The following is a 55,895-nucleotide window of genomic DNA, read 5'->3' as shown; positions in this document are numbered from 1 at the left end:
CACGAAGCAGACTCTATCGGCGCCACCGTGCTCATGAAGGCACTGGCCGACGAAGACGTCGAGTTCATCTGGGGCTATCCCGGCGGCTCGGTACTCTACATTTACGACGAGCTGTACAAGCAGGACAAGTTCCAGCATGTGCTCGTGCGCCACGAGCAGGCCGCCGTGCATGCCGCGGACGCCTACGCGCGCTCCACCGGCAAGGTCGGCGTGTGTCTCGTGACCTCCGGCCCCGGCGTCACCAACGCGGTGACCGGCATCGCGACCGCCTATATGGATTCGATCCCGTTGGTCGTGATCAGCGGCCAGGTGCCGACTGCCGCGATCGGTCAGGATGCATTCCAGGAATGCGACACGGTCGGCATCACGCGTCCCTGCGTGAAGCACAACTTCCTCGTGAAGGACGTGCGCGATCTCGCCGCCACCGTCAAGAAAGCTTTCTACATCGCCCGTACCGGCCGTCCCGGCCCAGTGCTGATCGACATTCCGAAGGACGTGTCGAAGACGCCGTGCCAATACGAGCCGATCAAGAGCGTTTCGCTGCGCTCATACAACCCGGTCACGAAGGGCCACTCCGGTCAGATCCGCAAGGCGGTGTCGCTGCTGCTGTCGGCGAAGCGTCCGTATATCTACACCGGCGGCGGCATCGTGCTCGCGGATGCGTCGCGTGAATTGAACCAGTTCGCCGATCTGCTCGGCTATCCGGTCACCAATACGCTAATGGGTCTGGGCGGCTACCGCTCGAGCGACAAGAAATTCCTCGGCATGCTCGGCATGCACGGCACGTACGAAGCCAATATGGCGATGCAGCACTGCGACGTGCTGATCGCGATCGGCGCGCGCTTCGACGACCGCGTGATCGGCGATCCGAGCCACTTCGCGTCGCGGCCGCGCAAGATCATCCATATCGACATCGATCCCTCTTCCATTTCCAAGCGCGTCAAGGTCGACATTCCGATCGTCGGCGACGTGAAGGAAGTGCTGAAGGAACTGATCGAGCAGTTGCAGACGGCCGAGCATGGCCCCGACGCCGCGGCGCTCGCCGACTGGTGGAAGGACATCGAAGGCTGGCGCGCGAAAGATTGCCTGAAGTTCGACCGCAAGAGCGACATCATCAAGCCGCAGTACGTGGTCGAAAAGGCGTGGGAGCTGACCGACGGCAACGCGTTCGTGTGCTCCGACGTGGGCCAGCACCAGATGTGGGCCGCGCAGTTCTACAAGTTCAACAAGCCGCGTCGCTGGATCAATTCCGGTGGCCTCGGCACGATGGGCTTCGGCTTACCGGCCGCGATGGGCGTGAAGATGGCCCATCCGGACGACGACGTGCTGTGCATCACGGGCGAAGGCTCGATCCAGATGTGCATCCAGGAGCTGTCGACCTGCAAGCAGTACGACCTGCCGATCAAGATTATTTCGCTGAATAACCGCTATCTGGGCATGGTGCGCCAGTGGCAGCAGATCGAATACAGCAAACGCTATTCGCATTCGTACATGGATGCGCTGCCGGACTTCGTGAAGCTCGCCGAAGCGTACGGACACGTGGGCATGCGCATCGAGCGCACGGCCGATGTGGAACCGGCGCTGAAGGAAGCGCTGCGCCTGAAGGATCGCACGGTGTTTCTCGACTTCCAGACCGATCCGACCGAAAACGTCTGGCCGATGGTTCAGGCCGGCAAGGGCATCACCGAGATGCTCATGGGTTCGGAAGATCTTTAACGACGGGGCGTCTGGATAACTCCAGCGCCGGCTTCGTGATGCGCGCCTTCAAAAAAGGCGAGGGCAGACGAGGCGGCGCCGCTCCGCTCGCAGACATCGACACATCATCTGGAAGAAGCGAAACATGAGACACATCATTTCCGTCCTGCTGGAAAACGAACCAGGCGCGCTGTCGCGCGTGGTGGGTCTGTTCTCCGCACGCGGCTACAACATTGAAACCTTGACGGTGGCTCCGACCGAAGACCGTTCGCTGTCGCGCATGACCATCGTCTCCGTTGGCTCGGACGACGTGATCGAACAGATCACGAAGCATCTGAACCGCCTGATCGAGGTGGTGAAAGTGGTCGACCTTACCGAGGGCGCCCACATCGAACGCGAGCTGATGCTGATCAAGGTGAGGGCGGTCGGCAAGGAACGTGAGGAGATGAAGCGGATGGCGGACATTTTCCGCGGCCGCATCATCGACGTCACCGAAAAGACCTACACGATCGAATTGACGGGGGCGAGCGACAAGCTCGACGCCTTCATCGAGGGGCTCGATTCCACGGCGATTCTCGAGACGGTCCGCACGGGCAGCTCGGGCATCGGTCGCGGCGAGCGCATTCTGAAGGTCTGACGTCGCGTTTCGCAAGGCCGGGCAACGCGGTATCGCGCGGCTGGCAATAACAACATTCGCAGTACCTGAATTTCTCTGAATCATCGAATCTAGCCAAGGAACCGACATGAAAGTTTTCTACGACAAGGACGCCGATCTCTCCCTCATCAAGGGCAAGCAGGTCACCATCATCGGCTATGGCTCGCAAGGCCATGCGCACGCGCTGAACCTGAAGGAAAGCGGCGTGAACATCACGGTCGGTCTGCGCAAGGGCGGCGCATCGTGGAGCAAGGCTGAAAACGCCGGCCTGCAAGTCAAGGAAGTCGCGGAAGCGGTGAAGGGCGCGGACGTCGTCATGATGCTGCTGCCGGACGAGCAGATCGCCGACGTGTACGCGAAGGAAGTCCACGCGAACATCAAGCAGGGCGCAGCCCTCGCGTTCGCGCACGGCTTCAACGTTCACTACGGCCAGGTGATCCCGCGTGCCGACCTCGACGTCATCATGATCGCGCCGAAGGCGCCGGGCCACACGGTTCGCGGCACCTACTCCCAAGGTGGCGGCGTGCCGCACCTGATCGCGGTTGCGCAGGACAAGTCGGGCGCGGCGCGCGACATCGCGCTGTCGTACGCAGCGGCTAACGGCGGCGGCCGGGCCGGCATCATCGAAACGAACTTCCGCGAAGAAACCGAAACCGACCTGTTCGGCGAGCAGGCTGTGCTGTGCGGCGGTACCGTCGACCTGATCAAGGCCGGCTTCGAAACGCTGGTCGAAGCGGGTTACGCGCCGGAAATGGCGTACTTCGAGTGCCTGCACGAACTGAAGCTGATCGTCGACCTGATCTACGAAGGCGGCATCGCGAACATGAACTACTCGATCTCGAACAACGCCGAGTACGGCGAGTACGTGACGGGGCCGCGCATCGTGACCGCTGAAACGAAGAAGGCGATGAAGGCCGTGCTGACCGACATCCAGACCGGCGAATACGCGAAGAGCTTCATCATCGAGAACAAGGCTGGCGCACCGACGCTGCAATCGCGTCGCCGTCTGACCGCCGAGCACCAGATCGAGCAGGTTGGCTCGAAGCTGCGCGCGATGATGCCGTGGATCGCGAAGAACAAGCTCGTCGACCAGTCGAAGAACTAAGCGTCTCGATATAACGAGGTCCGGCGCGGTGCTTCGGCGCGGCGGCCGGAACAGTCAAAAAGCCGTCCAAGGGTGCTGAACCCTGGGCGGCTTTTGCTATCCTACGGTTTTACAAAAACACAGAAGCCATCCATGAATTACCCTCATCCGATCATCGCGCGAGAAGGCTGGCCGTTCATCGCCATCGCGGCCGTCGTTGCATTACTGGTTCACGCCTTCGGGGGGTTCGGCTTTGCGTGGCTCTTCTGGCTGATCCTGATCTTCATCGTGCAGTTTTTCCGCGACCCGGCGCGTCCGATTCCGACGCAGGCCAACGCGGTGCTGTGTCCTGCCGACGGTCGTATCGTCGCGGTAGAAACCGCGCATGATCCTTATGCGAATCGCGAAGCGCTGAAGATCAGCGTGTTCATGAACGTGTTCAACGTGCACTCGCAGCGCTCGCCCGTCGACGGTGCGATCTCGAAAGTCGAATACTTTCCTGGCGCCTATCTGAACGCGGCGGTCGATAAAGCCTCGCTCGAAAACGAGCGCAACGCGGTCGTGATCGAAATGGCCGGCGGCCAGACGGTCACGTCGGTGCAGATTGCCGGGCTGATCGCGCGGCGGATTCTTTGCTACGTCCGTGCAGGCGAGCCGCTGACCCGCGGCCAGCGTTACGGATTCATCCGCTTCGGTTCGCGCGTCGACGTGTATTTGCCGGTGGGCAGCCGTCCGCGCGTGTCGATCGGCGAGAAGGTGTCGGCGTCGTCCACGATCCTCGCCGAGCTGTAAAGCGGCATACAGGAGGTTGTCCGAATGGCCGCATTCAAACCGCGTCGACCCCGCAGCAGTGGACCGCTGCCGCGGCCGTTTCGTCGCAACAAGCCGCCGGTGGTCACGGAGTCGCCGGTCGCCGACAGCCGGCGCGCGCAGCGTCAGCAGTTCCTCAGAAAACGCGGCATCTACCTGCTGCCGAACGCATTCACCACGGCCGCGCTGTTCTGCGGCTTCTTCGCCGTCGTGCAGGCGATGAACGTGCGCTTCGAGATCGCGGCGATCGCGATCTTCGTCGCGATGGTGCTCGATGGCATGGACGGTCGCGTCGCGCGCATGACGCATACGCAAAGCGCGTTCGGCGAGCAGTTCGACAGCCTGTCGGACATGGTGTCGTTCGGTGTTGCTCCCGCGCTCGTGATGTACGAGTGGATCCTGAAGGACCTCGGCCGGTGGGGCTGGCTCGCGGCGTTCGTCTATTGTTCCGGCGCGGCGCTACGGCTCGCGCGTTTCAACACGAATATCGGCGTGGTCGACAAGCGTTTCTTCCAGGGCATGCCGAGCCCGGCCGCGGCGGCACTGATCGCCGGTTTCGTGTGGCTCGCCACCGACAACCGCGTGCCGCTGAAGCTCGTCTGGCTCCCGTGGGTCGCCTTCGTGCTGACCATCTACGCGGGCGTGACGATGGTGTCGAACGCGCCGTTCTATAGCGGCAAGGCGCTCGACGTACGGCATCGCGTGCCGTTCGGCGTGATCCTGCTGGTGGTGGTCGCCTTCGTGCTCGTGTCGTCCGATCCGCCGTTGATGCTGTTCGGTCTGTTCGTGCTGTACGGTCTGTCCGGCTACGTGTTCTGGGCGTATCAGGCGGTGCGCGGCCGGGCCAATCCGGCGCGTTCGATGTCGCACGACCGTTGAGGATTTGAACCGCGCTGCATCGCAGCGACGTACGAAAAACGGCAGCCTGCAGGCTGCCGTTTTTCGTTGGTTGGTGCCGTTACGCGGTCGCTTCGGACAGCGCCGCAGGCCGCCCCGGCGCGCATTGCGCGGTGGCTGGAATGCCGCTATAGTCGTCGGATCAGTGCGTGGGCGTGGCCGATTTTGCCGGGTCGGCGAGGCCGTTCGCTGCGCCGCGCCATCATGCTTCGTTCACGCCTTTATGCGTTTTTGCGTTCCGTCCGCACCGGCCGCGATCATCGTGATCGCCCTACCTTGCCAGCGGCGGCGCTCATCGTCCCATTCCAAAACCAAGTCCCACATCTGAACGACTCCCGAGGAGGCCCGACATGTCCGACAAACTGATCATTTTCGACACCACGCTGCGTGACGGCGAGCAATCGCCCGGCGCGTCGATGACGAAGGAAGAGAAGATCCGCATCGCCAGGCAACTCGAACGGATGAAAGTCGACGTGATCGAAGCGGGCTTCGCGGCCAGCTCGAACGGCGACTTCGACGCGATCCATACGATCGCCGGCCTCGTGAAGGACAGCACGATCTGCTCGCTTGCGCGCGCGAACGACAAGGACATACAGAAGGCCGCCGACGCACTGAAGCCGGCCGATCATTTCCGCATCCACACGTTCATCGCAACGTCGCCACTGCACATGGAGAAGAAGCTGCGGATGACGCCCGAGCAGGTATTCGAGCAGGCCAGGCTTGCGGTGCGTTTCGCGCGCAAGTTCACCGACGACGTCGAATTCTCGCCGGAAGACGGCAGCCGCTCGGATTTGGACTTCCTGTGCCGTGTGCTGGAAGCGGTGATCGCCGAAGGCGCGACCACGATCAACATCGCGGACACCGTCGGCTACGGCGTGCCGGAACTCTATGGCCAACTCGTGAAGACGCTGCGCGAGCGCATTCCCAACTCGCACAAGGCGGTGTTTTCCGTGCATTGCCACAATGACCTCGGCATGGCGGTCGCGAATTCGCTCGCCGGCGTGCAGATTGGCGGCGCGCGCCAGGTCGAATGCACGATCAACGGGCTCGGCGAGCGCGCGGGCAATACGTCGCTCGAAGAAATCGTAATGGCGGTGAAGACCCGCAAGGATTACTTCGGACTCGACGTCGGCCTCGACACGACTCAGATCGTGCCGGCCTCGAAGCTCGTGTCGCAGATCACTGGCTTCGTCGTGCAGCCGAACAAGGCCGTGGTCGGCGCGAACGCTTTCGCGCACGCGTCGGGCATCCATCAGGATGGCGTGCTGAAGGCGCGCGATACCTACGAAATCATGCGCGCGGAAGACGTGGGTTGGGCCGCGAACAAGATCGTGCTCGGCAAGCTGTCGGGCCGCAATGCGTTCAAACAGCGTCTGCAGGAGCTCGGTATCGCGCTCGACAGCGAAGCCGAACTGAACACCGCGTTCGCGCGCTTCAAGGAACTCGCCGATCGCAAGGCGGAGATCTTCGACGAAGACATCATCGCCATCGTCAACGAGGAATCGGCGGAAGCGCACGAGAAGGAGCACTACAAGTTTCTGTCGATGTCGCAGCATTCCGAAACCGGCGAGCAGCCGCACGCGAAGGTCGTGTTCTCGGTAGAGGGTAAAGAGATCACCGGCGAAGCGCGCGGCAACGGACCGGTCGACGCCACCCTCAACGCGATCGAAACGGAAGTGGGCAGCGGCTCCGAACTGCTGCTGTACTCGGTCAACGCGATCACGACCGGCACGCAGGCGCAGGGCGAAGTGACCGTGCGGTTGTCGAAGAGCGGGCGCATCGTCAACGGCACGGGCACTGATCCGGATATCGTCGCGGCATCCGCGAAGGCATATTTTTCGGCGCTCAACAAGCTGTATTCGAATGCGGACAAGGTGAATCCGCAGCGCTCGGAGTAACGCGAGCATGGCGCGCCGGTAGCGCGCGATCGCTTGTGTGGATCGGAGGAGAAGCCCCGTGGTGCTCGGCACACGGGGCTTTTTTCTGCCGTCATCGCGCAGCTGCGGCGGTGCGATATGACGAAACTACTCCGCCGTCGTGCGCCGCAGCGACCAGCCGCGCGTTGCGCGGGCCTGCTCGCGGACTTGAAATCTGACGTCGACGGTAATCCCACGGCGAGGCGCATCGGCGACGAACGCGTCCAGCAGTTCGCGCACGTCGTGATCGACGAAATCGGCGCGTGTCGCATCGACGATAACGGTGGCGCCATCCGGAATCTGCTGCAGATAGTGCTTGAGCGGCACCTTACCGAGAAACGACACGTCCTTGCGAAACGACAGCAGGTAGTGATCGCCATGCTGCGCGAGCACGATCGGGCCGCGCAGGTTTGCGTACAGCGCAAACAGCATGCTGCACAGGATGCCGAGCACGATACCGATCAGCAGATCGGTGACGAGCACACCGACGACTGTGACGATAAATGGTGCGAACGGCACGAATCCCTGCCGCGCGAGCCCGGCGAACAACGACGGCTTGGCGAGTTTGAACCCGGTGAAGATCAGGATTGCGGCAAGGCAGGCGAGCGGGATCAGGTTGATCACGCTCGTGAGCGCGAACACGCTGACGAGAAGCAACACGCCGTGAACGATCGCCGAGAGTCGGCTTTTTGCGCCGGCATGGACGTTCGCGGAGCTACGCACGATCACCGCGGTGATCGGCAGGCCGCCGATCGCACCCGCGATCAGATTGCCCACGCCCTGCGCCTTCAGCTCGCGATCGGGAGGCGCGCGGCGGCGCTCCGGATCGATCTGTTCGACCGCTTCGAGGCTCAGTAGCGTTTCGAGACTTGCGAGGATGGCGATCGTGATCGCAACGCGCCATATGTCGGGATTGATGAGCTGGGCGAACCGTGGGCCGAAGTCGGCCGACGCGAGCACGGCCTGCAGTGCCGCGAACGATTCCAGCGACGGCAACGCGACCCGCCCTTCGGCGGGCGGTGCCAACGATGGCGCGACGAGATTGAGGGCGAGCGTCGCGCCGATGCCGAGCAGCACCACCGCGAGCGGCGCGGGCATGATGCGCACGACAGCGAAGCGGCGCAGCGCGCGCGTTTCCCAGCCGGCGAGGATCGCGAGCGACAGCAGTGTGATCAGCACGGCGGTCAGTGAGATCGGGCCGAGCGGCGTTGCGACCGCCGCCGCCGACTGGACGGAGTCGGCGGTGCCGGACAGCCCCAGCGCAACGGGGAGCTGCTTGAGGATCAACAGCACGCCGATGGCCGCGAGCATCCCTTTGATCACCGGCGACGGCACGTAGGCGGCGTACCGGCCGGCCTTGAGCATGCCGAAGCCGAACTGGATGACGCCCGACAGCAGTACGGCCAGCAGGAACGCGGAAAAGCCGCCAAGCCGTGCGATGCCGTCGACGACGATCACGACGAGGCCCGCGGCCGGGCCGCTCACGCTCAGACGCGAGCCGCTCAGCGCGGCAACCACGAGCCCGCCAATGATGCCGGACACCAGTCCGGCAAACGGGTCGACGCCCGATGCGTGAGCAATGCCGAGGCAAAGCGGCAGGGCCACCAGAAAAACGGCCGTTCCGGCGAGCACGTCGCTCTGGAGCGCGGAGAAAGAGGTTTGATTATCCATGGTGTCGAAGAGCGAGAGGTGGGACGATGGGCGACGAACAGGTATGGCCCGATGACGATTCCGCTGTCGGCTCCGTCCGCGGTTCGAATGGGACGGGCGACGCGCTTCGCTAGGCCGCGCTGTGCGCCGCGGTCGTGCAGGTCATCGCGTCGTCGGCGGTATAGCCGGAGGTGAGAACCTTGATGCGCCCGTCGTCGAGCGCAAAGATCCAGCCGTGCACGAGCGGCGCCGGCTCAGCCTCGTGCACGATCGGGCTCGCCCGTAGCTGCCGCACCTGTTCGAGCACGTTCAGCTCGGCGAGGCGATTGACGCGATCCGGCTCGGTCGCCGCGCCGTCCAGCTCCGAGTGATGCGTTTTGGCGAGTGCGCAGAGCGGCGCGATACGGCGGTTCACATGGGGCAGCGCGGGGTCCGGCGGCAGCAGCGCGGCGCGCACGCCGCCGCAGCCATAGTGGCCGCAGACGATCACATGGCCGACCTTGAGCACCCGCACCGCGTATTCAAGGACGCTCGCGACGTTGTCGTCGCCGGGATGAAACAGGTTGGCGATGTTGCGATGGACGAAAAGATCGCCGGGCTCGCAATGCGTGATCGTTTCGGCGGGCACGCGGCTGTCCGCGCAGCCGATCCAAAGAATGTGTGGATTCTGTCCGCGCATCAGGTCGCGAAAAAATGCCGGATTACGCGTCGCGGTTTCATGGGCCCACGCGACGTTGGCGACCAGTAGGTGTTTGGGTCGGTTCATCGTAGCAACTCCGTATGAGAGGCAATTGACCTGGCACCGGACCGAAACCGCGTCTGCACGTGATTGCGAGCCGGTGCCCGAACGGCGTTTACAATAACCTTTCTTTCGCAAAATTGTTGGCGTAAACAGGATAAAATTCTGTTTTATGCTTAAACAATAAAAAAGCCGCCTATCGAAGGCGGCTTTTTTGAGATTTGGTGCTTCTTCCGAAGAGGGTGCTCAGTGCTCAGAACAGGTTGCGGCGGTCGGGGTCGTGCAGCGGGTCGGGGGTCTTCTGCGTGAGGCGCAAGATGCCCTGGTCATCGAAGTAGAAGTTGTACATCATGTACCAGACGTTGTCTTCGAGATAGCGATAGGTCCAGACTTCGCGCCTCATCAGCGGGAAGTACGACGTTTCGACCGGGCGGCCGAAGTTCACCAGCACGTCGCTGCGTGTCCATTTGCCGATCTCGGCGCGGTAGAACTCGTTGGGCTGCAGCACCTGGCGCACGTTGATGATCTTGCCGGCTGCGTTGATGTCGGCGGCGGTGGTGGTTTCGCCCATCGGTTGGGTCGGCCACATCAGACGCTTGCCGCCGTCGGGCAGATCATAGGTTTCGCGCGGCGGACCGAGACGCGCGATGACCGTCGATGCGTCCGCTCCCTGTTGATACTGCTGCCACGGCTGGGCGCAGCCGGCGAGCGAGAGCACGCTCAGGCAAACGAGCGCGGCGCGGCGCAGACTGGCGCCGGCCGGGGCTGTGATAGCAGCCGCCGTGGGGCGGTGGCGGTTCGGCATGTATTCCTCCGATGGCGTTTGAATAGCGGTTCTTATCATCGAAACGCACTATTTTGACACGCGCTGTGGCGAAAGAACGGCGTTGCTTGAACGTGCGTCGCCACCAGACGGTAACGGATGCGCCGGCTTGCCTATTCCGTGCGCGTCATCCTATGATCCGCGCTTCGAAGATTCAGAGCGGACGACCATGACGGCGATGTGGCGAGGGGCGGCGGCGGTTGCGCTGACGGCGATTTCGATGGCGGTGGCGGGAGTTGGCGTGGCTGAGGCGGCGAATCCGGCCTCGACGGGCGCGAGTCAGGCGTCCGCGCAGGGGACCGTTCCGCCCACCGGCAAGCCGGGGAGCCGCGCGGCCACGCTGGCGGCAAGCCCGGCCGGTAATCACGCAAGCAAGTCCGCCAGCCTGCCGGCCGGCAAACTCGCCGGCACGCCAATCCAGCTCGCGCTGATCGAAGGCATGTCCGGCCCGTTCGCGAACGCGGGCGCGGCGGTCGAGCGCAATCTGCGTTTCGGTGTCGAGCAGGTCAACGCGCACGGCGGCGTGGAGCTCGCGGACGGCGCGCATCCGTTCGAACTCGTCGTGCTCGACAGCAAGGGCAGCACGGAGGAAGCGCTGACGCAATTGCGCGCGGCCGCGGATCGCCATATCGGCTACATCCTGCAGGGCAATAGCTCGGCGGTCGCCGCGGCGCTGATCGGCGCGATCGAGAAGCAGAACAGCCGCGAGCCGGACAACCGCGAACTGTTCCTCAACTACTCCGCCGACGACCCCGCGCTCACCAACGCGGACTGCAGCTTCTGGCACTTCCGCTTCGACGCGCACGCCGGCATGCGGATGGCCGCGCTCGCCGAGGTGATCGAGCGCGACAAGGCGGTGAAAAAGGTGTACCTGCTGAACCAGGATTACAGCTTCGGACACGACGTGAGCAGCCTCGCGCGTTCGACGCTCGCGGCGAAGCGTCCCGACATCGCGGTGGTCGGCGACGAATTTCACCCGATCGGCCGCGTGAAGGATTTCGCGCCGTACATCGCGAAGATCCGCGCGAGCGGCGCGGACGCCGTGATCACCGGCAACTGGGGCAACGACCTGACGCTGCTCGTGAAGGCGGCGCGCGAGCAGGGCCTCGACACGAAGTTCTACACGTTCTACGGCAACAGCCTCGGCGCGCCGGCCGCGCTTGGCGACGCAGGCGTGGGTCACGTGATCGCGGTGGCCGAGTGGCATCCGAATGTCGGTGGCGCGGCCTCCGACGCGTGGTACGCGGCGTTCCGCGCGCGCTTTCCGGCCGCCCAGGACGACTATCCGGTGCTGCGCATGCCACTGATGATCGAAACGCTCGCCGCCGCGATGAGCCGCGCCGGCAGCGCCGCTCCGACGGCGGTCGCGAAAGCGCTCGAGGGCATTCGCTTCGACAACGGTATTCACGCATCGTGGATGCGCGCCGATGACCATCAGCTGATCCAGCCCCTCTACGTGATGCAGATGGACAAAGCCGGCACACCCGGCGTGCATTTCGATAACGAAGGATCGGGCTATGGCTTCCGCACGGTGCTGGCGCTACCAGCCGAGCGCACACTATTGCCGACGGTCTGCCGGATGCGGCGCCCCTGAGCGCCCGCGAGCGACACTCAATCCGCCTTGCTGGCCCGGGGTTCGCGGCCGGAATCGGCTGTGCTACAATACGCGTCCCGTTGTTGGGCTGGGTTCTGATTCAGTTAATTCAGCCACGAACGGGACTCAGTAAATTGTGAAACGGGTATCCCACGGCACGGCCTTTCTTCCGTGACCGCCTGTCCAGTTATCAAGGAAATTGACATGTCCGCAGTTGAAGCAAGCAAGAAGTCCGAAGTCGTCGCGCAATTCGCACGCGCAGCCAACGACACCGGCTCCCCCGAAGTTCAGGTCGCGCTGCTCACGACCCGTATCAACGAACTGACCTCCCACTTCAAGGAGCACACGAAGGATCACCACAGCCGCCGCGGTCTGCTGCGCATGGTGAGCCGCCGTCGCAAGTTGCTCGACTACCTGAAGGGTAAGGACGCGGATCGTTACCGCAGCCTGATCGAGAAGCTGGGTCTGCGTAAGTAATCGGCCAGTCGTTCAGCAAGATGCCTGTGTCAGTTTCGCTGATACAGGCATTTTGTTTTTGCGCGGCGCGCTTCGTGTAACGCGCACCGCCTGTGATCCGCGGCGTAGGCCGGTTCGCGCGGCGTCTATGGGCAAGCGCAGTAGCAGTAGCAGAACAGCAGTAGAAGAAGCAGTAACAGGAAACAAGGCCGGGCTTCAGGGCGGAGTTTTGTGTCATTCCAGCGGTTCGCGCGCAGTCGCAGCACGTGACTCTCTGGAATGGCATAGCACGACTCTTCCCATGCGGCGCCGGCCTGGCGTTGCCGCGCCGCTCCGGTCCGCGCGGCATTACGATGAGGAAAAGCAATGACTATGTTCAATAAGATCGTCAAAGAGTTTAAGTGGGGGCAGCACAACGTTCGCCTCGAAACCGGTGAAATCGCTCGCCAGGCGGGCGGCGCGGTGATCGTCGACGTCGAAGATACCGTGGTGCTCGCCACCGTGGTCGGCGCGAAGACCGCGAAGCCGGGCCAGGACTTCTTCCCCCTCACCGTCGATTACATCGAAAAGACTTACGCCGCCGGCAAGATCCCGGGTGGCTTCTTCCGTCGCGAAGGCCGTCCGTCGGAAGGCGAGACGCTGATCTCACGCCTGATCGACCGTCCGCTGCGTCCGCTCTTCCCGGAAGGCTTCTACAACGAAGTGCAGGTCGTGATTCACGTGCTGTCGCTGAATCCGGAAATCCCCGCCGACATCCCTGCGCTGATCGGCGCCTCGGCGGCGCTCGCGGTGTCCGGTCTGCCGTTCAACGGCCCGGTCGGCGCGGCGCGCGTGGCCTACATCAACAACGAATACGTGCTGAACCCGACGCGTCCGCAGATGAAGGAATCGGCACTCGACCTCGTCGTCGCCGGCACGGAACGCGCGGTGCTGATGGTCGAATCGGAAGCGCAGCAATTGAGCGAAGAAGTGATGCTCGGCGCCGTCGTGTTCGGTCACGAGCAGATGCAGACCGCGGTCGACGCGATCCACGAACTCGTCCGCGAAGGCGGCAAGCCCGAGTGGGACTGGCAGCCCGCCGCAAAGAACGAAGCGCTGATCGCACGCGTGACCGAACTCGCGCAGGCCGATCTGCTCGCCGCTTACCAGATCCGCGACAAGCAGGCTCGCTCGACCAAGCTAAAGGAAGTCTACGCGGCGACCTCGGCGAAGCTCGAGGAAGAAGCGGCGGCAGCGGGCACGGTGGCGGCCGACAAGGCGTCGGTCGGCAACGTGCTGTTCGACATCGAAGCGAAGATCGTCCGTACGCAGATCCTGAACGGCGAGCCGCGTATCGACGGCCGCGACACGCGCACCGTGCGCCCGATCGAAATCCGCACCGGCGTGCTGCCGCGTACCCACGGCTCGGCGCTGTTCACGCGCGGCGAGACGCAGGCGATGGTGGTCGCGACGCTCGGCACGAAGGGCGACGAGCAAAACATCGACGCGCTCGAAGGCGAGTACCGCGAACGCTTCATGCTCCACTACAACATGCCTCCGTTCGCGACGGGCGAAACGGGCCGCGTCGGTTCGCCGAAGCGCCGTGAAATCGGTCACGGCCGTCTCGCCAAGCGCGCGCTCGTCGCGTGCCTGCCGAGCGCCGACGAGTTCGGCTACTCGATCCGCGTCGTGTCGGAAATCACCGAGTCGAACGGTTCGTCGTCGATGGCTTCGGTGTGCGGCGGCTGCCTCGCGCTGATGGACGCCGGCGTGCCGATGAAGGCGCACGTCGCCGGTATCGCGATGGGCCTGATCCTCGAAGGTAATCGCTTCGCGGTGCTGACCGACATTCTCGGCGACGAAGATCACCTCGGCGACATGGACTTCAAGGTCGCGGGTACGGAACAAGGCGTGACCGCGCTGCAGATGGACATCAAGATTCAGGGCATCACGAAGGAAATCATGCAGGTCGCGCTCGCGCAGGCGAAGGAAGGCCGCATGCACATCCTCGGCAAGATGACCTCGGCCGTGGCCGGCGCGAACACCCAACTATCGGAGTTCGCACCGCGTATGATCACGATCAAGATCAACCCGGAAAAGATTCGCGACGTGATCGGCAAGGGCGGCTCGGTGATCCGCGCGCTCACCGAAGAAACCGGCACGACGATCGACATTTCGGATGACGGCGTCGTCACGATCGCGAGCACGAACAGCGAAGGCATGGCCGAAGCGAAGCGTCGTATCGAAGCGATCACGATGGAAGTCGAAGTGGGCCAGGTGTACGAAGGCACCGTGCTCAAGCTGCTCGACTTCGGCGCGATCGTGAACATCCTGCCGGGTAAGGATGGTCTGCTGCATATCTCCGAGATCGCGAACGAGCGTATCAAGGACATCAACGACTATCTGAAGGATGGCCAGCAGGTGAAGGTGAAGGTCATCCAGACGGACGAGAAGGGTCGTGTGCGTCTGTCGGCGAAGGCATTGCTGAACGACGCGCCGCAAGGCGAGCCGACGCCGCAGTAAGGCGGTAGCGGACAAACGGCCGGCCGTGTCATGCGCGCCGGCCGTTTTTCATGCAGGATGGATTGCGTTGCGCATTCGAATCGCAGCGCGGCGCTATGGCAGACGGCAGCAACGGGTAGGTAACGCAATCCAATCTTGGAGTTGACGCAGATGAAAGCGATCGAAATCACTGAATTCGGTGCGCCGGAAGTCCTCAAGCTGGCGGAGCGTCCGACGCCGCAGCTCAAGGCTGGCGAGGTGCTGATCAAGGTGGCGGCATCCGGCATCAATCGTCCGGACGTGTTTCAGCGCAAGGGCGGCTATGCGCCGCCGCCGGGAGCGTCGGATCTGCCGGGGCTGGAGGTGGCGGGCGAGATCGTCGGCGGCACGATCGACGCGAAGAACAACCCGTTCGGTCTGAAGATCGGCGATCGCGTGTGCGCGCTGCTCGCGGGCGGCGGCTACGCGGAATTTGCGGCCGCGCCGCTGCTGCAATGCCTGCCGGTGCCGACGGGGTTGTCGGATATCGAAGCGGCTTCGCTGCCCGAGACTTTTTTCACGGTGTGGAGCAACGTCTTCAATCGCGCGCAGCTCGGCCAGGGCGAGGGCGGTGCGAATGAAACGCTGCTCGTGCAGGGGGGGGCGAGCGGCATCGGCGTGACGGCGATCCAGATTGCGCACGCGCTCGGCTTCCGTGTGTTCGCGACCGCGGGCTCGGACGAAAAGTGCCGCGCGTGCGAAGCGCTCGGCGCCGAACGCGCGATCAACTACAGGACTGAAGATTTCGTCGAAGTCATCAAGTCGCTGACCAACGATCGCGGCGTCGACGTGATCCTCGACATGGTGGCAGGCAGCTACGTGCCGCGCGAATTGTCGGCTCTCGCCGACGGTGGCCGTATCGTACTAATTGCGCTGCTCGGCGGCGCGAAGGCGGAGCTGAACCTGAACGAAGTGTTGCGCCGCCGTCTGACGGTGACCGGTTCCACACTGCGACCACGGCCGATCGAGTTCAAGGCGCAGATCGCCGCGCAACTGAAGGAGCGCGTGTGGCCGCATCTCGAAGCTGGGCGCATCAAGCCGGTCGTGCATCGCGTGTTTCCGGCCGCCCAGGCTGCCGACGCGCATGCACTGATGGAAAGCGGCACGCACGTCGGCAAGATCGTGTTGACGTGGGGTCAGGAGGCTTGACGTCATCGGTTTGACCCGATCCACCCCACGCAGTAAAATTGCGCGTTTTGCGCGCGCCGGATCAATCCGACGGGCGGGCCGTGAGCGCAGGAACAAACTGCAGCGAGGCGCGAGCGAAGTCCGCCGGCAGCAGGCCGGACTGGCAAGACAGGACAATACGAGACGATGTCGAATCAACAACGAGCCAAACTGGTAGTCGGTAACTGGAAGATGCATGGGCGGCTCGCCGCGAACGCCGCGTTGCTGCAGGCAGTGGCACAGGGCGCCAGTGAATTGCCGGCCGACGTGCGCGTCGGTGTGTGCGTGCCGAGCCTCTATCTCGGGCAGACTCAGTCGCTGCTCGAAGGCAGCCCGGTCGTGTGGGGCGTGCAGGACGTGTCCGCGTTCACGCATGGCGCCTATACCGGCGAAGTGGCTGCGCCGATGGTGACGGACTTCGGCGCCACGTTTGCAATCGTCGGGCACTCGGAGCGCCGCGCGTATCACCGCGAAAGCGCCGAACTGGTCGCGGTGAAAGCGCAGCGTGTGCTCGAGGCAGGTTTGACGCCGATCGTGTGCGTCGGCGAAACGCTCGAAGAACGCGAAGCGGGTTGCACCGAGCAGGTCGTCGGCGGTCAGCTCGACGAGGTGCTCGCGAAGCTGTCGGCTCAGGAAGCGGCTCGCCTCGTCGTCGCGTATGAGCCGGTGTGGGCAATTGGCACCGGCAAGAGCGCATCGGCGGCACAGGCGCAGGCCGTGCATGGGTTCCTGCGCGCACGTCTCGCGGCCAAGGGTGCGGCGGACGTGCCGTTGCTATACGGCGGCAGCGTTAAGCCGGACAACGCGGAAGAACTGTTCCGTCAACTCGATATCGACGGCGGCCTGATCGGCGGCGCGTCGTTGAAAGATCGGGATTTCCTGGCGATCTGCAAGGCGGCCGCTGCGACCAGCGTGGCTGGTTAAGCTGGGCGTCTCGGTGAGGATGACTCCATTTCGCGCAACACACAGTGTGCGGCGCGGTTAAATAAAGACTCAGGTGAGTGTGATGCTGTATTTGAAAACATTGATTATCGTCGTTCAGTTGTTGTCGGCGTTCGGGGTCATCGGACTTGTGTTGCTGCAGCACGGCAAAGGTGCCGATATGGGCGCGGCTTTCGGCAGCGGCGCGTCGGGTAGCCTGTTCGGTGCGACGGGTTCGGCGAACTTCCTGTCGCGTACCACGGCAGTGCTCGCAGCGCTGTTCTTTGCCACGACACTGGCACTCACTTACCTTGGTGCGTATCACGTGAAGCCGTCGGCAGGCGTGCTGGGCGCGGCAGCTACCGCGCCGGTCGCGGCTTCGGCGCCGCCTGCGGGCTCGGCCCCGGCGGCGGCATCGCCTGCAGCGCCGGCTTCGCCTGCGTCGGTTCCGGCGACGGGCGTGCCGAAATAAATTTTCGGCGGACATGGTCTTGTGCGTTGAACAATCTGCTTAAGCAAGTTACAATTCAAGTCTTGAAGCGATTCGCGGGTTTTGCAAGTTGTTTTCCCGGATTGCATATAGTGCCGACGTGGTGAAATTGGTAGACACGCTATCTTGAGGGGGTAGTGGCGAAAGCTGTGCGAGTTCGAGTCTCGCCGTCGGCACCAAATGTTATCTAAATGCCAGCCGTTTGCTTCGCTTCGGCTGGCATTTTCACTTCTGGCGTATCGCTGTACGGCTTACGTCATGCGCGTTGAGGAAGTGATTTCGCGTCAGGGGTGCTATGCTCCTGACGGCACTCAGAACCAACCGATTGAGGATTGTCTTGAACCTCGCAGCCTATTTCCCCGTTTTGCTGTTCCTTATTGTGGGCACCGGTTTAGGCGTAGCACTGGTCAGTATTGGCAAGCTCCTCGGTCCCAACAAGCCCGACACCGAGAAAAACGCACCGTACGAGTGCGGCTTCGAAGCATTCGAAGATGCGCGCATGAAATTCGACGTGCGCTACTACCTCGTCGCCATTCTCTTCATCATTTTCGACCTTGAGACCGCATTCCTGTTCCCGTGGGGCGTGGCGTTGCGTGACATCGGCTGGACTGGGTTCACGGCAATGATGATTTTCCTGCTCGAGTTCCTGCTTGGCTTTGCCTACATCTGGAAGAAGGGCGGCCTCGACTGGGAATGATGGATTAATCGCCGGTTTGCGTGGGTGGCCAGGCTTGCCGCCCCGTCTGGAGTGGAAAGCAAATGAGTATCGAAGGGGTCTTGAAGGAAGGGTTTGTCACCACTACGGCGGACAAACTGATCAACTGGACGCGCACCGGCTCGCTGTGGCCGATGTCGTTCGGTCTTGCGTGCTGCGCGGTCGAGATGATGCATGCGGGCGCTGCCCGTTATGATCTCGACCGTTTCGGCGTGGTGTTTCGTCCGAGTCCGCGTCAGTCGGACGTGATGATCGTCGCCGGCACGCTGTGCAACAAGATGGCGCCCGCTCTGCGCAAGGTCTACGACCAGATGGCGGAGCCGCGGTGGGTGATCTCGATGGGCTCATGCGCGAACGGCGGTGGCTATTACCACTACTCGTACTCGGTGGTGCGCGGCTGCGACCGGATCGTCCCGGTCGACGTGTACGTGCCGGGTTGTCCGCCCACGGCGGAAGCGCTGGTATACGGCGTGATCCAGCTGCAAGCCAAGATTCGCCGCACTAACACCATCGCCCGTCAATAAGGCCAACGCCTCCCCACAATATGGCAAGCAAACTCGAGACCCTGAAAGCGAACATCGAGGCGGCCTTTGGCGGCCTCCTGTTGAGCGTGACCGAGTCGGTCGGTGAATTGACGATCGTCGTCAAGGCCGGCGACTACCTCAACGTGGCAAAGCGTCTGCGCGACGATCGCTCGCTCGGTTTCGAGCAGTGTGTCGACCTGTGCGGCGTCGATTATCAGACCTATGCCGAAGGCGCTTACGACGGCCCGCGTTTTGCGGCAGTGCTGCATCTGCTGTCGGTACAAAACAACTGGCGTCTGCGGCTGCGCGTGTTCGCGCCGGACGACGACATGCCGATCCTGCCGTCCGTCGTCGATATCTGGAATTCGGTCAACTGGTACGAGCGCGAAGCGTTCGACCTGTACGGCATCGTCTTCGAAGGTCACCCGGACCTGCGCCGCATTCTGACCGACTACGGTTTCATCGGTCATCCGTTCCGCAAGGATTTCCCGGTCTCCGGCTACGTCGAGATGCGTTACGACCCGGAAGAGAAGCGCGTCGTTTATCAGCCGGTGACCATCGAGCCGCGGGAAATCACGCCGCGCGTGATCCGCGAGGATCGCTATGGCGGTCTGAAACACTAAGAGAACGTCATGGCAGAGATCAAGAACTACACGCTCAACTTTGGTCCGCAGCACCCGGCAGCGCACGGTGTGTTGCGTCTCGTGCTCGAACTCGACGGCGAGGTGATCCAACGCGCCGATCCGCACATCGGTCTGCTGCATCGCGCGACTGAAAAGCTCGCCGAAAGCAAGACGTTCATCCAGTCGGTGCCGTACATGGACCGTCTCGACTACGTGTCGATGATGGCCAACGAGCACGGCTACGTGCTCGCCATTGAAAAGCTGCTCGGCATCGACGTGCCGCTGCGCGCGCAATACATTCGTGTGCTGTTCGACGAAGTCACGCGCGTGTTGAATCACCTGATGGGGATTGGCTCGCACGCGCTCGACGTCGGTGCGATGGCGGTGTTCCTGTATGCGTTCCGCGAGCGCGAAGACCTGATGGACGTGTACGAGGCGGTGTCGGGCGCGCGCATGCACGCGGCCTACTATCGCCCGGGCGGCGTCTATCGCGATCTGCCTGACGCAATGCCGCAATACAAGGCGTCGAAGATTCGCAATGCGAAGGCGTTGTCGAAGATGAACGAAAACCGTCAGGGTTCGCTGCTCGACTTCATCGACGACTTCTTTACGCGCTTCCCGAAGTGTGTCGACGAATACGAAACGCTGCTCACCGACAACCGGATCTGGAAGCAGCGTCTGGTTGGTATCGGCGTGGTCAGCCCGGAGCGCGCGCTGCAGCTCGGCATGACCGGCGCGATGCTGCGTGGCTCGGGCATCGAGTGGGATCTGCGCAAGAAGCAGCCGTATGAGGTTTATGACAAGCTCGACTTCGACATTCCGGTCGGCGTGAATGGCGACTGCTATGACCGCTATCTGGTGCGCGTCGAAGAAATGCGCCAGTCCACGCGTATCGCGAAACAGTGCATTGAGTGGCTGCGCAAAAATCCGGGCCCGGTGATGACGGACAATCACAAGGTTGCGCCGCCGTCGCGCGTCGGCATGAAGTCGAACATGGAAGATCTGATCCACCACTTCAAGCTGTTCACCGAAGGCTTCCATGTGCCCGAAGGCGAGGCGTATGCCGCAGTCGAACATCCGAAGGGCGAGTTCGGCATCTATCTGATCTCGGATGGCGCCAACAAGCCGTATCGTTTGAAGATCCGCGCCCCGGGCTATGCGCACCTGTCCGCGCTCGACGAAATGGCGCGCGGCCACATGATCGCCGACGCCGTGACGATCATCGGCACGCAGGACATCGTGTTCGGCGAAATTGATCGCTAGGACGTATTCATCGACGCGCGTCTGCGGTCGTTGCACCGCCACGCGGGTCAAGCAAAGGAACGCCGGGTCTGTCGCAGTATGACGTGAGCGACAGGTTTTCGTTCGGTAGGAATTGAAAGAGTCGTGTCTGAAAATGATCTCAGCTGAAGGCCTGAAAGAAATCGATCGTGCGGTCGCAAAGTACCCCGCGGATCAGAAACAGTCCGCCGTGATGTCGGCGTTGGCCATTGCTCAAACGGAGCATGGCTGGCTGTCGCCCGAACTCATGCAGTTCGTCGCGGATTATCTCGGCATGCCGGCAATCGCCGTGCAGGAGGTAGCGACCTTCTACACGATGTATGAGACCTCGCCGGTCGGCAAGTTCAAGATCACGCTCTGTACGAACCTGCCGTGCCAGCTCGGCCCGGACGGCGGTTCCGAAAGCGCCGCTGAATACCTGAAGCAGAAGCTCGGCATCGACTTCGGCGAAACCACGCCCGATGGCAAATTCACGCTGAAAGAGGGTGAGTGCATGGGTTCGTGCGGCGACGCGCCGGTGATGCTGGTGAACAACCAACGCATGTGCAGCTTCATGAGCCGCGAGAAGATCGACCAGCTGCTCGAGGAACTTTCGAAATGACGGCTTTACACGATCGTCACATCAAACCGCTGATTCTCGCCGGACTGAACGGCGACAACTGGCATCTCGAGGACTATGTGGCTCGCGGCGGTTACGCCCAGCTGCGCCGCATCCTGGAAGAAAAGATCGCGCCCGAGCAGGTGATCGCCGACGTCAAGGCGTCGGGTCTGCGCGGCCGCGGCGGCGCGGGCTTCCCGACCGGTCTGAAGTGGAGCTTCATGCCGCGTCAGTTCCCGGGCCAGAAGTACCTCGTCTGTAATTCGGACGAGGGCGAGCCGGGTACGTTCAAGGACCGCGACATTCTGCGCTTCAATCCGCATTCGCTGATCGAAGGTATGGCGATCGGCGCGTACGCGATGGGCATCACGGTCGGCTACAACTATATTCACGGCGAAATCTGGGAAGTCTATAAGCGCTTCGACGAAGCGTTGGAAGAAGCTCGCCGCGCCGGGTTCCTCGGCGACAACATCATGGGCTCTGGCTTTTCGTTTGAGCTGCATGCGCATCACGGTTACGGCGCGTACATCTGTGGCGAAGAAACCGCGCTGCTCGAATCGATCGAGGGCAAGAAGGGGCAGCCGCGCTTCAAGCCGCCGTTCCCGGCGAGCTTTGGCGTGTACGGCAAGCCGACCACGATCAACAACACCGAAACGTTCGCGGCGGTGCCGTTCCTGCTCGCCATCGGCCCGCAGAATTACCTTGAAATCGGCAAGCCAAACAACGGCGGCACGAAGATTTTCTCGGTGTCGGGCGACGTCGAGCGTCCGGGCAATTACGAAATTCCGCTCGGCACGCCGTTCGCGACGCTGATGGAACTCGCCGGCGGCATGCGTGGCGGCAAGAAGATCAAGGCTGTGATTCCTGGTGGTTCGTCGGCGCCGGTGATTCCGGGCGAGATGATGATGCAGACCGACATGGATTACGACTCGATCGCGAAGGCCGGCTCGATGCTCGGCTCGGGCGCAGTGATCGTGATGGACGAGACGCGCTGCATGGTGCGCTCGCTGCTGCGCCTGTCGTACTTCTATTACGAAGAGTCGTGCGGTCAATGCACGCCTTGCCGTGAAGGCACGGGCTGGCTGTATCGCGTCGTGCATCGTATCGAGCATGGTCTCGGCCGCCAGGAAGATCTGGATCTGCTGAACTCCGTCGCGGAAAACATCATGGGCCGCACGATCTGCGCGCTCGGCGACGCGGCCGCGATGCCGGTTCGGGGCATGCTCAAGCACTACTGGGACGAATTCGAATATCACGTCGCCCACAAGCATTGCCTCGTCGGCGGCCATGCCGGCACGGCGGTGCCCGAAACAGTGGCTGCCTGACGGTGGCTGGCTGAGTCGGCCCGCCAGGTTCGGCTGACGGATAACTACCAGACGAACACCTCAACCGCAGGATTCATGGCCCGAAGCGGGCGATGAACAGGCGAACGATTGAGCGGTAACAGGTTAAGGAAGATTGACCATCATGGTTGAACTGGAAATAGACGGCAAGAAAGTCGAGGTGCCTGAAGGCAGCATGGTGATCCAGGCTGCGCATAAGGTCGACACCTACATTCCTCACTTCTGCTATCACAAGAAGCTGTCGATTGCGGCCAACTGCCGGATGTGTCTGGTCGATGTCGAGAAGATGCCGAAGGCCGTGCCCGCGTGCGCGACCCCGGTGTCGGCTGGCATGATCGTGCGCACCAGGTCGGACAAGGCGGTGAAGGGCCAGCAAGCCGTGATGGAATTCCTGCTGATCAACCATCCGCTCGACTGCCCGATCTGCGATCAGGGTGGCGAATGCCAGTTGCAGGATCTGGCCGTTGGTTACGGCAAGTCGTCGTCACGCTATAGCGAAGAAAAGCGCGTGGTGTTCCACAAGAACGTGGGTCCGCTGATCTCGATGGAAGAGATGTCGCGCTGCATTCACTGCACGCGTTGCGTTCGCTTCGGCCAGGAAATCGCCGGGGTGATGGAACTCGGCATGCTGGGCCGCGGCGAGCATGCGGAAATCACATCGTTCGTCGGCAAGACGGTCGACTCCGAGCTGTCGGGCAACATGATCGACCTGTGCCCGGTCGGCGCGCTCACGAGCAAGCCGTTCCGCTACAGCGCCCGTACGTGGGAGCTGTCACGCCGCAAATCGGTGAGCCCGCACGATTCCGTCGGTGCGAACCTCATCGTGCAGGTGAAGAACAATCGCGTGATGCGCGTTCTGCCGTTCGAAAACGAAGCGATCAACGAGTGCTGGATCTCGGACAAGGACCGCTTCTCGTACGAAGGCCTGAACAGCCCCGAGCGTCTGACCAGACCGATGCTCAAGCAAGGCGGCCAGTGGGTCGAAACCGACTGGCAGACCGCGCTCGAATACGTGGTCAAGGGTCTGAAGGGCATCAAGAGTGACCACGGCGCGAACGCGCTTGCCGCACTGTCGAGCGCGCACAGCACCGTCGAAGAACTGTTCCTGTTGAAGCAGATCGCGCAAGCGGTCGGCACGCCGAACGTCGACTTCCGTCTGCGTCAGTCGGATTTCTCGGCGCCCGTTACTGGCGCGCCGTGGCTCGGCGGCACGATCGCCGATCTGTCGAACGTCGATGCGGCGCTCGTGATCGGCTCGGATCTGCGCCGTGACCATCCGCTGCTCGCCGCGCGTTTGCGCCAGGTCGCACGAGGCGGTTCGGCACTTACGCTGCTCCAGGCCACCAACGACGACGCGATGATCCCTCAGGCGCAACGCGTGGTCGCGGCGCCGTCGGCATGGCTCGAGGTGTTGGCAGGCATCGCCGGCGCGGTGGGCGAAGCGAAGGGCGTCGCGCTGCCGGAAGCATTCGCGGGCACGCAGCCGACGGACGCGCACAAGCAGATAGCGAAATCGCTGACTACCGGCGAGCGCCGCGTCGTGCTGCTCGGTAACGAAGCGGTCCGTCATCCGGACTTCGCGGCGATCCACGCCGCGGCGCAATGGATTGCCGAGGCAACCGGTGCAACGCTCGGTTTCCTGACCGAAGCGGCCAATACGGTCGGCGCGCACCTCGTGAACGCGCTGCCGGGCGAAGGCGGTCTGAACGCGCGCGAAGTGTTCGAGCAGCCGCGCAAGGGCTATCTGCTGTTGAATCTCGAGCCGGAATTCGACACGGCCAATCCGGCGCGGGCGCTTGCGGCGCTGAAGCAGGCCGAAATGGTCGTCGTGATGTCGCCGTTCCAGACCGGCGCCGACTATGCCGACGTGCTGCTGCCGATCGCGCCATTCACCGAATCGGGTGGTACGTTCGTCAATGCCGAAGGCACGGTGCAGGCGTTCAACGGCGTCGTGCGTCCGCTCGGCGACACGCGTCCGGCCTGGAAGGTGTTGCGCGTGCTGGGCAGCCTGCTCGGCGCGCCGGGCTTCGAATACGACACGGTCGAAGAAGTGCGTGCGGCCGCGCTCGGCGACGGCGAGCTGAAGTCGCGTCTATCGAACCGCACCAGCGCCGCGGTGACGCGCGGCCAGGCCGCGAAGGCGGCGGAAGGCAAGTTCGAGCGTCTCGCGAACGTGCCGATCTATCATGCCGATGCGCTCGTGCGTCGCGCGGAGTCGCTGCATCTGACCGCGGCGGCCCGTACGGCGAATTCGGTCGGCCTGCCGGCTGCGCTGTTCGACAAACTGGGTTTGAAAGAGGGCGACGCGGTGCGCGTTCGTCAGGGCGAGCAAGCGGTGCAGTTGCCGGCCGTGCGCGATGCGAATCTTGCGGAGACGGTCGTCCGCGTATCGGCGGCTACGCCTGCCGGTGCAGCGCTGGGCAGCCTGTTCGGTGAACTGGTGGTGGAGAAGGCGTAAATGAGCTTGTTCGATACGATCAACTCGGGCGGCGCCCAACTTCTCGGTGTGGCATGGCCCACGGTGTGGGCGCTCGTGCGCATCCTGGTGGTGGCCGTCGCGATCCTGCTGTGCGTCGCTTACCTGATCCTGTGGGAGCGCAAGCTGATAGGCTGGATGCATGTGCGTCTCGGTCCGAACCGCGTCGGTCCCGCCGGGCTCTTGCAGCCGATCGCCGACGTGCTGAAACTGCTGCTGAAGGAAGTGATCCAGCCCGCTCAGGCAAGCCGCTGGATCTACGTGATCGCGCCGATCATGGTGGTGGTGCCGGCCTTCGCGGTCTGGGCGGTGATTCCTTTCCAGGCGGGCGCGGTGCTCGGTGACATCAACGCGGGTCTGCTATACGCGATGGCGATCTCGTCGATCGGCGTGTATGGCGTGATTCTCGCCGGCTGGGCGTCGAACTCGAAGTACGCGTTCCTCGGCGCGATGCGCGCCGCCGCGCAGATGGTCTCGTACGAAATCTCGATGGGCTTCGCGCTGGTGGTCGTGCTGATGACGGCCGGCACGCTGAACCTGTCGGGCATCGTCGGCTCGCAGGAGCAGGGCTTCTTCGCCTCGCACGGCCTGAACTTCCTGTCCTGGAACTGGCTGCCGCTGCTGCCGATGTTCGTCGTGTACTTCATCTCGGGCATCGCCGAAACGAACCGCCACCCGTTCGACGTGGTGGAGGGCGAATCGGAAATCGTCGCGGGCCACATGATCGATTACTCGGGTATGGCGTTCGCGCTGTTCTTCCTCGCCGAGTACATCAACATGATCGTGATCTCGGCATTGGCTGCAACACTGTTCCTCGGCGGCTGGAGCGCCCCGTTCGGGTTCCTGTCGTTCATCCCGGGCATCGTCTGGCTCGTCGCCAAGGTTTTCTTCCTGTTGTCGGTGTTCATCTGGGCGCGTGCCACGTTCCCGCGCTACCGCTATGACCAGATCATGCGTCTCGGCTGGAAGATTTTCATTCCGGTCTGCGTGGTGTGGCTCGTGGTGGTCGGCTTCTGGATCATGTCGCCGTTGAACATCTGGAAATAAAGGGCGGACGAACCTATGACCGCAATCCAAAACTTCTTCAAGACTTTCTTCCTCACGGAACTGCTGAAAGGCCTCGCGCTGACCGGACGCTACGCGTTCCAGCGCAAGATCACCGTGCAGTTCCCGGAAGAGAAGACCCCGATCTCGCCGCGTTTCCGCGGTCTGCATGCGCTGCGCCGCTATGAAAACGGCGAAGAGCGCTGCATCGCGTGCAAGCTGTGCGAAGCAGTGTGCCCGGCGCTCGCGATCACAATCGAATCGGAAACACGCGCGGACAACACGCGCCGCACGACGCGCTACGACATCGACCTGACCAAGTGCATCTTCTGCGGTTTCTGCGAAGAAAGCTGCCCGGTCGATTCGATCGTCGAGACGCACATTCTCGAGTATCACGGCGAGAAGCGCGGCGACCTTTACTTCACGAAGGAAATGCTGCTAGCCGTTGGCGACCGCTACGAAGCAGAAATCGCCGCCAACAAGGCAGCCGACGCACCGTATCGTTGAAGCGTTTTCCCGCTTGCAGCAAATGCGGCAGTAAAAGCAGTAACACGGCCTGCAGTCGGGCCGACCGCCGCGGCCTGAACGCCGCGGCACGGCGCACCTGTGTGGCGGTTCTGGCGGTTTCGTCCGCTTTTGCCAGCCACGGGTGCCAAAGAACAATGCCTGACGATGGCCTAACGATGAACCGGTAATCATGGAATTCACGACCGTACTGTTCTACATCTTCGCGCTGTTCCTGGTGGTTTCAGGGCTGAAGGTGATCACCTCGCGCAACCCGGTGTCGTCCGCACTGTTTCTCGTGCTGGCGTTCTTCAACGCAGCGGCGATCTGGATGCTGCTGGAGGCCGAGTTCCTCGCGATCCTGCTGGTGCTGGTCTACGTCGGCGCGGTGATGGTGCTGTTCCTGTTCGTCGTGATGATGCTGGACGTCAATCTCGACGTGCTGCGCAAGGACTTCAAACGCTTCGTGCCGATGGCCTCGGCGGTGGGCGCGATCATCGTGATCGAAACCGCGCTGATCCTGTGGCACGGCTACGGCGCGACCACCACGGCGCTGCACGACACGGCCGCGGCTGCGGCTGGCATGGGCGACTGGTCGAACACGCGCCTGATCGGCAAGGTCATCTATACCGACTACATCTTCGCGTTCGAAATTGCCGGCCTGATCCTGCTGGTTGCCATCATCGCGGCGATCGCGCTGACCACGAGCCACAAGAAGGACAGCAAGCGTCAGAACGTCAGCGCACAGGTCAAGGTGCGCGTGCAGGACCGCGTGCGCGTTGTGAAGATGCCGTCAGAGAAAACCGCGGCGACCCTCGCTGCGGAACAAGCGGCTGCCGCGGCAGCTGCAGCAGCAGCCGACTCGGCGCCGGCCAAGAACAGCTGAGCGGACAGGAGATAGAAATCATGTTGACCCTTGCCCATTACCTTGTCCTCGGCGCGATCCTGTTTGCGATCAGCATCGTCGGCATTTTCCTGAACCGCCGCAACGTCATCATCATCCTGATGGCGATCGAACTGATGCTGCTCGCGGTGAACACCAATTTCGTCGCGTTCTCGCACTACCTGGGCGACGTGCATGGCCAGATTTTCGTCTTCTTCGTGCTGACGGTTGCGGCAGCCGAAGCGGCGATCGGTCTCGCAATTCTGGTGACCCTGTTCCGTAGTCTCGACACGATCAATGTCGAGGATCTCGATCAGCTCAAAGGTTAATTTCAGGAAAAGCGGTTATGTCCACGATACTCAATGAAAACCTGCTGTTGGCAATTCCGCTGGCACCGCTCGCTGGTTCCCTGATTGCGGGGCTGTTCGGCAAGGCGATAGGGCGGGCGGGTGCGCATTCGGTCACGATCCTCGGCGTCGCGATTTCGTTCATCCTGTCGGTCATGGTCTTTTTCCAGGTGATGGACGGCGCGAGCTTCAACGCTACCGTTTATCAATGGATGTCAATCGGCAAGACCCAGCTCGAAGTCGGTTTCCTGGTCGACTCGCTGACCGCGATGATGATCTGCGTGGTGAACTTCGTGTCGCTGATGGTGCATATCTACACGATCGGCTACATGGCCGACGACGACGGCTACCAGCGCTTCTTCTCGTACATCTCGCTGTTCACGTTCTCGATGCTGATGCTCGTGATGAGCAACAACTTCCTGCAGCTGTTCTTCGGCTGGGAAGCGGTGGGTCTCGTTTCGTACCTGCTGATCGGCTTCTACTTCAAGCGTGAGAGCGCGATCTACGCGAACATGAAGGCGTTTATCGTGAACCGCGTCGGCGACTTCGGTTTCCTGCTCGGCATCGGTTTGCTGTTCGCGTTCGCCGGCTCGATGAACTACGGCGAAGTCTTCGCGAAGCGTACCGAACTCGCGGCACTGAACTTCCCGGGTACCGACTGGGGCCTGCTGACGGTGGCTTGCATCTGCCTGTTCATCGGCGCGATGGGTAAGTCGGCTCAGTTCCCGCTGCACGTGTGGCTGCCGGACTCGATGGAAGGCCCGACGCCGATCTCCGCGCTGATTCACGCGGCGACCATGGTGACGGCCGGTATCTTCATGGTCACGCGCATGTCGCCGCTCTTCGAACTGTCGGATACGGCGCTGTCGTTCATGATGGTCATCGGTGCGATTACCGCGCTGTTCATGGGTTTCCTCGGGATCGTCCAGAACGACATCAAGCGTGTGGTCGCTTATTCCACGCTGTCGCAGCTCGGTTACATGACGGTCGCGCTCGGCGCGTCGGCATATTCGGTCGCCGTGTTTCACCTGATGACGCACGCGTTCTTCAAGGCGCTGCTGTTCCTCGGCGCGGGTTCGGTGATCATCGGCATGCATCACGATCAGGACATGCGCAACATGGGCGGCCTGCGCAAGTACATGCCGATTACGTGGATCACGTCGCTGATCGGTTCGCTCGCGCTGATCGGCACGCCGTTCTTCTCGGGCTTCTACTCGAAAGACTCGATCATCGACGCGGTGAAACTGTCGCATCTGCCGGGCTCGGGTTTCGCGTACTTCGCGGTGGTCGCAAGCGTGTTCGTGACCGCGTTGTATTCGTTCCGTATGTATTTCATGGTGTTCCACGGTGAGGAGCGCTTCCGCAATCCGAAGCACCCGGAATCGCCGATGGGCGCAGAAGCAGAGTCGCGTGGGCATGACGCGCACGGCCACGACGACCATGGTCATGGTCACGACGACCACGCTCACGAGCCGCACGAAACGCCGTGGGTCGTCTGGGTGCCGCTCGTGCTGCTGGCGATTCCGTCGATCGTGATCGGCGCGATCGGCATCGGTCCGATGCTGTTCGGCGACTTCTTCCAGCACGGCGTCGCGTTCGACAAGGTGATCTACATCAGCGAGAGCCATCCGGCGCTGCATGAGATGACCGAAGAATTCCAGGGCTGGGCGTCGATGGGTCTGCACTCGGTGTCGGGCCTGCCTGTGTGGCTCGCGCTCGCAGGCGTGGTGGTCGCATGGTTCCTGTATCTGGTCCGTCCGGATCTGCCCGCTGTCATCAAGCGCGCATTCGGTCCGATCTACACGTTGCTCGATAACAAGTACTACATGGACAAGATCAACGAAGTGGTGTTTGCGCGAGGCGCGGTGGCCATTGGCCGGGGTCTGTGGAAGGAAGGCGACGTGGTCGTGATCGACGGCATCGTCAACGGCAGCGCACGCTTTATCGGCTGGTTCGCGAGCGTGATCCGCTTCCTCCAATCCGGCTACATCTACCACTACGCGTTCGCCATGATCATCGGCATGCTGGGGCTCCTGACCCTGTTCGTAACGCTCGGCGGCAAATAAGGCGAGGGACACTCATGCACGCTTATCCGATTCTGAGCATCGCGATCTGGTTGCCGATCTTCTTCGGTCTGCTGGTCCTCGCGATCGGCAACGACGAGAACCCCGCCCCCGCGCGCTGGATTTCGCTGATCGGCTCGGTTCTGAGCTTCCTCGTCACGCTGCCATTGATCACCAGCTTCGATTCGAGCACCGCCGAGCTGCAGTTCGTCGAGCAGGCGAACTGGATCGAGCGCTTCCACATCACGTATCACCTCGGCGTGGACGGCATTTCGATGTGGTTCGTTGCGTTGACCGCGTTGATCACGGTGATCGTCGTGATCGCGGCGTGGGAAGTGATCACGAAGAACGTCGGCCAGTACCTCGCGGCCTTCCTGATCCTGTCGGGCATCATGGTCGGCGTGTTCAGCGCGGCCGACGGCCTGTTGTTCTACGTGTTCTTCGAAGCGACGCTGATCCCGATGTACATCATCATCGGCGTGTGGGGCGGGGCGAACCGCGTGTACGCGGCATTCAAGTTCTTCCTGTACACGCTGGCGGGCTCGCTGCTGATGCTGGTTGCGCTGATCTATCTGTACAACCAGACCGGCTCGTTCGACATCGCCACGTGGCAGCACGCGCAGATAGCGATGACGCCGCAGGTGCTACTGTTTATCGCGTTCTTCCTGGCCTTCGCGGTGAAGGTGCCGATGTGGCCGGTGCACACGTGGTTGCCGGACGCGCACGTGGAAGCGCCGACCGGCGGCTCGGTCGTGCTGGCCGCGATCATGCTGAAGCTCGGTGCGTACGGTTTCCTGCGCTTCTCGCTGCCGATCACGCCTGATGCGAGCCATTTCCTCGCACCGGTCGTCATCACGCTGTCGCTGATCGCGGTGATCTACATCGGTCTCGTCGCGATGGTGCAGGCCGACATGAAGAAACTGGTCGCGTATTCGTCGATCGCGCACATGGGTTTTGTCACGCTCGGCTTCTTTATCTTCAATCAGCTCGGCGCGGAAGGCGCGATCGTGCAGATGATCTCGCACGGTTTCGTGTCGGGCGCGATGTTCCTGTGCATCGGCGTACTGTACGACCGCATGCACTCGCGTCAGATCGCCGATTACGGCGGCGTCGTCAACGTGATGCCGAAGTTCGCGGCGTTCGTCATGCTGTTCGCGATGGCGAATTGCGGCTTGCCGGGCACTTCCGGTTTCGTCGGCGAATTCATGGTGATTCTGGCCTCCGTCCAGTACAACTTCTGGATCGCGAGTGGCGCGGCAGTCACGCTGATTCTCGGCGCGGCCTATACGCTGTGGATGTACAAGCGCGTGTACTTCGGCGCGGTCGCGAACGACCACGTGAAGAACCTGCTCGACATCGACCGTCGCGAATTTTTCATGCTGGCTGTGCTCGCCGCACTGACGCTGTTCATGGGCCTGTACCCGAAGCCCTTTACCGATGTGATGCACGTATCCGTGGAAAACCTCCTCTCCCACGTTGCCCAATCGAAGCTGCCGTTGCCTCAGTAACGACGAGCGGAGGAATTTAAGACCATGCAAAACGCCCCTATGACTGCTCTGTTGCCCGACGCACTGGTGATGTTCGCCATTGTCATCGCGTGGCTCAACGACACGTTCGTCGGCCAGGAGGGTCGCCGTACCACGTATTTCATCGCGTTCTACTCGACGCTCGTCGCCGGGATCTGGTTCGCGATCAATGCGTTCGACCCGCAAGTGCATTACTTCTTCGATCACATGTACGTGGTCGATCCGTTCGCCAATGTGATGAAGGCAGTGGTGTCGCTCGGCTATGCGGTGACGATCGTTTATTCGCGTCGCTACCTCGAAGACCGTAGCCTGTTCCGCGGCGACTTCTTCCTGCTCGGCATGTTCTCGCTGCTCGGCCAGATCGTGATGATCTCGGGCAATAACTTCCTGACGCTGTATCTCGGTCTGGAACTGATGTCGCTGTCGCTGTACGCGGTGATCGCGCTGCGTCGCGAAGTGGCGTCGTCGAACGAAGCGGCGATGAAGTACTACGTGCTCGGCGCGCTGGCTTCCGGCTTCCTGCTGTACGGTATTTCGATGCTGTATGGCGCGACCGGCTCGCTCGACCTGAACGAAGTGTTCAAGGCGATCAGCACGAGCCACTACGATCCGACCGTGCTGCTGTTCGGCGTCATCTTCATCGTGGCGGGCGTAGCGTTCAAGATGGGTGCGGTGCCGTTCCATATGTGGGTGCCTGACGTGTACCAGGGCGCACCGACGGCGATGACGCTCATCGTCGGCGGCGGCCCGAAGGTCGCGGCGTTCGCGTGGGGTCTGCGTTTCCTCGTGATGGGCCTGCTGCCGCTGGCGGTCGAATGGCAGCAGATGCTGGTGATTCTGGCGGCGCTGTCGCTGATCGTCGGCAACATCACCGGGATCGTGCAGCGCAACGTCAAGCGGATGCTCGCGTATTCGGCGATCTCGAACATGGGCTTCGTGCTGCTCGGCCTGCTCGCCGGCGTGGTCGACCAGAAGACCACGGGCGCCGCGAACGCGTACGGCTCGGCGATGTTCTACAGCATCGTCTACCTGATCACGACGCTCGGCACCTTCGGCGTCATCATGCTGCTCGCGCGCCGCGACTTCGAAGCGGACACGCTGGAGGACTTCAAGGGCCTCAATCAGCGCAGCGCGGTATTCGCGTTCGTGATGATGATCATGATGTTCTCGCTCGCGGGTATTCCGCCGGCAGTCGGCTTCTATGCGAAGCTCGCCGTGCTGCAAGCGACGATGAACGCCGGCCTGACCTGGCTCACCGTGCTCGCCGTGATCACGTCGCTGTTCGGCGCGTTCTACTACCTGCGTATCGTCAAGCTGATGTACTTCGACGAGCCGCAAGACAAGTCGCCGATCGTGGCGGACACGAGCACGCGCGCGTTGCTCGCGTTGAACGGCGTCGCCGTGCTGGTGCTCGGTATCGTGCCGGATCCGCTGTTGCGCGCCTGCCTGCAGGCGATCCAGCACACGCTGCTGCTCTGATGTCCGCTGCGGGCTGGTTTATCGTGCTGTTGGCGCTGGTCGGCGCCAACCTGCCGTTCCTGAATCAGCGCCTCTTCGCCGCGGTGCCGTTGAAAGCGGCGAAGAAAAGCGCCTGGCTCCGGATTGCCGAATTGATCGTGCTGTATTTCGTGGTCGGCGCGCTGGGCTTTTTGCTCGAAGCGCGCGCGGGAAATCGCTTCGAGCAGGGCTGGCAGTTCTACGCGATCACGTTCGCGCTGTTCGTCGTGTTCGCTTTCCCCGGCTTTACCTTCCAATATCTCGTCAAACGCCGCTGACGGCGTCCCGCCGTCGCGCGCGCCAGGCTGTTCTGAGGTCCGCACATGGCTGAGCTTCCCAATCACGACGCCGCGCTAACCGAGACTTGTATCGACAGCAAGACGGTCCATCAAGGACCGTTCATGACGGTCAAGTACGATACGGTCCGACTGCCCGACGGCAAACAGGCAACGCGCGAATACGTTCAGCATCCGGGCGCCGTCATGGTGATCCCCTTGTTCGACGACGCTCGCGTGCTGCTCGAAAGTCAGTATCGCTATCCGATGGGCAAGGTGATGGTCGAATATCCGGCCGGCAAGCTCGACCCGAACGAGGGCGCGCTGGCCTGCGCGGTCCGGGAACTGCGCGAGGAAACTGGCTATACCGCGCGCGAGTACGTGTACCTGACTCGGATTCACCCGATCATTTCTTACTCGACCGAATTCATTGATATCTATCTCGCGCGGGGCTTGACCGCGGGTGAGCGCAACCTCGATGAAGGCGAGTTTCTCGAACTTTTCACCGCGACCGTGGAGCAGGTATCCGAGTGGGTGCGCACGGGCAAGATCACCGATGTGAAGACGATCATCGGTACCTTCTGGCTCGAGAAAGTGCTGTCGGGTACGTGGCCGACCGAGGCGCCCGAAACGGTATAAGTTCGCGTCTGCCCGATAGCTGATCCGCGTTGCAGGTGAACGGAGCCCCTGTTGGTCGATGACCGGCAGGGGCTTTTCATTGGCTTCGCGGTTTCTTTCTGGCTCGAAAAATAAGCCGTCTCCTATGCCATCTGGCTGGCTCGTCGTGGCGCCGGCGGCCGGCTAATATGAACCTCTCGATCACCGAATTCGTCGTCGATTTTGTTTTGGATGACAGAAGTTAAAGATCGCAGTGATCTCATTTCTGCTCCGGCACAGGTTGTCAATTGACAACCTGTGCCGGAGCGACTAAATTGGAGGTCTCGATGGTTCGAGCAAGGCACATGAAGAAAGAGATCGAGGCCGCATTGGCATACGCGGAGCAGCACGGCTGGCGCGTTCAGGACGGCGGAAGAGGTCATGCGTGGGGAAAAATCCATTGCCCGTACAGAGACGCCGAATGTCGTTGCGGGGAGTTCTGTATATCGAGCGTCTGGAGTACGCCGAAGAATGCCGGCAATCACGTTAGGCACTTGCGGCGCATCGTCGGCAACTGCACGGCACGGCGCTAGTGGGTTCGTAGGTATCACGCAGGTATCAAGCAGGAATCGCAACAACCTGGGCTCAACGAAGACAGGAGTAACTTATGGAATATGTGTTCACGTTGAAATACCGCCTCGCCGCGGAAGAATGCGATGCAGACGCAATCGTCGAGCGGTTGGGCGAAGCGGGGTGCGACGACGCCACGATTGGCGTCGGGCAACCCGGCCGCCTCGGGCTGCTTTTCACCCGTGAAGGCGCGAGCGCGCTCGCGGCTGTCACCAGCGCGCTTAAGGACGTGAAAGGTGCGGTGCCGTCCGCGCAACTGATCGAGGCGGGACCTGACTTCGTAGGGCTGACCGACGTGGCCGAGGTGGCCGGCGTGTCGCGGCAAAACATGCGCAAGCTGATGCTGAACAACGCAATCGACTTCCCGTCGCCGGTCCACGAAGGCAGTGCGTCGGTGTGGCATCTGGCGGACGTGCTCGAATGGCTGACCGCGCGCGGCGGGTACGAGATTGAGATCGGTGTGGCGGATGTCGCAAAACTCGCGAAGCAGATCAATCTGACGAAGGAGGCCCGTCAGATTGAACCGCGTGTGAGCCGTCAACTGAGCAATCTCGTGGCGTAGCAGTGCGCCGCAAGCGGGCCGTAGAGCGGAGCAGATGTGGCACCGCTTCTAGCCGGGCCGCCTTCGGCAGCACCTGCCGTAAAGCGTTAAAATCGCCCACCCGCGTCATATTCCCTTGCGGCTGCTGGCGGTTGCCCGTCGGCTCTAAAGTTTTGCGAACGACCGTTCACAAATTTCCATTTTGCGCTAAACTGGCACGCAAGCCCTGATTCCACATGAAGGTCCTCGATTTACAGTGTCCGCATGGCCATCGGTTCGAAGGCTGGTTCGCTTCGACCGATGACTTCGAGTCGCAGCAGTCCCGCAAGCTCGTCGAATGTCCGATCTGCGGTGCGAACGAGGTGAGCCGTTTGCCGTCGGCACCGCGTCTGAATCTGTCGGGCGCGACCGACTCCAAGGCGCCGGCGGGCGTGGAGCAAATGCAGGCGCACCTGATGCGCGCGCTGCGCGAGGTACTGGAGAAGACGGAGAACGTGGGCGACCGCTTCGCCGAGGAAGCACGACGCATTCACTACAACGAAGCGCCTGTGCGCAGTATTCGCGGTGTCACGACACCGGAGGATGCGCGTGCCTTGGTCGAGGAAGGCATCGAAGTGATGCCGCTGCCGGTCCCAGCTGCGCTGAAGGAACCACTGCAATAGCGCGGTGGCTCCAGGCGGCCGGGTGGTGGCGGCCAGGAGACACTACGCATGAATCTGGACTATTCCCCCGCTGAAGACGCGTTCCGCGCCGACATCCGCGCCTGGCTCGAAGCGAATCTGCCTCGCGAGCTGAGCGACAAGGTTCTCAATCACAAACGGCTTTCCCGCGAAGACTTCGCAAGCTGGCACAGGCTGCTCGGCACGCGAGGCTGGTCGGCAGTCGCGTGGCCGCGCGAATACGGCGGCCCCGGCTGGGACGCGACGCAACGACATATCTGGGAAGAAGAGTGCGCGCGTATCGGCGCACCTTCCGTGCTGCCCTTCGGTGTGTCGATGGTTGCGCCGGTGCTGATGAAGTACGGTAACGAGGCGCAGAAGCGCCACTATCTGCCGCGTATTCTCGACGGCACGGACTGGTGGTGTCAGGGCTACTCGGAACCGGGATCGGGTTCCGACCTTGCGTCGCTGCGCACCCGCGCGGAGCGCGTCGGTGATCATTACGTGGTCAACGGCCAGAAGACCTGGACCACGCTCGGCCAGCACGCCGACATGATGTTCTGCCTCGTGCGCACCGACAGCGGCGCCAAAAAGCAGGAGGGCATCTCGTTCCTGCTGATCGATATGAAAACCCCGGGCATCACGGTGCGGCCCATCATCACGCTCGACGAAGATCACGAAGTCAACGAGGTGTTCTTCGAGAACGTCAAAGTGCCGGTCGACAATCTCGTCGGCGAAGAAAATCGCGGCTGGACGTATGCGAAATATCTGCTCGGCCACGAGCGTACCGGCATTGCGCGAGTCGGAGCGTCGAAGCGTGAGCTGGCGTTTCTGAAGCGTGTCGCGCTGAATCAGAAAAAGAACGGCAAGCCGCTGCTGCACGATCCGGTGTTTGCGGCGAAGGTAGCGAGTCTCGAAATCGAGTTGATGGCGCTGGAAGTCACCGTGCAACGGGTGGTAGCCAACGAGGCGGGCGGTCGCGGCCCGGGCCCGGAAGCGTCGATGCTGAAGATCAAGGGCACGGAAGTGCAACAGGGGCTCACCGAGCTGATGTTCGAAGCAATCGGCCCGCTGGCCGCGCCGTTCGACGTGCCGTTCCTCGAAGGCGAACGCGAGCACAGTCTTGCCGGCGACGACGATGCCGCGCCGCTTGCCGCGTACTACTTCAACTTCCGCAAGACGTCGATTTACGGCGGCTCGAACGAAATTCAAAAGAACATCATCGCGCAGATGATTCTCGGACTTTGAGGAGCGGCGCATGGACTTCACTTTCAACGACGAACAACAGCAATTTGCCGATGCGCTGCGCCGCTATCTCGACAGGAGCTACGGCTTCGAAGCGCGCCAGCAGATCGTGCGCTCGGAGGCGGGCGTATCGGCTGTGCACTGGGCCGCGTTCACCGAACTGGGGCTGACCGCGTTGCCGGTGCCCGAAACGCAGGGCGGCTTCAACGGTGGTCCGATCGACATGCTCGTGGTCATGCAGGAGCTCGGCCGCGCGCTCGTCGTCGAGCCGTTTTGGGCGACCGCGGTCGGCATCGAAGCGCTGCGCCTTGCCGGCACCGGCGACGGCGAAGATGCCGCGCTGCTCGAACGGGCGGCCCAGGGCGAAGCGAGGCTGGCCGTGGCGTTTCACGAGCCGCATGCGCGCTACGATCTGTTCGACGTCGCGACGACCGCGAGCGGGCAGGGTGCGCAGCACACGCTGAGCGGCACCAAATCGGTCGTGCTGCACGGCGCGCAGGCGGACCACTGGATCGTGCCGGCGCGCCTCGATGGCGAGATCGCACTCTTTGTCGTCGCGCGTGACGCGGCCGGCGTCACGCTCACCGAGTACCGCACGATCGACGGTCAACGCGCCGCGACGCTCGAATTCAATGGCACGCCCGCGCGCCGGCTCGCCGGCGAACACGCGGGGGCGGCAACCCTCGAGCAGATCGCCGACTACGGCACGCTGCTGCTGTGCGCGGAAGCGCTCGGCGCGCTCGACGCGCTCAATCACGCCACCGTCGAGTACACCAAAACGCGCCAGCAGTTCGGCCAGCCGATCGCGCGTTTCCAGGCGTTGCAGCATCGCATGGTCGAGATGCTGATCCACGCGGAGCAGGCGCGCTCGATCACGTATCTGGCTGCGATGCGCTACGCGAGTGAAGACGCGAACGAGCGCCGTCGAGCGATCTCCGCGGCAAAAGTTCGGGTAGGCCAGGCCGCGCGTTTCGTTGGTCAACAGGCGGTGCAGTTGCACGGCGGCATGGGTGTCACGAACGAAGTGGCGGCCGCGCATCTGTTCAAGCGCCTCGCGATCATCGAGACCACGCTCGGCGACGTCGATCATCATCTCGCGCGGTTTGCCACGCTGCCCGGATTTGCGGTCGCCGAAGACTGATCGGGCCGTTCCACCGGACAAAGGAGGTGCACGATGAAAATCAGTTTCGAAGACATGGAAGTGGGCTCGAGCCGCGAAATCGGCAAGCACATGTTCACGCGCGAGGAGATTGTCGAGTTCGCGCAGAAGTTCGATCCGCAGCCGTTTCATCTCGACGAAGCCGCCGCGGCCGAATCGCCATTCCGCGGCCTCGTCGCGAGTGGTTGGCACACCTGCTCGGTAATGATGGGCATGCTCGTGCGCAAGGTACTGGCGGATTCGACATCGATGGGTTCGCCCGGGATCGACGAGATCCGCTGGCTCAAGCCGGTACGAGTCGGCGACACGATCACGATGATGAACGTCATCGTCGACAAGCGCGTGTCGCAGAGCAAGCCGGATCGCGGCATCGTGTCGACACGCTGGGAGGGCATCAATCAGCACGGCGAAACGGTGATCACCGTGCGCTCGAACGGCATGTTCGGCCTGCGCAATCCGGGAGCGGCGGCATGACGGCGAGCGCGGCGACGCTGGTCGCTTTCGACAATGCGGGTGCTTTGCGCGCGCTCATCGGCGCCGAGCCGCTCGTCAGCGAGTGGCTGAGCGTCGATCAGGAGAGGGTCGACCGTTTCGCCGAGGCAACCGGCGATCATCAGTGGATTCACATCGATCCCGAGCGGGCCAAACGCGAATCGCCGTTTGGCGGCCCGGTCGCGCATGGGTTTTTGACGCTGTCGCTGATTCCGGCTTTGCTCGGCAAAACGGTGAAGATCGAGCAGCGCATGGGTGTCAACTATGGCTTGAACCGCGTGCGTTTCATGTCGCCGGTACTCGTGGGGTCGTCGCTGCGCGGGAAGTTCGCCGTCGAGTCGGTGACCGACGTCGACAACAGCGGCGTGCAACTCGCGTGGAACGTGACGCTGGAGTGTCAGGGCAGCGAACGACCGGTGTGCGTCGCGGAGTTCATCACGCGGCATTACTTCTAGCGTTTTCCCTTCGCAGACGAAATGAAAAAGCGCGAGCCGGCAGGCATGCCGCTCGCGCTTTCTGTTTGTGTCGAGCCGTCAGCGAGACGGCCGAAACTAGTGTTTCGCGTACTGCGTCGCACCAAACAGCACCTCTTTCGCCTTGTCGTCCGTCAGCGGCGCGCGCGCCGACGCCAGCACGTCGACGCCGCGCACCACCGCCGGCCGCGCAGCGATCTCTTCATGCCAGCGCTTCACGTTCGGCAAGGTATCGAGCTCGATGCCCTGATTTTTCCACGAACGGGTCCACGGAAACGCGGCGATGTCCGCGATCGTATAGTCGTTGCCCGCGAGGTACCGCGTCTTGCCGAGTTGCGTGTCCATCACGCCGTACAGACGTCGCGCCTCATTAGTGTAGCGATTGACCGCGTATTCGATCTGCTCGGGTGCATACACGCGGAAGTGATGCGTTTGCCCCAGCATCGGACCGAGGCCGCCCATCTGGAACATCAGCCATTGCAGTGCCGCGTAGCGCGCGGCCGGATCGCTCGGTAGAAACTTGCCGGTTTTCTCGGCCAGATAAATCAGGATCGCGCCCGATTCGAATAGCGCGAAGGGCCGGCCGTCGGCGCCTTTCGGACCTTCGGAATCGACGATCGCGGGAATCTTGTTGTTGGGACTGATGGCGAGAAATTCCGGCTTGAACTGGTCGCCGGCACCGATGTTCACGGCATGCACGTTGTAGGGTAGGCCCGTTTCCTCGAGCATGATATGAATCTTGTGGCCGTTCGGGGTTGCCCAGCTATAGACGTCGATCATCCTGGCTCCTTTGTTCGTCGAAGCGGCGCCGCAAAGAGGGCGCCGCCGTTGCCGAAAATTAGAGCATAGATCGCGCGACGCTGCTTGGCGCGGGCTCAGTCCCCACGCTCACACCGAGCCGAAGCACTCAAACGCGTGTGACCGGCATCTCAACGCGAGCCGCCGCGCCCGCATCCATATGGCGCGCAAGTTCGAGCTTGGCGATCGCGTTGCGATGCACTTCGTCGGGGCCGTCGGCGAAACGCAGCGTGCGCGCCGACGCATAGGCATACGCGAGCGGAAAATCGTCGCTGACGCCGCCGCCGCCATGCGCCTGAATCGCCCAGTCGATCACCTGACACGCCATGTTCGGCGCGACCACCTTGATCATTGCGATCTCGCCGCGCGCGCCCTTGTTGCCGACGGTATCCATCATGTACGCGGTCTTCAGCGTGAGCAGACGCGCCTGCTCGATCATGCAGCGCGCCTCGGCAAGACGCTCCTGCGTGACCCCTTGCGACGCCACCGGCTTGCCGAACGCGACACGCTGCAGCGAGCGCTTCGCCATCAATTCGAGCGCGCGTTCGGCGAGACCGATCAGGCGCATGCAGTGGTGGATGCGTCCTGGGCCGAGACGGCCTTGCGCGATCTCGAAGCCGCGGCCTTCGCCGAGCAGCATGTTGGTAGCGGGCACGCGCACGTTGTCGAGTGTGATCTCCATGTGGCCGTGCGGCGCGTCGTCGTAACCGAACACCGTGAGCGGGCGATGCACGGTGATGCCGGTGGCGTCGGCGGGCACGAGGATCATCGACTGCTGCTGATGGCGCGGCGCGTCGGGATCGGTCTTGCCCATCACGATATAGACCTTGCAGCGCGGATCGCCCGCGCCCGACGACCACCACTTGTGACCGTTGATCACGTAATGGTCGCCATCGCGCACGATGCTGGTCTGGATGTTCGTCGCATCCGACGACGCGACCTCTGGCTCCGTCATCAGAAACGCCGAACGGATCTGCCCTTGCAGCAGCGGTTCGAGCCACTCGCGCTTGTTCTCTTCGCTGCCGTAGCGCTCGATCGTCTCCATGTTGCCGGTGTCCGGCGCGTTGCAGTTGAACACTTCCGGCGCCCACGGCACACGGCCCATGATCTCGCACAGCGGTGCGTATTCGAGATTCGTCAGGCCCGCGCCGCGCTCCGATTGCGGTAGGAACAGATTCCACAGACCGGCGTCGCGCGCCTTCTGCTTGAGTTGCTCGACCAGTTCGGTCGGCACCCATGCGTTGCCGTTCTGGCGGTTGCGCGCGATCTCCGCATAGAACGCCTGTTCGTTCGGGTAAATGTGCTCGTCGAAAAAGGCGAGCAGCTTTTCGCGCAACGCCTGGACCTTCGGGGTGTAATCGAAATTCATCTTGGACCTCGCGGGTAACGGACTGCGAATGATGGGGAGCAGGGCGCGCCCTTGTGTCTAGAGAACCTTCTGCGCATAGTGCCAGGCGAGTTCGGCCATCGGCTTCGCGCGCCGGCCGGCGTCGAGCGCCTGCGCGTTCGATGCGGTACCGTCGACGACGCGCTTCATGATCCCTTGCAGGATCGCTGCGATGCGGAACATGTTGTAGGCCAGATAGAAATTCCAGTCGCCACGAATCTCGAAACCGGTGCGTTGGCAATAGCGCTCGACATACCGCGCTTCATCGGGAATGCCGAGCGCGGCCCAATCGAGTCCCGCGATGCCGCGGAACTGCGTGGGGTCGACATGCCACGCCATGCAGTGGTAAGCAAAGTCGGCGAGCGGATCGCCGAGCGTCGACAGTTCCCAGTCGAGCACCGCGAGCACGCGCGGCTCGTTGCGATCGAAAATCAGATTGTCGAGCCGGTAGTCGCCATGCACGACCGACACGCGCTCGTTCGTTTCGGCCGGCATATGCTGCGGCAGCCATTCGATCAGCCGGTGCATCGCGTCGATCGGCTCGGTCTCGGACGCCAGATACTGCTTGCTCCAGCGGCCGATCTGGCGCGCGAAGTAATTGCCTGGCTTACCGTAGTCGGCGAGGCCGGCGGTGGCGGCGTCGACACTGTGCAACGCCGCGATCACGCGATTCATTTCGTCGTAGATCGCCGCGCGCTCGGTGGGCGTCATGCCGGGCAGCGATTGATCCCACAGCACGCGGCCTTCCACGAACTCCATCACGTAGAACGCGCGACCGATCACGCTTTCGTCCTCGCACAGCGCGAGCATGTGTGCGACCGGCACGTCGGTGTCGGCGAGCGCGTGCATCACGCGATATTCGCGTTCGATCGCATGCGCGGACGGCAGCAGCTTCGCCGCGGGTCCGGGCTTCGCGCGCATCACGTACGCGCGCGACGGCGTGATCAGCTTGAACGTGGGATTGGATTGTCCGCCCGCGAATTGCTCGAGCGTGAGCGGCCCCTCGAATCCGTCGACATGTCCGGCCAGCCACGCGGCGAGCGCGTCGTTGTCGAAGCGTTGCCGCTCGTTGACCGGGCGGGTGCCCTCGAAAGCCGAGTAGTCCTGTCTGCGTGCGGGTTCGCCGGTCTGCGTGGCTTGCGCCATGTGTCTCCTCCAGTTCGGTGTCAGCTACGCTGGTATCGGATGAATTGTGCGTAGAGCATTTCCATCGTGGTGTTGCGAACGTCGCGATGCAACGGCGACGGCGGTGAATAGTTGAGCATGCGCAGCACCCAGTCGCGCGGCGCGGCGCCGACGTCGAGCGCATTGATGCAGCCGGTCGCCTGCGCCAGATGACCGAAGAACGTGCGGCCGCCGGCCGTTAGCGCGTGCGACAGGATCGCGCGATTGACGCCGCCGTGCAGCACCAGCAACGCGGTGTCCCACGAGGTGTCTTCGCGCAGCGCCGTGACGGCCGGCAGAACGCGATCGAACAGCTGGCCGATCGTTTCGCCGTCGAGAAAGCGCATGCTCTCCGGCACGATGCCGTCGAACACGCCGAGAAAGGCGGCCTCGATATCGCTCGGCGGAATGCCGCCGAGCCGTCCGCCGCGAATTTCTTGCCACGCGGGCTCGACTTCGGGCTCGATCTGTTGACCCGTTTCGGCAAGCACGCGCCGCGCGGTTTCGATCGTGCGGGGCAAGCCGCTGACGATCACGCGGTCGAAGCGCACCTGCTGTTCAGCGAACACGCGGCCCGCCGCGCTCGCCTGCTCGCGGCCGTTCGCGTTCAGCGGCACGGTTTCGGGATCGATCGCGCGGCCGGAGTCGTCGAAGTAGGTGACGTCGCCGTGACGCATCAGGAAGATGCGGCGACGTTTCGGCAGTTGGTAGTCGGGCATGTCGGGCGGCTCTCTCGTCGTTTATTTGTAGATGGGGGCGCGTTTTTCGAGGAACGCGGTGATGCCTTCGAGACCGTCGCGATGATGCAGCGACGCGACGAAGTTATCGCGCTCGGCGACCAGATGATCCGCGAGGGGCTGCGTACCGGCCGCGGCGATCAGCCCCTTGATGCGCGCGACCGAATTGGGCGAAATCGCGCCGAGCTCGTCGGCCCACGCGAGCGCGTTATCGAGCGCGGTGCCGGCTTTGGTGAGCCGGTTGACGACGCCGAGTTCGTGCAGACGCGCGGCGCCGATCGGCTTGGCTTCGATCAGTACCTCGGTGGCCAGCTGGCGCGGCAGCGCCTCGGCGAGAAACCACGAGCCGCCGCCGTCGGGCGTCAGGCCGACGCGCGCGTAGGACATCGCGAATTTGGCGTTGTCCGCGGCGACGATCAGATCGCAGGCGAGCGCGAGCGAAAATCCGGCGCCGGCCGCCGCGCCTTCCACCGCGGCAATGACCGGCTTCGACGATAGCCGCAGTGCCGAAATCCATTGAGCGAGCATGTCGATGCTATCGGCTTGCACGGAGGGATCTTTCGCGCGATTTTCGAGCAGGCGGTTCAGGTTGCCGCCTGCGCAAAAGAAGTTATCGGCGCCGGTGATCACGACGGCGCGAATCGACGGATCGCGCTCGACGGTATCGAATGCCTCGATGCCCGCGGCGTACATGTCCGGATGCAGCGCGTTGCGCGCACCGGGGTTCGACAGCGTGAGGACCAGTGTGGATTCGCTGCTGGCCGGGCGTGAAGCGAGCAGGGCGGCGCTCATGATTGGGTCTCCGTTGGGATGTCGGCGGCGTCGCGCTGCGTGAGCGCCAGGCCGAGTTGCGCGCGTCTTGCGAGCCACGGCGACGGACGATAGCGCGGTTCGCCGAGCACGCTGTGCATGTTGCGCAGGATCGTGAGAATGGTGGTGGCGCCGAGCGCGTCGCCGAGCGCGAGCGGTCCGCGCGGATAGCCGAGGCCGAGCGTGACGGCGAGGTCGATGTCCTCCGGCGTCGCGATCTGCTTCTGCGCGATGTCGCAGCCGATGTTGACGATCGTCGCGACCACCCGCTGCGCGACGAAGCCGGTCGAATCGCGGATCACGGTGACGGGGATGCCGTCGGCGGCGAACAGCGCATGCGCGCTATCGCGCGCGGCGCGTGTCGTGGCCGGCGTGGTCATCAGCGTGCGGCGTTGCGCGCCGACGAGCGGGAACAGTGCGTCGACGGCGACGACGCGGCTCGCGTCGAGCGCTTCGTCGACCGCGGCCGTGGTCGCGTCGTGGCCGAACGGCGTGACGACGATCAGCGAACCAGGGGCGGGCGTCGCGCCTTCGTCGAGCTTTACGCCCGCTTTGCCGACCAGTTGCACGACTGCCTCATACGCGTCGCGGTAGCGTTGGCTGACCCACACGCTTTGCGGCAGCGTGGTCGGCGCGGGCGCTTCGGCGGCAACCTGCTGCTTGCCGTCCACGTAGCGATAGAAACCTTCGCCGCTCTTGCGGCCGAGCAGTCCGCCCGATAGCCGCGTGCCCGTGATCGGCGACGGCGTGTAACGCGGTTCTTCGTAGAACTGGTGATAGATCGACTCCATCACCGGATGCGACACGTCGAGCGCGGTCAGGTCCAGCAGCTCGAACGGCCCGAGGCGAAAGCCGGCCTGCTCGCGCATGATGCGGTCGATGTCCGCAAAGCTCGCGACGCCTTCGCCCGCCACGCGCAAGCCCTCGGTATTCATGCCGCGGCCCGCGTGATTGACGATGAAGCCCGGCATGTCCTTCGCGCGCACCGGCGTGTGGCCCATGCGGCGCGCGAGTTCCATCAGCGCGTCGCCGGCTTCGGGGTCGCTGCGCAGGCCGTCGATCACTTCGACGACCTTCATCAGTGGCACCGGATTGAAGAAGTGATAGCCGACCACACGCGACGGATCGGTGCAGCCCGCGGCAATCGCGGTGATCGACAGCGACGACGTATTCGACGCGAGGATGCAGCGGCCGCTGACCACGGTTTCGAGCTCGCGAAACAGCGCCTGCTTTACCTCGAGCTTTTCGACGATCGCCTCGATGACGAGATCGCAGCCGACCAGCTCGCTGATCGCCTGCACGCCGCTCACGTTGGCGAGCGCGGCGAGCGAGCGCGACTGCTCCAGCTTGCCTTTGGCCGTCAATTTGGCGAAAGTCTCCGCGAGATAGTCGCGCGCGGCGCCGACGGCGGCCGCGTTGGTGTCGTAGAGCCGCACGCGCAGGCCAGCGAGCGCCGCGATTTGCGCGATACCGCGGCCCATCGCGCCGGTGCCGACGATGCCGATGGTCTCGATGCTGAAATTGCGAGAGTTCATTGTGATGCCCGACTCCATGGTTATTTTAGAATAGCACGATCGTGCAATTTCTTGGATGATTCGATGGAAAGCCGCTACTTCAACCTCGACGCGCGGTCTCACACACCATGACACAAGGAGACACCCCATGATCAAGCTGTGCGGTTTTGCGCTGTCCAACTACTACAACAAGGTCAAGTTCGTGCTGCTCGAACATGGCATCGAGTTCGAGGAGCAGTTCGTGAAGCCGAGTCAGGAAAAAGCGCTGCTCGAGCATTCGCCGCTCGGCAAGGTGCCATATCTGCAGACCGAGCACGGCGACCTCTGCGAGTCGCAGTGCATCGTCGAATATCTGGCTGCGCGTTTTCCCGACAAGCGGATCTTCTGCGCCGATCCGTGGCAGGCCGCCAAGGAACGCGAAATGATCTTTTTCGTCGATGTACATCTCGAGCTGACAGTGCGCAATCTGTACAAGGAAGCGTTTTTCGGCGGCACGGTCAGCGACGCGACGAAAGGGCGCGTCGAGAAGCTGCTCACGCATCACATCGCCGGTTTCAAACGGATCGCGAAGTTCTCGCCGTATCTGTGCGGCGAGCAATTCAGCGTGGCGGATACCGCCGGCTACGTGAGCCTGCCGCTCGTCGGTATGGCGACACAGACCATTTACGGCCGCGATCTTCTGCTCGAAGCGGGGATCGACTGGAAGCGCTACGTGAAGACGATCAACCCGCGGCCGGCTGCGCAGCGCGTGACGGAGGATCGCAAGGCCTGTGTCGCGGCGTCGCGTGCGTCCTGAGGGAATGAGCGCAGTGCCATGAAGCGCGCATGGGTGCGAAGCGCACACCCGTGCCGCGCCGCGCGATGGCAAGTAACGTGGGTTCGTTCGTGGCATCGCGCAAGGCATCCTAGAGCCGCGCGAGCCGTTCGAGCGCGGTAGCGAGCGTGCCTTCCTGCTTGGCGAAGCAGAAGCGCACCACGCCCGACTCGTGCGCCTCGTGATAGAACGCCGAGACCGGAATCGCCGCGACGCCGATTTCGCCGGTCAGCCATTGCGCGAATTCGGCTTCGGGCAGGTCGCTGATCGCCGAATAGTCGACGCACTGAAAATACGTGCCCGTGCACGGCAGCAGCCTGAAGCGCGAATTCGCGAGGCCCGCGTGGAAGAAATCGCGCTTGCGCTGATAGAACGCCGGTAGCTCCACGTACGGCGCCGGGTCCTTCATGTAATCGGCGAGGCCGATCTGCATCGGTGTGTTGACGGTGAACACGTTGAACTGGTGCACCTTGCGGAACTCGGCGCTCAGCGCGGCGGGCGCGGCCACATAGCCGACTTTCCAGCCTGTCACGTGGTAGGTCTTGCCGAAGCTCGACACGACGAAGCTGCGCTGCGCGAGTTCCGGATAACGCGCGACGCTTTCATGCGGCGCGCCGTCGTAGACCATGTGCTCGTACACCTCGTCGGACAGGATCAGCACGTTGGTGCCGCGCACGATCTCCTCGAGCTTGCGCATGTCCTGTTCGCGCCACACGGTGCCGGTCGGATTGTGCGGCGTGTTGATCATGATGAGCCGCGTCTTCGGCGTGATCGCGGCGGCGAGCTTGTCGAACCGGATCGCGTAGTCGGGTGCGTCGAGCGTGACGAAAACCGGCTTGCCGCCCGCGAGTTCGATCGACGGCAGATAGCTGTCGTAGGTCGGTTCGATCACGATCACTTCGTCGCCGGGATGGACAGTGCAGAGAATCGCGGTCAGCAACGCCTGTGTGGCGCCCGCGGTCACGGTGATTTCGCTATTGGCGTCGTAGTGGCGGCCGTACAGATTCGCGATCTTGTCCGAAATCGCCTGACGCAGCGGCAGCACACCGGCCATCGGCGGATACTGGTTGTGACCGTCGCGCATCGCGTTCGCGACCGCGTCGACGATGCGCGGATCGCAGGCGAAGTCGGGAAAGCCCTGACCCAGATTCACCGCGCCTTTTTCCGCGGCGAGCGCGCTCATCACGGTGAAAATCGTCGTGCCGACGTTCGGCAGGCGAGACGGAAACGTGGGGCTCGTGGGCGTGTCGTGCGGTGCGTTCATGGCGTCGTGGGTAGCAGTGCGATAAGGTGGGCCGGTTCTCGAACTGTCGTTGCGAAGGGCGAAGCCTGATTGTAGGGAATCGCGACACGCTGTGCGCGCCGCGGGTGTCACGTTGATCGTCAGAAGCCGCCTGACGATGAACCTTCAAGATGCGCTCGGCTCAACGCGCCACACGGACGGTCGGATTCACGCGTTGACGGGCTCGCCCCCAGCATTCTGCGCGATGCCGATTTCCGCGACGAACGGTGCCGGTTGCGCGATCCTGAAGCCGAAGTCGCGCGCGATCCGTTTCGCGAGCTTCAGCACCGCACGGTCTTTCGACACGAGCCAGTCGGCCTGCGCCGCATGCGCAAGCTCGAGAAACTTCTGATCGTCGCGATCCTTGCATTGGGGCAGCGGCCGCGCGTCGGCGGCGGACTCGGTCGGCTCACACGGCTCGACCAGTTGCGCCAGCCGCGCGACGACCGCGAGCGCAGCGGCTTTGTCCACATTGCGGTGCGCGAACTGCGGATAGTCGAGCACGTAGGCGAGCTCGGCGAGGCAGCGCGCGTCGATCTGCGCGGCGAGCGCGCCGCTTTCGAGCGCGGCGGCGATCGGCCGCGTGTGAGGGTCGTCGAATACGAGTATGTCGATCCAGACATTGGAATCGAGTACGACGCGCAACGCGCCGCTTGAGGCGAGGGAACCGGGCATTCGTTACAATCGGGCTTTCGTCTTTGACCGCCAGGCACGGCGTGCCTGCAAGCCTCTATGATAATCGTTCTGTCGCCGGCGAAATCGCTCGACTACGACACCCCGCCGCACGTCAAAAAGCACACGATCCCCGATTTCGTCGATGACGCCGCCGAACTGATCAGCGGCCTGCGCCGTTTGTCGCCGCAACAGATCGCTTCGCTGATGAGCATTTCCGATCAGCTCGCGCACCTCAATTTTCAGCGTTACGCGGACTGGTCGCCGCAATTCGGCACGCACAACGCCAAGCAGGCGGTGCTCGCTTTCAACGGCGACGTGTACGAAGGTTTCGATGCGAAGACGTTGTCGTCAGCCGATCTCGACTATGCGCAGAATCACGTGCGGGTGCTGTCGGGCCTCTACGGCCTGCTGCGTCCGCTCGATCTGCTGCAGCCGTACCGGCTCGAAATGGGCACGCGTTTCGTCAACCCGCGCGGCAAGGATCTGTACGCGTTCTGGGGCGAGCGGATCACGCACGCGTTGAACGCGCAGTTGAAGAAGAATGCGGCCACCTCGCGCGTGCTGGTCAATTGCGCATCGGGCGAATACTTCAAGTCGGTCAAGCCGAAGCTGCTCGACGCGCCGGTCGTCACGCCGGTGTTCGAAGACTGGAAGGGCGGCCGCTACAAAATCATCAGCTTCCATGCAAAACGCGCGCGCGGCTTGATGGCGCGCTTCGCGGTGGAAAATCGCCTCGATCGTCCCGAGCAGTTGAAGGACTTCGAGACCGAAGGCTACGCGTTCTGTGCCGAAGCCTCGAACGACTCCACTTTCGTATTTCGCCGCCGCGTTGCGGAATAAGCGTGCCGCTGCGCTAAAAAGGCAGCGTGAATTCAGGCAGGGAAGACTCCGATGACGTTATCGATTACGAGCAATTTCGACGCAGGCGCAGTTGATGTGCTGTCCTGCGAGGACGCCGGCAATATTCGCCTGCGCGTACGGCCCGACAGCCACGCCGAGTTTGCGCAGTGGTTCTATTTCCGCCTGTCGGGCGCGGCGGGCGAGCGCTGCGTGATGACCTTCGAGAACGCAGCCGCGTGCGCGTTCGCGGAGGGCTGGCGCGACTATCGGGCGGTCGCGAGCTACGACCGCGTGAACTGGTTTCGCGTGCCGACGTCGTACGACGGCCGCGTGCTGACGATCGACCATACGCCCGATTTCGACAGCATCTACTACGCGTACTTCGAACCGTACAGCGAGGAGCGTCATGCGGAGTTTCTCGGCGCCGTGCAGCAGATGCCGCACGCGTCGCTGACCGAACTCGGCAAGACGGTCGAAGGCCGGCCGATTTCGCTGCTCACGCTCGGCACGCCGCCCGCCAACGATGCCGCCAACGCCGCGCCCAAAAAGAACATCTGGCTGATTGCCCGGCAGCATCCGGGCGAGACGATGGCCGAATGGTTCATCGAGGGGTTCGTGAAGCGCCTCGCCGGTTGGGGCGATTGGGCGGGCGACCCGGTCGCGCGCAAGCTCTACGATCATGCGGTGTTTCACATCGTGCCGAACATGAATCCGGACGGCAGCGTGCGCGGCAATCTGCGCACCAACGCGGCCGGCGCGAACCTGAATCGCGAATGGATGGAGCCGGACGCCGCGCGCAGTCCCGAGGTGCTGGTGGTGCGCGACGCGATTCATGCGATAGGCTGCGACCTGTTCTTCGATATTCATGGCGACGAGGCATTGCCGTATGTGTTCGTCGCGGGCTCCGAAATGTTGCCGGGCTTCACCGAGCGGCAGGGCCGCGAGCAGACGGCGTTCATCGAGGCGTTCAAGCACGCGAGTCCGGATTTTCAGGACAAGTATGGCTATGCGGCGAGCAAGTATCGCGAGGATGCGTTGAAGCTCGCGTCGAAGTACATCGGCAACGAATTCGGCTGTCTGTCGTTGACGTTGGAAATGCCGTTCAAGGACAACGCAAATCTGCCCGACGAGCGGGTCGGCTGGAACGGCGAGCGCAGCGCATCGCTTGGCGCCGCAATGTTGCAAGCGATCCTGCGACACGTGGAGACGTTCGCCTGAAGAAGCGGACGGATGGACACAAAAAACGAGGCACGCACGGCAAAAGTGCGTGCCTCGTTTTTTATTGGGGCGACTGATCGGACGGTGGCGCGGCTCGATCAGCGCCAGATGTCATTGGCTCTTCTTCTTCGAGTTCTTGTTTGCCGATTTGCTCGACGTCGTGCGCGACGATTGGCCCGAGCCTGTCTTCGACGACTTCTTCGACGTCTTGCCGCCGACCGCGTGCTTGCCTTTGCCGCCTTTGTGCTGGCCCGATCCCGCGCTATGCGCGCGGTTTGGCGGTACGGGATCGTTCCAGCTGAATGCGAGCATCTGCGAGCCGACGTAGCCGCAGCGGAATTTCAGATCGGCCGGCTCGCCCGAGTTGTCCTGGCGCACGCCGACGCCCTCGACGGTGACGATGCTGTCCACCTTGACGCGCTGCTTGCCTTCGTCGAACGAGTCGTTCCATGGCGTGACCGACGAGTGCGCACTGTCGAACGAACTGGACGGGAATTCGACGTGGTCGAAAGCGGTCGACGTGCTCGCGACGAAGTCGCCATGCGCGGCGCAGTCCGCGACGAGCGGATCCGCGTGCATTTCGGTGATAAATCTATTGACGAGGTCGTTGTGCTGTTCGAGCTGATCAGCGAATGCGGGAGCCGCGCAGATGAGCGAGAGACTCGCTGCGCAGGCTGCCAACCGGCCGATCACCCGCAGCAACCGGCTCGGTACATTGGTGCGATCCATCTAGTTCTTTAGACGCAAATGGGAGATGAGGCAAATAAGATGCCGCGCGCAAGGGTTGAGTTCAATGTTGCTGCAAATATTCTGCCTTGTCCTGATGGGGGCGCCCGGAAAGTCTCCAGTGACGAGGCGCTGATTATCACAGATGCGCCGCACGCGACGTCAAAGCGTGCATTCTCAGGTGCGCGGGCCGCCCAGACGATAGCGCCGCACGTCGTAGGTGGTCACCCATGCGGGACGGTAGACCGCGATCAGCGCGGTCGCCATGCCAGTGAACCATGCTTCGCCGGTGGCGAGCAGCAGCACGCTGAGCGCGTAGCCGATCGGCACCACGGTCATCGAACCGCCGGACACGACGATATGGATGCCGAGCGCTGCCGCCGCCGTCAACGACACGGCAATGGCGGGCGAAACGAAGCCCTGGCCGAAGATGAACATGAAAAGATTGCGCGGTAGCCACGCGGTGCAGATGCGCTGGAGCAAGGTCGAGATGGCGACGGGCAGGGCTCCGTACACGAGGAACGTCAGCGCGATGCCCTGCCACGGCGCATCGAAGACGACGGCGGCCAGACCCGCGACCACCGCCATCGCGATCAGGGCGAGCCCCCAGTCGAACAGCGTGACGACGAGCGTGGCGCCGAGCAGGTGCATCACGGTGCCGTCGTCGAGCCAGGCGTTGCTCGACCACAGCACCGACACCGCGACGATTATCGCGAGCCAGACATGCTGGAGCGTGCCGTCCTGAAGTCTTTTGAAAGGTTTTTTCCACAGCGCGAGCGCGATCACCATCGCAGTGGCAATCCAGCCACCGACAGCGACCCAAAACGGAAGCGGTGTGTAGAGGAAACCCATGTGTCTCATATTACTCGTTGGACGACAAAAGGTGTGAGCGGATTCCATGCCAGCCCACCCTCGACGCTGCGCGCATGCGGACGTTCCAACCCATGCGCGCGGCGTGCCCCGCGCCCCTCGTCATGTGGAACCCGGCCCGACCGACTTCCGCGCGGGCCGGCCGGGTGGGGCCTCACCGTACGACGTGGCGGGCTCCGCGGCCATCGGTAGCGCGCTGCTGGTGTCGCTGCCCGGCAACGGATACTGGAAGCGCGCACGTGTGCGGCGCCGGAGCGGAACTGGGCCGGGCTGCCCGCGGATGACCGGCCGCGCGCTGTGCTCGCCGTTGTTGCGCAGCACTTGCAAATGATTCGTGAGCCATCCGTTGTAAAGCGCGACCGCCGCGGCGCGATTGGGCGCACCAAGTTGCTGGAATATGCTCGTCAGGTGGATCTTGACCGTACCTTCGCTAATGCCGAGCGTGCGCGCGATCATCTTGTTGGTGCTGCCCATGTGCACGCAGCGCATGATCTGCTCCTGCCGCGGTGATAGCCCGCCCGAGAGTTTGTTGCGGCGGGGCGGCGGACTTTCTTCGTCGAACGTACGGATCGCGGTGTCGGTCGGCAGCGGCGGATCGATCGCCAGCGCGCCGGGCGGCACGTAGTGACCGCCGAGCAGCACCATTTCCAATGCGCGCACGATCAGGCAGGGATCGGTGTCGCGTGGAACAACGCCGAGCACACCTTCGTCCATCAGCGCGCGCACGAGCGCGGGCAAAGTCCCGTCGGTGAGCACGCTGATGCGCAGGTCCGGAAAGTGGCTGAGCAACGCACGCACCTGCGCAACCGACATCCAGTCCTCCCAGTCGATCACGACGAGATCAGGCCGATAACGCTTGAACGGACGTTCGAGCAGACGCCATTCATCGGCTTCTGTGAAGCGTGCCAGCCGGTCGATCTGCCGCAGCAAGGCCTTGAGTCCATCACGTCGTTCTGCGTTTGAATTGAGAATCGCGAAGCGCATGCATGTCTCCAGATGTATCGGGCGAAATGGCGCGACGCATCTGTGGGACTCGTGGAGCTGACTCGATCACGGCGATGCGTCACCGTGCCTATGATGACAAATTCCCTTCGTTTTGACGGCTGTCCAAAAGGCATAAGAAATGCGGACAATCAACAAAAAAGCCCCGTATATACGGGGCTTTTTTGCGATAAGGCAGGGATGTCGACTTCGGTGTCAATGGAAATGGGGTTGCGCGGGCTCGGCGTCTTCGGGCATTTCCGCGTGGACGATTTCGCCGAGCGGGTCCGCATACAGCGGCACGCCGCAGTCGTCGCAATATTCCGGCTCGAAGCGGCCCGCGTGGCGGCGCACATCCGTGATGCCGGTTTCCTTGAGCAGCGCGACGATTTCCTCGAGCGGTTCGTCCGAGCCGGTGATTTCCTCCGGCTCCTCGTCGATGCCCGCCTCGCCGTTTTCGCGGCCGTAGAGTGGCCATACGACACCGTAGATCACGTCGTTGCTGCCCTTGCGCGTGAAGCCGACGCGGTATTCGTCGATGCGCCGTTCGCCGAAGCCGGCGACCACCGCGCGCAGATCCTGCGGCGCCGCGCCAATAGTGTCGAAAAGATAACGCACGGCGGTACGCACGGTGTGCGGACGCACACTTTCATCGGCGTCGCGGCACGCCGAGTAGTACGCATCCGGCAGCAGACATTCGAATTCGCAGCCCGGCAGCACAACCGACAGATTCGCGCCGCCTTGGGTGGCCCATTGCTCGAGACATTGGCCGCGCTCGATGCGAGTGCCGTGCTCTTCTTCCTGCCAGCGGAACGTCGCGTCGCCGACGGGAGCGGCGACTACGGCAAGCAAAAAGCGCGGGTCCGCCAGAATCGGCGAGGTCTCCGGCAGTTCGCCGAAATTGAGCTTCGCGTTGCCGCCGCTGACCGCGGCTTGCGCAAGTTGCTGGGCGATGCGCCACGTTTCGACGTGATGGCGCGGCAACTGGTCGATGCTGAACAGGAACGGAGCCATTGCCACGCGCGTGTTGGCGGCGAGCACGTGCGCTTGCAGGTGCGCGCGCAGGGCGTCGGCGGCGTCGGACTTGAGCGGGCCGGACGGAATCACGTAGCGGGTCCAGGCGAGCACAGGCGCGGCGATCAGCAGCGCCTCATAAGACACGCCTTCATGTTCGATCACGAACGATTCGCTGTGCGTTTCCGCCATGTCGGCCAGCGCGCCGTAGGCATCCGGATGGTTTTGCTGCAGATGGTCGAGCGCGGCGTCCAGCGTAGTCTGGTTGGCGTTGCGCACGACTTTGGCCAGCAGCGCGTCGAGCTTCGCTTCCCAGAAGCGATCTTCGGTACGGCTGCCCGACGCGAAAAGCGCGAGCGAGAGACCGACGAGCTTGTCGGCGTCGGGAGGGAGACGTTTGGTGATTCGCGAGCGCATAAATCCAGAAAAATTGGGGGCACGGAACCTTATATTCTAGTCTTTTCCAGGCAGCTATATGGATTGGCCAGCAATCTCCGGGCAATTTGGGCGCTTTCATCTCAAAAAATGCGGTCGCCACCGGCACAGTCGCAAGCGACTCGCAACACCCTGGCGGGATGGTATAAGGCACCCCGGACGCCCAACTCGCTTCTATACTGACGGCGTTCAGCGGGCGCCTGACGGGCGTGTGTCATGTCATTGCCACGGTCTGGCGCAATAGGAGATTCATCGTGAAATCTGACCAACTGATCGAGCGACTTGCCGCGGTATTCGCATTGATTGTGCTCGTGGGTGGGTCGTTGCTGGTGCTGGCGCCATTTACGACCGCGCTGCTGTGGGGCGCCATCCTCAGCTACAGTTCCTGGGGCCTCTACCGGCGACTCACTGGCGTGGTCGGCGGGCGGCGCAAGCTGGCCGCGACCTTGATCGTGCTGATTATTCTGGTCGTGGTGCTCGGGCCGTTCGTCTATGCGGGTTTCGCGTTCGGCGCGCATGTTCACGACATCGTTGCGCTGGTGCAAAGACTTTTCGAGTCGGGGTTGCCCGATCTGCCGCCGTGGGTGCAGCGGATCCCGCTGGTTGGTTCGAGCATCGGGGCCTTTTGGGAGCGCTTGACCAGCAGCAATTCCGAGTTGATCGCGCAATTGCGCACGCTCGCCGCTCCGGCTGGGAAGTGGATTCTGGCGGCGGCGCTTGCGGTGACGCATGGGCTGGGGCTGCTGGCGTTGAGCATCGTGCTCGCGTTCTTCTTTTATACCGGTGGCGAGGGGGCGGCCGCCTGGCTGAAAGCCGGCATGCGTCGAGTAGCCGGTGAGCGCGCCGAGTATCTGCTGGCGCTGGCGGGCAGCACGGTGAAGGGGGTGGTCTACGGGATTCTTGGTACGGCCCTCGTACAGGCGGTTCTCGCGGGATTCGGTTTCTGGATGGCGGGCGTACCGGCGCCGGCGTTGCTCGGGCTCGTGACGTTTTTTCTGTCGGTGGTGCCGGGCGGTCCGGTCATTGTCTGGTTGCCGGCAGCGATCTGGCTGTATCAGGGCGGGTCGACTGGATGGGCGATTTTTGTGGTCATATGGGGCCTGCTGGTAGTCGGCATGGCCGACAACGTCATCAAGCCGATCCTGATTGGCAAAAACAGTGACATGCCGTTGATTCTGGTGATGCTCGGCATCCTCGGCGGCGCGTTTGCGTTTGGTTTTCTTGGTGTTTTCATCGGCCCGACGTTGCTGGCGGTCGCTTATACCGTGCTGCATGATTGGACGATCGGCGCATCCGCCGTCCAGACGCTGGCGCCCGAAGTGAAAACCCCATCGATAGATGACCCGGGCCGTATGGGAAAGATCCCCTAAGGAAAACCCCAGGATTTCGCTTGCAAGTTCTGGCTGCGGCGACTAGAATTCCGCTCTTTCGCGCTCCGGACGCCGGGGTGCGGAGAAGCGGGAAGCCTTTGATGGCGTGGGCTTCAGCGGCGTGGGCAGGTTAAGCGAGTGATAAAAACCTGTTGACGATCCGACGGAAGCTCTCCATAATCTCGTTTCTCTGCTGCAGACGCAGCGACGCAAACGAAGCGGTGCCGGGTAGTGGTGGTTCAGGTGGTTCAGGCGCGGCGGGTTTGGCGGACCGATCTTTAAAAACTAACAGTCGATAAGTGTGGGCGCTTGATGCGGAATGCGGCGGCGGATTCTCCGGAGTCTGCT

Annotated in this window: 55 protein-coding genes and 1 tRNA gene (1 of these 56 running past the window's edge); 40 read left to right on the top strand and 16 right to left on the bottom strand. The window is 62.8% G+C overall.

From position 1 onward, the window contains the following. The 6 genes from F6X40_RS04950 to F6X40_RS04925 all read left to right on the top strand — a co-directional run. Window positions 1-1,716, top strand: the 3' portion of a protein-coding gene (locus F6X40_RS04950) for an acetolactate synthase 3 catalytic subunit (protein WP_184028488.1). The gene continues 48 nt to the left of window position 1, outside the view; 1,716 of the gene's 1,764 nt are visible here — the last part of the coding sequence; its start codon lies beyond the left edge, outside the window; the stop codon is at window positions 1,714-1,716. Between the two features lie 124 nt (window positions 1,717-1,840). Then, window positions 1,841-2,332, top strand: a complete 492-nt coding sequence (gene ilvN, locus F6X40_RS04945) for an acetolactate synthase small subunit (protein WP_018420000.1) — start codon at window positions 1,841-1,843, stop codon at window positions 2,330-2,332. Between the two features lie 106 nt (window positions 2,333-2,438). Beyond that, window positions 2,439-3,455, top strand: a complete 1,017-nt coding sequence (gene ilvC, locus F6X40_RS04940; protein WP_008920617.1) for a ketol-acid reductoisomerase — start codon at window positions 2,439-2,441, stop codon at window positions 3,453-3,455. 132 nt (window positions 3,456-3,587) lie between these two features. Continuing rightward, on the top strand, window positions 3,588-4,226 hold the full coding sequence (locus tag F6X40_RS04935; RefSeq protein ID WP_184059342.1) for a phosphatidylserine decarboxylase: 639 nt from the start codon (window positions 3,588-3,590) through the stop codon (window positions 4,224-4,226). Between the two features lie 24 nt (window positions 4,227-4,250). Further along, the gene (pssA, locus tag F6X40_RS04930) at window positions 4,251-5,123 is read left to right on the top strand and encodes a CDP-diacylglycerol--serine O-phosphatidyltransferase (RefSeq protein ID WP_018420002.1); all 873 of its coding nucleotides are present in this window, start codon (window positions 4,251-4,253) and stop codon (window positions 5,121-5,123) included. 368 nt (window positions 5,124-5,491) lie between these two features. Further along, on the top strand, window positions 5,492-7,039 hold the full coding sequence (locus tag F6X40_RS04925; RefSeq protein WP_018420003.1) for a 2-isopropylmalate synthase: 1,548 nt from the start codon (window positions 5,492-5,494) through the stop codon (window positions 7,037-7,039). Window positions 7,040-7,165: 126 nt separating this feature from the next. Here the strand turns inward: F6X40_RS04925 and F6X40_RS04920 are convergent, their stop codons facing one another. The 3 genes from F6X40_RS04920 to F6X40_RS04910 form a co-directional block, all read right to left on the bottom strand. Further along, entirely contained in the window at window positions 7,166-8,728 is a 1,563-nt protein-coding gene (locus tag F6X40_RS04920) for a SulP family inorganic anion transporter (protein WP_187627013.1), read from the bottom strand. 109 nt (window positions 8,729-8,837) lie between these two features. Continuing rightward, window positions 8,838-9,473 carry a carbonic anhydrase gene (locus tag F6X40_RS04915; protein WP_018420005.1) on the bottom strand — a complete coding sequence of 212 codons (636 nt, stop codon included), beginning with the start codon at window positions 9,471-9,473 and terminating at the stop codon, window positions 8,838-8,840. A 226-nt stretch (window positions 9,474-9,699) separates the two neighbouring features. Then, the gene (locus F6X40_RS04910; protein WP_187627012.1) at window positions 9,700-10,251 is read right to left on the bottom strand and encodes a hypothetical protein; all 552 of its coding nucleotides are present in this window, start codon (window positions 10,249-10,251) and stop codon (window positions 9,700-9,702) included. A gap of 187 nt (window positions 10,252-10,438) precedes the next feature. Here F6X40_RS04910 and F6X40_RS04905 point away from each other — a divergent pair, with 187 nt between their 5' ends. The 30 genes from F6X40_RS04905 to F6X40_RS04765 all read left to right on the top strand — a co-directional run bounded on the left by F6X40_RS04905 (window position 10,439) and on the right by F6X40_RS04765 (window position 38,894). Next, a complete protein-coding gene (locus tag F6X40_RS04905) occupies window positions 10,439-11,863 on the top strand; it encodes a branched-chain amino acid ABC transporter substrate-binding protein (RefSeq protein WP_187627011.1) in 1,425 nt (474 codons plus the stop codon). 204 nt (window positions 11,864-12,067) lie between these two features. Beyond that, complete coding sequence (gene rpsO / locus F6X40_RS04900; protein WP_008920609.1) at window positions 12,068-12,340, top strand: 30S ribosomal protein S15; 273 nt, start codon at window positions 12,068-12,070, stop codon at window positions 12,338-12,340. 345 nt (window positions 12,341-12,685) lie between these two features. After that, complete coding sequence (gene pnp, locus F6X40_RS04895) at window positions 12,686-14,821, top strand: polyribonucleotide nucleotidyltransferase (protein WP_187627010.1); 2,136 nt, start codon at window positions 12,686-12,688, stop codon at window positions 14,819-14,821. A gap of 150 nt (window positions 14,822-14,971) precedes the next feature. Continuing rightward, entirely contained in the window at window positions 14,972-15,988 is a 1,017-nt protein-coding gene (locus F6X40_RS04890; protein WP_187627009.1) for an NAD(P)H-quinone oxidoreductase, read from the top strand. A gap of 165 nt (window positions 15,989-16,153) precedes the next feature. Next, the gene (tpiA, locus tag F6X40_RS04885) at window positions 16,154-16,930 is read left to right on the top strand and encodes a triose-phosphate isomerase (protein WP_184072118.1); all 777 of its coding nucleotides are present in this window, start codon (window positions 16,154-16,156) and stop codon (window positions 16,928-16,930) included. 82 nt (window positions 16,931-17,012) lie between these two features. Further along, on the top strand, window positions 17,013-17,399 hold the full coding sequence (gene secG / locus F6X40_RS04880) for a preprotein translocase subunit SecG (RefSeq protein WP_187627008.1): 387 nt from the start codon (window positions 17,013-17,015) through the stop codon (window positions 17,397-17,399). 112 nt (window positions 17,400-17,511) lie between these two features. Next, window positions 17,512-17,596, top strand: a tRNA-Leu gene (locus F6X40_RS04875). Window positions 17,597-17,754: 158 nt separating this feature from the next. Continuing rightward, a complete protein-coding gene (locus F6X40_RS04870; protein WP_184059326.1) occupies window positions 17,755-18,114 on the top strand; it encodes an NADH-quinone oxidoreductase subunit A in 360 nt (119 codons plus the stop codon). 62 nt (window positions 18,115-18,176) lie between these two features. Continuing rightward, on the top strand, window positions 18,177-18,656 hold the full coding sequence (locus F6X40_RS04865) for a NuoB/complex I 20 kDa subunit family protein (protein WP_187627007.1): 480 nt from the start codon (window positions 18,177-18,179) through the stop codon (window positions 18,654-18,656). 20 nt (window positions 18,657-18,676) lie between these two features. Next, window positions 18,677-19,279, top strand: coding sequence for an NADH-quinone oxidoreductase subunit C (locus F6X40_RS04860; protein ID WP_187627006.1), 603 nt, complete (start codon window positions 18,677-18,679; stop codon window positions 19,277-19,279). A 9-nt stretch (window positions 19,280-19,288) separates the two neighbouring features. Continuing rightward, window positions 19,289-20,542, top strand: a complete 1,254-nt coding sequence (locus tag F6X40_RS04855) for an NADH-quinone oxidoreductase subunit D (protein WP_187627005.1) — start codon at window positions 19,289-19,291, stop codon at window positions 20,540-20,542. A gap of 133 nt (window positions 20,543-20,675) precedes the next feature. Further along, window positions 20,676-21,161 carry an NADH-quinone oxidoreductase subunit NuoE gene (gene nuoE, locus F6X40_RS04850; RefSeq protein ID WP_027197216.1) on the top strand — a complete coding sequence of 162 codons (486 nt, stop codon included), beginning with the start codon at window positions 20,676-20,678 and terminating at the stop codon, window positions 21,159-21,161. Further along, window positions 21,158-22,483: an NADH-quinone oxidoreductase subunit NuoF gene (nuoF, locus tag F6X40_RS04845; RefSeq protein ID WP_187627004.1), complete on the top strand. Its 1,326-nt coding sequence runs from the start codon at window positions 21,158-21,160 to the stop codon at window positions 22,481-22,483. The genes nuoE and nuoF overlap by 4 nt, the downstream gene beginning before the upstream one ends. A gap of 142 nt (window positions 22,484-22,625) precedes the next feature. Beyond that, the gene (nuoG, locus tag F6X40_RS04840; protein ID WP_187627003.1) at window positions 22,626-24,959 is read left to right on the top strand and encodes an NADH-quinone oxidoreductase subunit NuoG; all 2,334 of its coding nucleotides are present in this window, start codon (window positions 22,626-22,628) and stop codon (window positions 24,957-24,959) included. Then, window positions 24,960-26,024 (top strand): NADH-quinone oxidoreductase subunit NuoH, encoded by a 1,065-nt coding sequence (gene nuoH, locus F6X40_RS04835; protein WP_184059318.1) that lies wholly within the window; start codon window positions 24,960-24,962, stop codon window positions 26,022-26,024. A gap of 15 nt (window positions 26,025-26,039) precedes the next feature. Next, window positions 26,040-26,528: an NADH-quinone oxidoreductase subunit NuoI gene (nuoI, locus tag F6X40_RS04830; RefSeq protein WP_090803773.1), complete on the top strand. Its 489-nt coding sequence runs from the start codon at window positions 26,040-26,042 to the stop codon at window positions 26,526-26,528. 190 nt (window positions 26,529-26,718) lie between these two features. Further along, window positions 26,719-27,411, top strand: a complete 693-nt coding sequence (locus F6X40_RS04825) for an NADH-quinone oxidoreductase subunit J (protein ID WP_184072123.1) — start codon at window positions 26,719-26,721, stop codon at window positions 27,409-27,411. 20 nt (window positions 27,412-27,431) lie between these two features. Beyond that, window positions 27,432-27,737, top strand: coding sequence for an NADH-quinone oxidoreductase subunit NuoK (gene nuoK, locus F6X40_RS04820; protein ID WP_006052894.1), 306 nt, complete (start codon window positions 27,432-27,434; stop codon window positions 27,735-27,737). Window positions 27,738-27,754: 17 nt separating this feature from the next. After that, window positions 27,755-29,821: an NADH-quinone oxidoreductase subunit L gene (nuoL, locus tag F6X40_RS04815; protein ID WP_187627002.1), complete on the top strand. Its 2,067-nt coding sequence runs from the start codon at window positions 27,755-27,757 to the stop codon at window positions 29,819-29,821. A gap of 14 nt (window positions 29,822-29,835) precedes the next feature. After that, complete coding sequence (locus F6X40_RS04810) at window positions 29,836-31,326, top strand: NADH-quinone oxidoreductase subunit M (RefSeq protein ID WP_090803779.1); 1,491 nt, start codon at window positions 29,836-29,838, stop codon at window positions 31,324-31,326. A 24-nt stretch (window positions 31,327-31,350) separates the two neighbouring features. Continuing rightward, complete coding sequence (gene nuoN / locus F6X40_RS04805) at window positions 31,351-32,823, top strand: NADH-quinone oxidoreductase subunit NuoN (RefSeq protein ID WP_187627001.1); 1,473 nt, start codon at window positions 31,351-31,353, stop codon at window positions 32,821-32,823. Then, complete coding sequence (locus tag F6X40_RS04800) at window positions 32,823-33,119, top strand: DUF2818 family protein (protein ID WP_018420024.1); 297 nt, start codon at window positions 32,823-32,825, stop codon at window positions 33,117-33,119. The genes nuoN and F6X40_RS04800 overlap by 1 nt, the downstream gene beginning before the upstream one ends. A gap of 45 nt (window positions 33,120-33,164) precedes the next feature. Then, a complete protein-coding gene (locus tag F6X40_RS04795; protein WP_090803782.1) occupies window positions 33,165-33,755 on the top strand; it encodes an NUDIX domain-containing protein in 591 nt (196 codons plus the stop codon). 305 nt (window positions 33,756-34,060) lie between these two features. Beyond that, a complete protein-coding gene (locus F6X40_RS42135) occupies window positions 34,061-34,306 on the top strand; it encodes a hypothetical protein (RefSeq protein WP_262421374.1) in 246 nt (81 codons plus the stop codon). Between the two features lie 74 nt (window positions 34,307-34,380). Then, entirely contained in the window at window positions 34,381-34,905 is a 525-nt protein-coding gene (locus F6X40_RS04790) for a helix-turn-helix transcriptional regulator (RefSeq protein WP_184028637.1), read from the top strand. Between the two features lie 215 nt (window positions 34,906-35,120). Then, window positions 35,121-35,546 carry a DUF1178 family protein gene (locus tag F6X40_RS04785; RefSeq protein ID WP_184072125.1) on the top strand — a complete coding sequence of 142 codons (426 nt, stop codon included), beginning with the start codon at window positions 35,121-35,123 and terminating at the stop codon, window positions 35,544-35,546. A gap of 48 nt (window positions 35,547-35,594) precedes the next feature. After that, window positions 35,595-36,791, top strand: coding sequence for an acyl-CoA dehydrogenase family protein (locus F6X40_RS04780; RefSeq protein ID WP_187627000.1), 1,197 nt, complete (start codon window positions 35,595-35,597; stop codon window positions 36,789-36,791). Window positions 36,792-36,801: 10 nt separating this feature from the next. Next, window positions 36,802-37,929, top strand: coding sequence for an acyl-CoA dehydrogenase family protein (locus tag F6X40_RS04775; RefSeq protein ID WP_184028661.1), 1,128 nt, complete (start codon window positions 36,802-36,804; stop codon window positions 37,927-37,929). A 33-nt stretch (window positions 37,930-37,962) separates the two neighbouring features. Next, window positions 37,963-38,421 (top strand): MaoC family dehydratase, encoded by a 459-nt coding sequence (locus F6X40_RS04770; protein WP_090803790.1) that lies wholly within the window; start codon window positions 37,963-37,965, stop codon window positions 38,419-38,421. Then, a complete protein-coding gene (locus tag F6X40_RS04765; protein WP_184072126.1) occupies window positions 38,418-38,894 on the top strand; it encodes a MaoC family dehydratase in 477 nt (158 codons plus the stop codon). The genes F6X40_RS04770 and F6X40_RS04765 overlap by 4 nt, the downstream gene beginning before the upstream one ends. Before the next feature lie 96 nt (window positions 38,895-38,990). On the opposite strand, the gene F6X40_RS04760 is transcribed toward F6X40_RS04765, so the two are convergent. From F6X40_RS04760 to F6X40_RS04735, 6 genes are all read right to left on the bottom strand, one after another. Next, window positions 38,991-39,692: a glutathione binding-like protein gene (locus tag F6X40_RS04760; protein ID WP_187626999.1), complete on the bottom strand. Its 702-nt coding sequence runs from the start codon at window positions 39,690-39,692 to the stop codon at window positions 38,991-38,993. 127 nt (window positions 39,693-39,819) lie between these two features. Beyond that, entirely contained in the window at window positions 39,820-41,079 is a 1,260-nt protein-coding gene (locus tag F6X40_RS04755) for an acyl-CoA dehydrogenase family protein (protein ID WP_184072128.1), read from the bottom strand. A gap of 57 nt (window positions 41,080-41,136) precedes the next feature. Further along, window positions 41,137-42,243: a phosphotransferase gene (locus tag F6X40_RS04750; RefSeq protein ID WP_184059299.1), complete on the bottom strand. Its 1,107-nt coding sequence runs from the start codon at window positions 42,241-42,243 to the stop codon at window positions 41,137-41,139. Window positions 42,244-42,263: 20 nt separating this feature from the next. After that, window positions 42,264-42,980: a histidine phosphatase family protein gene (locus F6X40_RS04745; protein WP_187626998.1), complete on the bottom strand. Its 717-nt coding sequence runs from the start codon at window positions 42,978-42,980 to the stop codon at window positions 42,264-42,266. A 21-nt stretch (window positions 42,981-43,001) separates the two neighbouring features. Beyond that, on the bottom strand, window positions 43,002-43,790 hold the full coding sequence (locus F6X40_RS04740; RefSeq protein ID WP_090803799.1) for an oxepin-CoA hydrolase, alternative type: 789 nt from the start codon (window positions 43,788-43,790) through the stop codon (window positions 43,002-43,004). Next, window positions 43,787-45,343: a 3-hydroxyacyl-CoA dehydrogenase gene (locus F6X40_RS04735; protein WP_187626997.1), complete on the bottom strand. Its 1,557-nt coding sequence runs from the start codon at window positions 45,341-45,343 to the stop codon at window positions 43,787-43,789. The genes F6X40_RS04740 and F6X40_RS04735 overlap by 4 nt, the downstream gene beginning before the upstream one ends. 127 nt (window positions 45,344-45,470) lie before the next feature. On the opposite strand from F6X40_RS04735, the gene F6X40_RS04730 reads away from it, so the two are divergent. After that, window positions 45,471-46,118, top strand: a complete 648-nt coding sequence (locus tag F6X40_RS04730) for a glutathione S-transferase (RefSeq protein WP_187626996.1) — start codon at window positions 45,471-45,473, stop codon at window positions 46,116-46,118. 109 nt (window positions 46,119-46,227) lie between these two features. Here the strand turns inward: F6X40_RS04730 and F6X40_RS04725 are convergent, their stop codons facing one another. Then, the gene (locus F6X40_RS04725) at window positions 46,228-47,400 is read right to left on the bottom strand and encodes a pyridoxal phosphate-dependent aminotransferase (protein ID WP_187626995.1); all 1,173 of its coding nucleotides are present in this window, start codon (window positions 47,398-47,400) and stop codon (window positions 46,228-46,230) included. 186 nt (window positions 47,401-47,586) lie between these two features. Then, window positions 47,587-48,093, bottom strand: a complete 507-nt coding sequence (locus tag F6X40_RS04720; RefSeq protein WP_187626994.1) for a putative toxin-antitoxin system toxin component, PIN family — start codon at window positions 48,091-48,093, stop codon at window positions 47,587-47,589. 57 nt (window positions 48,094-48,150) lie between these two features. Here F6X40_RS04720 and yaaA point away from each other — a divergent pair, with 57 nt between their 5' ends. Both yaaA and F6X40_RS04710 read left to right on the top strand, forming a co-directional pair. Then, the gene (gene yaaA / locus F6X40_RS04715) at window positions 48,151-48,933 is read left to right on the top strand and encodes a peroxide stress protein YaaA (protein ID WP_184072133.1); all 783 of its coding nucleotides are present in this window, start codon (window positions 48,151-48,153) and stop codon (window positions 48,931-48,933) included. A 51-nt stretch (window positions 48,934-48,984) separates the two neighbouring features. Further along, window positions 48,985-50,151, top strand: coding sequence for a M14-type cytosolic carboxypeptidase (locus F6X40_RS04710; protein ID WP_090803809.1), 1,167 nt, complete (start codon window positions 48,985-48,987; stop codon window positions 50,149-50,151). Window positions 50,152-50,262: 111 nt separating this feature from the next. On the opposite strand, the gene F6X40_RS04705 is transcribed toward F6X40_RS04710, so the two are convergent. The 4 genes from F6X40_RS04705 to F6X40_RS04690 form a co-directional block, all read right to left on the bottom strand. Continuing rightward, a complete protein-coding gene (locus F6X40_RS04705; RefSeq protein WP_187626993.1) occupies window positions 50,263-50,880 on the bottom strand; it encodes a BspC domain-containing protein in 618 nt (205 codons plus the stop codon). Between the two features lie 174 nt (window positions 50,881-51,054). Beyond that, the gene (locus tag F6X40_RS04700) at window positions 51,055-51,729 is read right to left on the bottom strand and encodes an energy-coupling factor ABC transporter permease (RefSeq protein ID WP_184028785.1); all 675 of its coding nucleotides are present in this window, start codon (window positions 51,727-51,729) and stop codon (window positions 51,055-51,057) included. 120 nt (window positions 51,730-51,849) lie between these two features. Continuing rightward, window positions 51,850-52,731, bottom strand: a complete 882-nt coding sequence (locus F6X40_RS04695) for a response regulator transcription factor (RefSeq protein ID WP_187626992.1) — start codon at window positions 52,729-52,731, stop codon at window positions 51,850-51,852. 213 nt (window positions 52,732-52,944) lie between these two features. Then, window positions 52,945-54,159: a DUF2863 family protein gene (locus tag F6X40_RS04690; protein ID WP_184028728.1), complete on the bottom strand. Its 1,215-nt coding sequence runs from the start codon at window positions 54,157-54,159 to the stop codon at window positions 52,945-52,947. A 272-nt stretch (window positions 54,160-54,431) separates the two neighbouring features. Here F6X40_RS04690 and F6X40_RS04685 point away from each other — a divergent pair, with 272 nt between their 5' ends. After that, a complete protein-coding gene (locus F6X40_RS04685) occupies window positions 54,432-55,547 on the top strand; it encodes an AI-2E family transporter (protein ID WP_184072137.1) in 1,116 nt (371 codons plus the stop codon). Between the two features lie 130 nt (window positions 55,548-55,677). On the opposite strand, the gene F6X40_RS41805 is transcribed toward F6X40_RS04685, so the two are convergent. Continuing rightward, window positions 55,678-55,895 (bottom strand): hypothetical protein (locus F6X40_RS41805; protein ID WP_222945997.1); only part of this gene is annotated, 218 nt, incomplete at its 5' end.

The sequence above is a fragment of the Paraburkholderia sp. UCT31 genome (genome assembly GCF_014397655.1).
Taxonomy (GTDB): domain Bacteria; phylum Pseudomonadota; class Gammaproteobacteria; order Burkholderiales; family Burkholderiaceae; genus Paraburkholderia; species Paraburkholderia tuberum.
Note: the sequence above shows the minus strand (reverse complement) of the source record. Positions and strands in the feature narration are given on the sequence as shown.

Excerpts from the sequence above, each read along its gene's own strand:
- ilvN (WP_018420000.1), top strand. The coding sequence starts at position 1,841 with ATGAGACACATCATTTCCGTCCTGCTGGAAAACGAACCAGGCGCGCTG.
- ilvC (WP_008920617.1), top strand. The coding sequence starts at position 2,439 with ATGAAAGTTTTCTACGACAAGGACGCCGATCTCTCCCTCATCAAGGGC.
- F6X40_RS04935 (WP_184059342.1), top strand. The coding sequence starts at position 3,588 with ATGAATTACCCTCATCCGATCATCGCGCGAGAAGGCTGGCCGTTCATC.
- pssA (WP_018420002.1), top strand. The coding sequence starts at position 4,251 with ATGGCCGCATTCAAACCGCGTCGACCCCGCAGCAGTGGACCGCTGCCG.
- F6X40_RS04925 (WP_018420003.1), top strand. The coding sequence starts at position 5,492 with ATGTCCGACAAACTGATCATTTTCGACACCACGCTGCGTGACGGCGAG.
- F6X40_RS04920 (WP_187627013.1), bottom strand. The coding sequence starts at position 8,728 with ATGGATAATCAAACCTCTTTCTCCGCGCTCCAGAGCGACGTGCTCGCC.
- F6X40_RS04915 (WP_018420005.1), bottom strand. The coding sequence starts at position 9,473 with ATGAACCGACCCAAACACCTACTGGTCGCCAACGTCGCGTGGGCCCAT.
- F6X40_RS04910 (WP_187627012.1), bottom strand. The coding sequence starts at position 10,251 with ATGCCGAACCGCCACCGCCCCACGGCGGCTGCTATCACAGCCCCGGCC.
- F6X40_RS04905 (WP_187627011.1), top strand. The coding sequence starts at position 10,439 with ATGACGGCGATGTGGCGAGGGGCGGCGGCGGTTGCGCTGACGGCGATT.
- rpsO (WP_008920609.1), top strand. The coding sequence starts at position 12,068 with ATGTCCGCAGTTGAAGCAAGCAAGAAGTCCGAAGTCGTCGCGCAATTC.
- pnp (WP_187627010.1), top strand. The coding sequence starts at position 12,686 with ATGACTATGTTCAATAAGATCGTCAAAGAGTTTAAGTGGGGGCAGCAC.
- F6X40_RS04890 (WP_187627009.1), top strand. The coding sequence starts at position 14,972 with ATGAAAGCGATCGAAATCACTGAATTCGGTGCGCCGGAAGTCCTCAAG.
- tpiA (WP_184072118.1), top strand. The coding sequence starts at position 16,154 with ATGTCGAATCAACAACGAGCCAAACTGGTAGTCGGTAACTGGAAGATG.
- secG (WP_187627008.1), top strand. The coding sequence starts at position 17,013 with ATGCTGTATTTGAAAACATTGATTATCGTCGTTCAGTTGTTGTCGGCG.
- F6X40_RS04865 (WP_187627007.1), top strand. The coding sequence starts at position 18,177 with ATGAGTATCGAAGGGGTCTTGAAGGAAGGGTTTGTCACCACTACGGCG.
- F6X40_RS04860 (WP_187627006.1), top strand. The coding sequence starts at position 18,677 with ATGGCAAGCAAACTCGAGACCCTGAAAGCGAACATCGAGGCGGCCTTT.
- F6X40_RS04855 (WP_187627005.1), top strand. The coding sequence starts at position 19,289 with ATGGCAGAGATCAAGAACTACACGCTCAACTTTGGTCCGCAGCACCCG.
- nuoE (WP_027197216.1), top strand. The coding sequence starts at position 20,676 with ATGATCTCAGCTGAAGGCCTGAAAGAAATCGATCGTGCGGTCGCAAAG.
- nuoF (WP_187627004.1), top strand. The coding sequence starts at position 21,158 with ATGACGGCTTTACACGATCGTCACATCAAACCGCTGATTCTCGCCGGA.
- nuoG (WP_187627003.1), top strand. The coding sequence starts at position 22,626 with ATGGTTGAACTGGAAATAGACGGCAAGAAAGTCGAGGTGCCTGAAGGC.
- nuoH (WP_184059318.1), top strand. The coding sequence starts at position 24,960 with ATGAGCTTGTTCGATACGATCAACTCGGGCGGCGCCCAACTTCTCGGT.
- nuoI (WP_090803773.1), top strand. The coding sequence starts at position 26,040 with ATGACCGCAATCCAAAACTTCTTCAAGACTTTCTTCCTCACGGAACTG.
- F6X40_RS04825 (WP_184072123.1), top strand. The coding sequence starts at position 26,719 with ATGGAATTCACGACCGTACTGTTCTACATCTTCGCGCTGTTCCTGGTG.
- nuoK (WP_006052894.1), top strand. The coding sequence starts at position 27,432 with ATGTTGACCCTTGCCCATTACCTTGTCCTCGGCGCGATCCTGTTTGCG.
- nuoL (WP_187627002.1), top strand. The coding sequence starts at position 27,755 with ATGTCCACGATACTCAATGAAAACCTGCTGTTGGCAATTCCGCTGGCA.
- F6X40_RS04810 (WP_090803779.1), top strand. The coding sequence starts at position 29,836 with ATGCACGCTTATCCGATTCTGAGCATCGCGATCTGGTTGCCGATCTTC.
- nuoN (WP_187627001.1), top strand. The coding sequence starts at position 31,351 with ATGCAAAACGCCCCTATGACTGCTCTGTTGCCCGACGCACTGGTGATG.
- F6X40_RS04800 (WP_018420024.1), top strand. The coding sequence starts at position 32,823 with ATGTCCGCTGCGGGCTGGTTTATCGTGCTGTTGGCGCTGGTCGGCGCC.
- F6X40_RS04795 (WP_090803782.1), top strand. The coding sequence starts at position 33,165 with ATGGCTGAGCTTCCCAATCACGACGCCGCGCTAACCGAGACTTGTATC.
- F6X40_RS42135 (WP_262421374.1), top strand. The coding sequence starts at position 34,061 with ATGGTTCGAGCAAGGCACATGAAGAAAGAGATCGAGGCCGCATTGGCA.
- F6X40_RS04790 (WP_184028637.1), top strand. The coding sequence starts at position 34,381 with ATGGAATATGTGTTCACGTTGAAATACCGCCTCGCCGCGGAAGAATGC.
- F6X40_RS04785 (WP_184072125.1), top strand. The coding sequence starts at position 35,121 with ATGAAGGTCCTCGATTTACAGTGTCCGCATGGCCATCGGTTCGAAGGC.
- F6X40_RS04780 (WP_187627000.1), top strand. The coding sequence starts at position 35,595 with ATGAATCTGGACTATTCCCCCGCTGAAGACGCGTTCCGCGCCGACATC.
- F6X40_RS04775 (WP_184028661.1), top strand. The coding sequence starts at position 36,802 with ATGGACTTCACTTTCAACGACGAACAACAGCAATTTGCCGATGCGCTG.
- F6X40_RS04770 (WP_090803790.1), top strand. The coding sequence starts at position 37,963 with ATGAAAATCAGTTTCGAAGACATGGAAGTGGGCTCGAGCCGCGAAATC.
- F6X40_RS04765 (WP_184072126.1), top strand. The coding sequence starts at position 38,418 with ATGACGGCGAGCGCGGCGACGCTGGTCGCTTTCGACAATGCGGGTGCT.
- F6X40_RS04760 (WP_187626999.1), bottom strand. The coding sequence starts at position 39,692 with ATGATCGACGTCTATAGCTGGGCAACCCCGAACGGCCACAAGATTCAT.
- F6X40_RS04755 (WP_184072128.1), bottom strand. The coding sequence starts at position 41,079 with ATGAATTTCGATTACACCCCGAAGGTCCAGGCGTTGCGCGAAAAGCTG.
- F6X40_RS04750 (WP_184059299.1), bottom strand. The coding sequence starts at position 42,243 with ATGGCGCAAGCCACGCAGACCGGCGAACCCGCACGCAGACAGGACTAC.
- F6X40_RS04745 (WP_187626998.1), bottom strand. The coding sequence starts at position 42,980 with ATGCCCGACTACCAACTGCCGAAACGTCGCCGCATCTTCCTGATGCGT.
- F6X40_RS04740 (WP_090803799.1), bottom strand. The coding sequence starts at position 43,790 with ATGAGCGCCGCCCTGCTCGCTTCACGCCCGGCCAGCAGCGAATCCACA.
- F6X40_RS04735 (WP_187626997.1), bottom strand. The coding sequence starts at position 45,343 with ATGAACTCTCGCAATTTCAGCATCGAGACCATCGGCATCGTCGGCACC.
- F6X40_RS04730 (WP_187626996.1), top strand. The coding sequence starts at position 45,471 with ATGATCAAGCTGTGCGGTTTTGCGCTGTCCAACTACTACAACAAGGTC.
- F6X40_RS04725 (WP_187626995.1), bottom strand. The coding sequence starts at position 47,400 with ATGAACGCACCGCACGACACGCCCACGAGCCCCACGTTTCCGTCTCGC.
- F6X40_RS04720 (WP_187626994.1), bottom strand. The coding sequence starts at position 48,093 with ATGCCCGGTTCCCTCGCCTCAAGCGGCGCGTTGCGCGTCGTACTCGAT.
- yaaA (WP_184072133.1), top strand. The coding sequence starts at position 48,151 with ATGATAATCGTTCTGTCGCCGGCGAAATCGCTCGACTACGACACCCCG.
- F6X40_RS04710 (WP_090803809.1), top strand. The coding sequence starts at position 48,985 with ATGACGTTATCGATTACGAGCAATTTCGACGCAGGCGCAGTTGATGTG.
- F6X40_RS04705 (WP_187626993.1), bottom strand. The coding sequence starts at position 50,880 with ATGGATCGCACCAATGTACCGAGCCGGTTGCTGCGGGTGATCGGCCGG.
- F6X40_RS04700 (WP_184028785.1), bottom strand. The coding sequence starts at position 51,729 with ATGGGTTTCCTCTACACACCGCTTCCGTTTTGGGTCGCTGTCGGTGGC.
- F6X40_RS04695 (WP_187626992.1), bottom strand. The coding sequence starts at position 52,731 with ATGCGCTTCGCGATTCTCAATTCAAACGCAGAACGACGTGATGGACTC.
- F6X40_RS04690 (WP_184028728.1), bottom strand. The coding sequence starts at position 54,159 with ATGCGCTCGCGAATCACCAAACGTCTCCCTCCCGACGCCGACAAGCTC.